Below are 57,671 nucleotides of genomic sequence, written 5' to 3' on the forward strand. Positions count from 1 at the left end.
GACCGCGGCGAGCAGCCGTTCGGGCCCCGCGTCCTTGAGCAGGAAGCCGGAGGCGCCGGCCCGCAGGGCGCCGTACACGTACTCGTCGAGGTCGAAGGTGGTCAGGACGAGGACGCGCGGCAAGGGGTCCACGGCCTCGGCGAGGATCCGTTCGGTGGCCTGGATGCCGGTCATGCCCGGCATGCGGATGTCCATCAGGACGACGTCCGGCCGGGTCCGCGCGGCCAGCGCCACCGCCTCGGCGCCGTCGGCCGCCTCGCCGACGACCTCCATGCCGGGGGCGGCGCGCATCAGCGCGGCCAGTCCGCTGCGGACGAGGAACTGGTCGTCGACGACGAGCAGCCGGACGGGGCCGGCCGCCGGACCGTGGGCCGGACCGTCCGTCGGTCCTTGTGCGTCGGTCATTCCCTGACGGCGTCTTTCCGGCGTGCGGTCCGTACCGGCGTCGGCAGGGTCAGGCGCACGCCGAATCCCCCCTCGCTGCGCGGGCCGACGACGATCGTCCCGCCGTAGAGCTTGGCCCGCTCCCGCATCCCGATCAAGCCGTGGCCGCCGCGCTCGGCGATTGTGTCCGAATCCACCCCCTCCCGGTCTCCCGTCGCCCGCCCGTCGTCGGTCACCGACACGGTCACCTCGCCCGCGCGGTAGGCGAGTTCGACGGCGGCGTCCGCTCCGGGCGCGTGCTTGAGCACATTGGTGAGGGCCTCCTGCACCACCCGGTAGACGCAGAGCTGAACGCCCGGCGGCAGGGCCCGCGGTGTGCCCGTGACCCGCAGGTCCACGCCCACGCCGCCGGTGCGCACGCGGCCGACCATCTCGTCGAGCTGGTCGAGGCCGGGCGCCGGGGCGCCGTCCGCGCCCTGGACTCCGTCGGCCCGCAACAGGCCGAGCATGCGGCGCAGTTCGGCCAGGGCCTCGCCGCTCGCGCCCTCGATGGTGTCCAGGGCCTCGCGGGCGGTGCGGGCGTCGGAGTGGAAGACGAAGCGGGCCAGTCCGGTCTGGACGTTGATGACGGCGATGTGGTGGGCGACCACGTCGTGCAGCTCGCGGGCGATCCGCACGCGTTCCTCGGCGACCTCGCGCCGGGCCCGGTCGGCCTGTTCGGCGCGGAGCTGCCGGGTGAGTTCGCCGGTCCGGTGGGCGACGTACCCGAACCTCCACAGCACCAGCGGGAAGCCCACGGCCTGCCCCACGACCGACGCCATCGCCTCGGCGTCGCTGACCACCCCGGCGTAGATCCAGACGCCGGCGAGCAGGGCGGCGCAGGCGGCGGCGGTGCGGGTGGGGCGCAGGGAGGCCACGGTGTAGACGGCGAGCATGGGGCCGAAGGAGCCGACCACGGGCCAGTATCCGAGGGTGACGTAGAGCGCCCAGCAGGCGTGGACGGCGAGGCAGACGGCGAGGGGGGCGCGGGTGCGCAGGGTGAGCGGAAGGGTCAGCAGGGCGACGAGCGTCCAGGCGAGCGGGTCGAGCGCGGGCCACCCCTGGGCGACGGCCTCGGTGCCGAGCAGCACGGCCACGGTCGTCAGCGCCGCGGCGATCAGGCCGTCGGCCGCCAGGGGGTGCGGGCGCATTGCGGCAGCGTAGGTCCGCCCGCCGGGCGGCGGCGTCATCTTTCCGCCGTACCGCGGAAGTCGCAGGAACCGGGCGGCTACCGCACCGGTTTGGTCCCGGGTCCACCCACGGCGGGATTCCGGGACGGGCGGGTCGGCCGTAGGTTCTCGGTGCGAGCGATCCACAGGGGGATGTGGCGGTCCGTCCCTTGTCCGGGGGGAGGGGGGCGGGCCGCCGCACGGGGCTCGTACGCCGGAGCGCGCGGGGGCGCTCGCGGCGGGCCGGCTCAGTAGCGCGGATGCACCAGCGTCGAGGGCGGCAGTCCGGGGATCCGGGTGCCGGACGCGGCGCGGGCGTCCCGGGTCAGGGACCGGGGCGTGAGGGTGCGGGGGCGCGGGCCCGCCGGGTCGAGACCCGGGGTGGGGGGTGTGCGGGCGGCCAGGAGGAAGCCCCAGTCGCGTGGCGCGCGGGAACCGGCCACCGTGCGGTCGGGGCCCGGCGCGAAACCGGTGTCCCGGGCGGCGGCGCGGTAGGCGACCGCCGGCAGTCCGGCCGCGCGGAGCGTCGCGTCCACCGTCCAGAAGGTCCGGGGGCGGGTGGCGAGGGGCCCGGCGTGCACCACCAGCCGCCCGTCGGGGGCCAGCACCCGCCGCAGCAGGCCGTAGAACTCCTGCGAGTACAGCTTGGTGCTGGCCGTGATGCCCGGGTCGGGCAGGTCCGAGATCACCACGTCGTACGTCGCGGAGGGCGTCGAGCGCAGCCGGTGGAAGGCGTCCGCCGTGGTGACGTGGACGCGCGGGTCGCCGTAGACGTGTTCGTTGAGCGCGGACAGGCCGGGGTCCCGCCGGGCCAGCCGGACGAGCCCGGGGTCGAGTTCGACGATCTCGACGCGGCGCACGCCGCGGTGGCGCAGCACCTCCCGCGCGGCGAGGCCGTCGCCGCCGCCGAGGATCAGCACGCGTGCGTGCGGACCGCTCATGGCGGGGTGCACCAGGGCCTCGTGGTACTGCCGCTCGTCGCCGCCGCTGACCCGCAGCCGGCCGTCCAGGAACAGGTCGAGGGGCCGGCCGTCGGTGTCGCCGGTGAGGACCACTTCCTGCACGTCCGTCTGGAGGGCCACGCGGACGTTCTGGCCGTACACGGCGTCCCGGGCGGCGCGTTCGAAGTCGTCGGCGAGGACGGTGGCCGTGGCGAGCAGCGCCAGTACGACGAGGTTGGCCGCCAGCAGCAGCCAGCGGGCCCGGCGGGTCATGTCGCGCCGGAACAGGCCGAGGACCAGGGCGGCGCCGACGACCGCGTTGACCGTGCCGGTGATCAGCGCGCCGGTGAGCTGGCCGAGGAAGGGCAGCAGCACGAAGGGGAAGGCGAGGCCGCCGACGAGCGCGCCGACGTAGTCCGCGGCGAACAGGTCGGCGACGGCGCCGCCCGCGTCCTGGCGGCGCACGCGCTGGATCAGCTCCATCAGCAGCGGCACCTCGGCGCCGATCAGTACGCCGATGGTGAGCGAGAAGGCGACGAGGAGGACGCGCGGCCCGTCGGCCCACAGGCCGCCCCAGCCGCCGGTCCAGGCGAAGACGGCGTACAGCACCATCGCGCTGGAGCCGCCGACGAGGGCGAGGACGGCCTCGACCGCGCCGAAGCCGGCCGCCGCGAGGGGGCGCAGCCGTTTGGCGGCGAGCGAGCCGATGCCCATGGCGAAGACCATCACGGACAGGACGACGGACGCCTGGGTGACCGAGTCGCCGATCAGGTACGAGGCGAGGGCGACGAGTTCGAGTTCGTACACGAGCCCGCAGGCCGCGCAGACGAACACGCCCGCAAGGACCAGGAACCGCCCGGTGGCCGGCCGAACGGGCAGCCGCGCCGACGCACCGGCAGAACCGGGGGAACTGCGGGGGCCGGAGGGGCTGTCGAGGTCGTCCGGGGAGCCGCCGGGGCCGTCCCAGGACGGCGGGGAGCCGGGCGGGGCGGACGCGTGCGGTTCGATCACGCAGTGACGTTATGTCACGTCGGCACTGCGCTTCGTCACCCACACGTGTGAAACTGGCGCTCTGTGGGGCACCGCAGGTTTATCCCGTTGCCTTGCGCCCGCCGGACGGGCCCGGCCCCCTTCACACCCCGGAGGAGCTGAGCTGCGGCGTCGGCACCCGGACGCCCACCCGGGTCCGGGTCGCGACCAACTGGCCGTCCTGCGGATAGGCGTGCCAGGTCCGCCAGTGCACCTGCCCCTCGCGCCGCTGGGCCAGCATCGCGGTGAAGGCGTGGGGGCTGCCGGGGAAGACGCCGGCCAGGCCGTGCGGGTGGTCGGAGACCAGGGCCAGCAGCTCCTGGGCCCGCCCGGCGAAGGAGCCGGGCGTGAGCACCTCCACGCGGGCGGCGAACTCGTACTCCCAGTCGCCCACCCGCTTGGCGACGCCCAGCGGAAGGGGGGTGCTGCTGCCGGGGATGCACGCCACCGTCTCCGAACAACCTCCCCGCTCCTCTTCGAGCAGGACTTGGTGGGATGCGCCCAGGAGTCTCAACTGCATTTTGGCGCCCTTCAGTTCGAGATCGAGGTAGGCGAGCGCGGGCAGTGGTTCGCGCCCCAGGGCCCAGGCCAGGTCGGCGGCGCGTGTGTCGGTGTAGGCGGTTTTCAGGGTCGTGAGCATGGATCGGCTCCGCAAGCACACAAGGAGAGGAAGGTGTGGGGCCTGCGCACCCCGGACAGTGCCGGGGATGCGGCCCGCTCAGCCCAGTCGGTCGGTCAGGAGGGGGGTCAACAGGTCGTCCGAGGAGCTGCGTTGGTGATGGAGAGCGAATCATGAACTGTGGTGCCGCCACAGCGTTTTTACCCAACTTCGTGGTGTTTCCATCCGTCAGGGGGCTCCCCAGCTCAACTGTTCAACCAGGGCGCACACCCCGCCCGCGCGGAACGCGCCGGTGCGTGGGAGCGCCCGCCGGGCGTGCTGCCCGGCGGGCGCTCGTGGTGGGGCGCGGGGCCCGGTCCCGGGCGCGGGCCCCGTGGGCGGAACCGCGGTTCCCCCCGGCGGCTCAGCTGCCCCGTGTCAGCTGCCGCCGCCGCATCCGCCGCCGCCCCCTCCCCCGCAGGACGACCCGCCTCCGCAGGACGAGCCGCCACCGCAGGAGTGGCCCGAGTCGTGTCCGCCCGAGTGATGTCCGCCGGAGGACGAGCCGCCGTCCCCGGCCCACCAGCTGTTGCCGGCCCCTGCGCTGTCGCCGCCCCCGCCGCCGCCCGCCCACCGCGGACCCCGGCCGCCCTTCGACCGGACGGTGCGCGAGACGCGCCGGCCGACCAGGACTCCCCTGATCAGCAGGGCTGCGACGACGATCAGGATGATGCCTGTGATCATGGCGTCACCCTCCTTCCGTTCCCCCGAAGCAACCCCCCGTCGGGTGCCTCGCTCTGCGTGGATCACATCGTGAAGCTCGTTGCGTGAACGGGGGATGCCCCTCGCCGCCACGCCCCAAAGCAGAGTTGAGGAAGTCCAGAGCTTCGGCGCAGGATGACCGCCATGACCTCCACGCGCTCCAGCGCCCGCCCGCTCCTCAACCGCCGGCTCGCCGGGTTCGGGACGACGATCTTCGCCGAGATGTCCGCCCTGGCCCTGACGACCGGGGCGATCAACCTGGGGCAGGGCTTCCCGGACACCGACGGCCCCGAGGAGGTCAGGGAGGCCGCCGTACGAGCACTGCGCGACGGCCGCGGCAACCAGTACCCGCCGGGGCCGGGGGTGCCGGAACTGCGCGAGGCGATCACCGACCACCAGCGGCGTTTCTACGACATCGAGCTGGACCCGGACGCGGAAGTACTGGTCACCGCGGGCGCGACCGAGGCGATTGCCGCGACGCTGCTCGCGCTGCTGGAACCCGGAGACGAGGTCATCGCCTTCGAGCCGTACTACGACTCCTACGCCGCCTGCATCGCGATGGCCGGCGCCGAGCGCGTCCCGCTCACCCTGCGTGCCCCGTCGTTCCGCCCGGACCTGGACGAGCTGCGAGCGAAGATCACCCCGAGGACTCGCCTGCTCCTCCTCAACACCCCGCACAACCCCACGGGCATGGTCCTCACGCCCGAGGAACTGAGCGCCATCGCCGCCCTCGCCATCGAACACGACCTGCTGGTCGTGACGGACGAGGTCTACGAACACCTGGTCTTCGAGGCAGCCCACCATCCGATCGCGGCGCTCCCCGGCATGCGCGAGCGCACGGTCTCGATCTCCTCCGCGGGCAAGACCTTCTCCTTCACGGGCTGGAAGGTCGGCTGGGCGATGGCGAGCCCGCCCCTGATCGCCGCCGTCCGCACGGCGAAGCAGTACCTGACCTTCGTGAGCGCGGGCCCTCTCCAGCACGCGGTCGCGGAAGCCCTCCGCCTCCCGGACACGTACTTCGACGGCTTCCGCGAGGACCTGCGCCGCAAGCGCGACCTCCTCGCGGACGGCCTCCGCACAGCCGGCTTCGAGGTCTACACCCCCCAGGGCACCTACTTCATCACCACCGACATCGCCCCCTTCGGCGAAAAGGACGCCTACGCCTTCTGCCGGACCCTCCCCGCACGCTGCGGCGTCGTCGCGGTCCCCAACTCGGTCTTCTACGACGACCCCGACGCCGGCCGCAGCCAGGTCCGCTTCACCTTCTGCAAGAAGGACGACGTTCTCCGAGAGGCCGCCGACCGCCTCGTTCGGCTGCGCTCATATCGAGCCGGCACCGGCGAGGGCCTCGCCCCCGAATCCCGGACATGAGTAATGCGGCTTGGGCCAGGCGCAGTCGGTGATTTTTCCGTCGGCTGCTTCGCAGACGATCGGTGATCGTTGCCCGAGTCAGGAGTGTCGGCACCGGCAAGGACCGTCAACCTGACGGGAGTTGTCACCGCGGCCCGAGTCCAGCGGTGGCCGCATCAAGTCGGCCCCTGCAAGCCGTCTGCCACGAGTTGCAAAGGCCCATCCGAACCGCGTCGGAAATCTGAATCCAACCTCTTCTGGTCCGAGATGGGTAAGAACCTTACCTCGGTCAAGCCGCGTTTTCTATGCAAGCCATATGCAGCCAGATGCATTTTTGATCGCAACTGACGGATTCTGACCGACGTTGGCTATCGGCGCGTGCCGGCGTCCGATTACCTGTTCAATGACCGCCGTGCCCGACTCTTCTGATTTCCCCGTACCGTTCGGCGACCGGCTGACCGGTGCCGCTCGTACCGTGTGGGCCAAGCACGATCGGGACACGGCGAAGTGGCTGCCGTTGTGGCGGCACATGGCGGACAGTGCCGCCGTCGCGGCACTGCTGTGGGATCACTGGCTGCCGCGGAACATCAAGGAGTTGATCGCGGAGCCACTGCCAGGTGGGGCAGCTGACGCGCGGTGCTTGTGCGTGTGGCTGGCGGGGACGCACGACATCGGCAAGGCCACGCCGGCCTTCGCCTGCCAAGTCGACGAACTGGCGGGCGTGATGAGCGCGGCCGGGCTCGACATGCGGACCAGCAAGCAGCTCGGCGAAGACCGCAGGACGGCCCCGCACGGGCTCGCCGGGCAGGTTCTGCTGCAGGAATGGCTGGAGGAGCGGCACGGCTGGACGCACAGGGCATCCGGCCAGTTCGCCGTCGTGGCCGGCGGACACCACGGTGTCCCCCCGGATCATGTGCAGCTCCACAACCTCGACGCACATCCCGAACTGTTGCGCACCCAGGGCCCCGCCGAGCCTCTGTGGCGGGCTGTGCAGGACGAGTTGCTTGACGCGTGTGCCATCGCCTGCGGTGTTCAGGAGCGCCTCGCCGAATGGCGGGCGGTGAAGCTGCCGCAGACCGTTCAGGTACTGCTCACCGCGACCGTCATCGTTTCCGACTGGATCGCGAGCAATCCGGATCTCTTCCCCTACTTCCCCGAGGAACACTCGCGCGGAGAGGCGGAGCGGGTCGCCGCGGCCTGGCAGGGCCTCCTGCTCCCCGCCCCCTGGGAGCCCGAGGAGCCGACCTCCCCCGCCGCCGAGTTCTACGCCTCCCGCTTCGCGCTGCCGCCCGATGCCGTCGTCCGGCCCGTACAGGAACAGGCCCTCGCCCTGGCCCGGGACATGGAGCGGCCGGGAATGCTGATCGTCGAGGCGCCGATGGGAGAGGGGAAGACCGAGGCCGCACTCGCGGTCGCGGAGGTGTTCGCCGCGCGTTCGGGCGCCGGCGGCTGCTATGTGGCCCTGCCGACCATGGCGACGAGCAACGCGATGTTCCCCAGGCTCCTGCGGTGGCTCGACCGCCTTCCCGTCCGCCCTGCCCGCACGCACGCGAGTGGGGGGCGCGACCACGAACAGCGCTCCGTCCTACTGGCCCACGCGAAGGCGGCGTTGCAGGAGGACTACGCCACGCTGATGCGCGAGAGCCACCGCACCATCGCCGCCGTGGACGCCTACGCCGACGGCGCCGGCTCCCACGAGGGGCGTCCGGGCGCGGAAGGAGCACGGAGGGCGGCGCCCGCGGAACTCGTCGCGCATCAATGGCTGCGCGGCCGGAAGAAGGGGCTGCTCGCCTCGTTCGCCGTCGGCACGATCGACCAACTGCTGATGGCGGGCCTCAAGAGCAGGCACTTGGCGCTGCGGCATCTGGCGATGGCCGGCAAGGTGGTCGTCATCGACGAAGTCCACGCCTACGACACGTACATGAACGTCTACCTCGATCGCGTGCTGGCGTGGCTGGGCGCGTACCGGGTTCCCGTCGTCGTGCTGTCGGCGACGCTCCCCGCGCACCGGCGCGCCGAACTGGCGGCCGCGTACACCGGGGAGGATGCGACGGCCCTCGCCCAAGCGTCCGGCTACCCCCTCCTCACGGCGGTCGCGCCCGGCCGGGAACCGTTGCAGCGTGCCGCTGCCGCGTCCGGGCGCGGCGCCCACGTACTGCTGGAGAGGCTGGAGGACGACGACGGCGCGCTCGCGGACAGGCTCGGCGCCGAGCTGGCCGACGGCGGATGCGCGTTGGTGGTACGGAACACCGTGGACCGGGTGATGAACACGGCCGCGGTGCTGCGGGACCGGTTCGGGGCCGACCACGTCACCGTGGCCCACGCACGCTTCGTGGACCTCGACCGCGCGCGCAAGGACGCAGCTCTGCTCGCCCGGTTCGGCCCGCCCGACCTCCAAGGCGGCTCCCCGCAACGCCCGCGGGACGCGCAGATCGTGGTCGCCAGCCAAGTGGCCGAGCAGTCACTCGACGTGGACTTCGATCTGCTCGTGAGCGATCTGTGCCCCGTGGACCTGCTGCTCCAGCGCATGGGAAGGCTCCACCGGCATCCGCGCGGCCAGGGGCAGGAGCAGCGTCCCGCGCGACTGCGGCAACCGCGCTGTCTGGTCACCGGCGTCGACTGGAGCACGACCCCGGCCCCCGGCCCCGCCGACGGCTCCGGCGCGGTCTACGGTCCGTACCCTCTGCTGCGGAGCCTCGCCGTACTCGCTCCGCACCTCGGGGCACCCGGGACAGCGGGGCGGCCCCTCCGCCTGCCCGAGGACATCAGTCCGCTCGTACAGCGGGCGTACGGCGAGGAGGACCCCTGCCCGCCCGAGTGGGAGCCGGTGCTCGCCCCGGCCCGGGACAAGCACCGCACCGTGCGCGAGCGGCAACGCCAAGGCGCTCAGGTCTTCCGGCTGGACGAGGTGCGCAAGGCCGGGCGCCCCCTCATCGGCTGGATCGACGCCGGTGTCGGAGACGCGGACGACACCCCCACCGGTCGCGCGCAGGTCCGGGACAGCCGGGAAAGCCTGGAAGTCCTGGTCGTAAGGCGCCGCGCCGACGGCACCCTGTGCACCCTGCCCTGGCTGGGCAAGGGCCGGGGAGGTCTTGAGCTGCCCGTCGACGCCGTGCCCTCCGCACGAGCCGCTCGGGCGGTGGCGGCGAGCGGCCTGCGACTGCCGTACCACTTTTCCTTCCCCCGGACGCTCGACCGGGCACTGGCCGAGCTGGAAGAGCTGTATGTCCCGGTCTGGCAGGAGAAGGAGAGCCACTGGCTCGCCGGGGAACTGATCCTCGCTCTGGACGAGGAGGGGCGGGCAACCCTTGCCGACTGGCACCTCGCCTACAACGCCGAGGAGGGGCTGCTCGTGACGAGCAAGGACGCGGACGGGACGACGGGCCGCGCAGGGGACGGCAGGACGAGCCGTATCGCGGAGGGAAAACCACCCGCGCAACGCAAGACGCGCCGGGTCTCGGGCGAGGAGCGGGGGCCCGATCCGCACTCCGCCCTCCCCTCCTTCGACCTCACCAGCCGGCCGTGGCTGCCCGTCCTCCTGAAAGACGGCTCCGAGCGTGAGCTGTCCCTGCCGGAGGTGTTCGACCAGGCGCGGGACATCCGTCGGCTCGTCGGCGACCTGCCGACCCAGGACTTCGCACTGACGCGCATGCTGCTCGCGCTCCTGTACGACGCCCTCTCCGAACCGGGTGGGGCCGTCGGCCCCGCCGACACCGACGCGTGGGAGGAGCTGTGGCTGTCGCAGTCGTCCTACGCCGCCCCGGTGGCCGCATACCTGCACCGCCACCGCGAGCGCTTCGACCTGCTCCACGCCGAGTTCCCGTTCTTCCAGACCGCGGGACTGCACACGGCGAAGGACGAGGTCTTCTCGCTCAATCGCCTCGTCGCCGACGTGCCGAACGGGGACCCCTTCTTCAGCATGCGCAGGCCCGGTGTCGACCGGCTCGGCTTCGCGGAGGCGGCCCGTTGGGTCGTGCACGCCCAGGCGTTCGACACCTCCGGCATCAAATCCGGTGCGGTGGGCGACCCCCGGGTGAAGGCCGGAAAGGTCTATCCCCAGGGCCCGGCGTGGGCGGGCAACCTGGGCGGTGTCCTGCTGGAAGGGGACAGCCTCCACGAGACGCTGCTGCTCAACCTGATGGCGGGGGACACCGCAGGAGTACACGCGGACGAGGCCGACCGCCCCGCCTGGCGAGGGGATCCGAGTGGCCCCGCGGCGGCCCCGGACCTCGGCCGGCGCCCCTACGGCCTGCGCGACCTGTACACCTGGCAGTCCCGCCGCATCCGGCTGCACCACGACGCGGACGGTGTGCACGGCGTGGTCCTCGCGTACGGCGACCGCCTCGAACCGCACAACCGGCAGGGGCACGAGCCGATGACCGGCTGGCGCCGCAGCCCGGCGCAGGAGAAGAAGCGTCAGGAGAGTCTCGTCTACCTGCCGCGGGAGCACGACCCGTCCCGCATGGCGTGGCGTGGCATGGACGGCCTGCTCACCGGCCGCGAGGTCGGCACCCGGCAGGGGCGGGACGGCGCGCAGCGGCTGGCTCCGAGGGTGGTCCAGTGGGCCGCGCGGCTCACCACCGAGGGGCTGCTCCCTCGGGGTTACCTGATCCGCACCCGCGTCATCGGCGCGCGCTACGGCACGCAGCAGTCGGTGATCGACGAAGTCGTGGACGACGGGGTGCTGATGCCCGTGGTCCTGTTGCACGACACGGACCGGCGCTACGGGGACAAGGCCGTAGACGCCCTGCACGACGCCGAGAAAGCGGTCGGCGCACTCGCCCAGCTGGCCGCCGACCTCGCCCTCGCCGTCGGCGCCGATCCGGATTCGAGGCGGAGCACCGCCCGGGACCTGGGATTCGGGACCCTCGACACGCATTATCGCCGCTGGCTGCGGGACCTGGGCGGCGTCTCCGATCCGGAGGAACACCGCGACCGGTGGAAGCGGGATGTCCGGCGACTCGTCGCAGAGCTGGGCAACAGGCTGCTCGACGAGGCCGGGCAGTCCGCCTGGGAGGGACGCCTCGTGGAGGCCGGAAACGGCACGCGCTGGCTGAACGACGCCGCGGCCGAGCTTCGCTTCCGCACTCGTCTCCGGGAGTTCCTGACCACCGAGCACGACGAACCCTCCTCCTCCCGACCCGCTCCAGTGGAGTCACCCGCATGACCCCTTCGCTCCCCGTCCCCACCACCTCCGGCAGCGCCCGCCGGGCTCCCCGGCTCGGCCCGGTGGGCAGCGCGGTCCACCAGCACATCACCGCGCTGCAAGGCCAGTACCTCAAGGACCAAAGTGGGGCAGTCGCCGCCCTGGCCCGGTTGCGCCGAGGCGTGGGCCGTGCCGTCGGCGAGACACCCGACCTGTGGGGCCTCACCGGCATCGAACCCCTCCACGAGCGGTACGCGCAGGGGCAGTTCAGCGAGGAGGAGTTCCTGCGTGCCGAGGAGGCGGCGCACGCGGCCGTCACCCTGTGGTCGCTGCACCAGCAGTCGCACCACGTCTCGCGGATGCACCGCAGGCCCGGCCCCGAACTCGGCACCGCGGTGCGGCGGCTCGCCCCCGGGGCGGCGGTCGACGAGCCGACACGCAAGCGTTTCGTCCGCGCGGGAACGGCCGCCACCCCCGTGGTGCTGGCCACGCGGCTGCGCGAACTCGTACTGCTACTGCGCCGCGAAGGAATCCCGCTCGACTACGGGCTGCTCGCCGATCAGCTCCACCAGTGGGTGCTCCCGGGCGGTGCCCAGGGCGTGCGCCGCTCCTGGGGCCGCTCCTACCTCGTCCGCCCCAAGGCTGTGGCCGCCGGGGGCAAGAACCCCGAGACGGGCCTGAAGCAGGACAGCACCCCGGCCGCGGGCGAGGACCACCAACCGCTCGACCCGACCACGACGGAGGACGACACCCTGTGACCCGCACCATCATCGACGTGCACGTGCTGCAGACGGTGCCACCGAGCAACCTGAACCGCGACGACACCGGGACTCCGAAGACCGCCGTCTACGGCGGTGTGCGCCGCGCCCGGGTTTCCAGCCAGGCGTGGAAACGGGCGACCAGGCGAGCGTTCCAGGAGCTTGTCGACCCACAGGAACTCGGGGTGCGGACCCGGCGGGTGGCGGCCCTGCTCGCGGAGCGCATCACGGCCCTGGCCCCCGCACTCGGCGAGGAGAAGGCCCTGTCCCTGGCCGCCGAGACGCTCTACGCCGCGACCAACTCCAAGGTCCAGGTCCCGCCCCGCAAGGCGGAGAGCGCGAAGAAGAGAGGCGAGCCGGAGCCACCGCCGGAATCCTCGTACCTGATGTTCCTCAGCTCACGGCAACTCGACGGGCTTGCGCGGCACGCGGTCGAGGGCGCCGACGACATCAAGGCGTTTTTCAAGGTCAAGGCGAACAAGGAAAAGGCGAAGAGGATCGCCGACACCCGGCACTCGGTGGACATCGCTCTGTTCGGCCGCATGGTCGCCGACTCCACCGACATCAACGTCGACGCGGCGGCGCAGGTCGCTCACGCCCTCAGCGTGCACGCGGTGGAGAATGAATCGGACTACTTCACAGCGGTCGACGACCGGAACGAGGGCGAGGAGGACTCCGGCGCCGGCATGATCGGCACCGTCGAGTTCAACTCGGCGACGCTCTATCGCTACGCCGCTCTCGACGTGGACCGGCTGCGGGACAACCTGGGTGCTGGTCTGCGTCCCGAGGAATCCGTGAGCGAGCCGGTCCGCAGGGCGGTGGAAGCCTTTCTGCGCGGCTTCGTCCTGTCCATGCCCGACGGCAAGTCCAAGACCTTCGCCAACCAGACGCTTCCCGACGCGGTGATCGTCACCCTCCGCTCGGCCCGGCCGATCAGCTTCGTCGGCGCGTTCGAGGAACCGGTCGTCGCCCCCCTCCCCGTCGGCGGACACCTGCGCGGAGCGTGTTCCCAGCTGCTCGCGTACGTCTCCGACATCGAGAAGGCGTACGGGGTGAGCGGGGACCCGAGCTGGGTGCTCAGAGCGGGCCTGGTCACCGAGCCGCTCGCGGCGCTCGGAACCGCCGTGAGCCTGGAGCAACTCGTGCACGAGGTGGGCGAGTCCGTCTCCGGGCGGCTGTCCGCCCGTATGCCCGAAGCCCGGACGGCCCCGGCGTGAACCGGCGCACAAGTGTCCTGACGCTGTGCCTCGCGGGCCCCCTCCAGGCATGGGGGACCTCGTCACGGTTCACGCGGCGCTCGACGGAGCGCGCACCCACCAAGAGCGGCGTGATCGGTCTGCTCGCCGCCGCCCAGGGACGCGAGCGCGGCGCCGGCCTCTCCGATCTCGCCGGCCTCAAATTCGCCGTCCGGCTCGACCAGCCGGGCACCCGCGTGCGCGACTTCCAGACGGCACGGCACTTCGACTCCGGGGAGCGCATGCCGGTGTCGGAGCGCTTCTACCTTTCCGACGCGGTCTTCGTCGCCGCCGTGGAAGGAGCCGCGGATCTCGTCGACGCCCTGCAAGCCGCACTCCGCAACCCGGTGTTCCTGCCGTTTCTGGGACGCCGTTCCTGCCCGCCGTCCCGCCCGATCGATCTGCACGTCCACCGCGGGGACCTCACGAAGGCACTGCGGTCCGAGCCCTGGCAGGCATCCTCCCGGTGGCAGCGGCAACGTCTGCACGAGGGGCGCGTCGAACTGGAGGTGATCGGCGACCTCGCCGCGGCCGAGGGCCCCGGGGAGCGGCAGCGGGACCAGCCGCTCAGCTTCGACCCACGCCACCGCAGGTACCGACTGCGCGAGGTGCGTACGACCGTGGTCTCCGTCCCCAATCCCCTGAGCGCCGCGCGCCGCGCCTTCGTACCGCCCGCCCACGACCCGATGCGCCTCCTGGGAGGATGACCGTGTACCTGACCCGATTCCGGCTCAACCCCGCGCGCATCGGCGCTCGTCGGCTGCTCGGCTCGCCACAGAGCCTGCACGCGGCGGTCATGGCGTCCTTCGCGGAGGTGCCGGAGCGGCGGGCAGGCGGCCCACGCGTGCTGTGGCGAGTGGACCAGCCGGCCCGCAGCGAGGTGCTCCTCTACGTCGTCAGCCCGGACGAGCCCGACCTCACCCACCTCGTCGAGCGGGCGGGGTGGCCGACGACGGGAGGCTGGCAGACGAGACCGTACGCCACGTTCCTCGACCGGATCACAGCCGACGGCGTGTGGTCCTTCAGGCTCACCGCCAACCCCGTGCACAGCATCCGGCGTGTCCCCGCGGAGCCGACCAAGCGCACCGCGCACATGACCCCACGCCACCAGGTGGAGTGGTTGCTCAAACGGCAGCAGGACGCGGGCTTCGCGGTTCTGGAGAAGCCGGAACGCCGGGGGGACTGGCCTCCGGTCGACGCCCACGAGGTCGTCGCCCACAGCCGCACGGATCTGACCTTCCAGAAACGGAATGAGGAGGACACCCGTACGCACCGGGTGAAACTGACCCGGGTCACCTTCGACGGCCGCCTCCGCGTCGTCGACCCCGCGCTCTTCCGCCGCACCCTCACCTCCGGCCTGGGCAAGGCCAAGGCGTACGGCTGCGGGCTCATGACCCTGGCGCGGACGGAGTAGCGGGTGGCCACTGTCAGCAGGCGTCCCGCCACCGGTCCGCGACAGCTCACCCGCGTCGGTGAGCGGCTGTCCTTCGTCTACCTGGAGCGCTGCACCGTCCACCGTGACGCCAACGCGCTCACCGCCGAGGACGCGGACGGCATACGCCACATCCCGTCCGCGACGATCGGTGCGCTGCTGCTCGGACCCGGTACCCGGATCACCCACCAGGCCATGGCCGTTCTGGGTGAGAGCGGCGCGGTGGTGGTGTGGGTCGGTGAGCACGGCGTGCGTTTCTACGCCGGCGGACGGGCGCTGAACCGTTCCTCGGCGCTCCTGGAGGCGCAGGCCACCGCCTGGGCGAACCAGCGCACCCGACTCGATGTCGCCAGAGCCATGTACCGCCTCCGTTTCCCGGACGAGGACCCGGCCGGATGCACCCGCCGCCAGCTCCTCGGCCGTGAGGGGGACCGCGTCAAGCGGTGCTATGCCGAACAGGCGGCCCGGACCGGCGTCCCGTGGCACGGCCGGCGGTACACACCGGGGGACTTCGACTCCGGCGATGCCCCCAACCAGGCCGTAACCGCCGCCGCGCAGTGCATGTACGGAATCGCCCAGGCCGTCGTCGCGGCCCTGGGGTGCACACCGGGTCTCGGCTTCGTCCACTCCGGCCACGAACTCTCCTTCGTGCTGGACGTGGCCGACTTCTACAAGACGGACATCGGCATTCCCCTGGCCTTCGAGGTCGCCGCGGAGGGGCCCGAGGACATCGGCTCGCGCACGCGACGGGCGCTGCGGGACCGCATCAACTCCACCCGACTGCTCGACCGGTGCGTACGGGACATCCAGGCGCTGCTCGCGCCTGCGGACACCGGTCGTCCGGACGAACGTGATCACGTCACCTTGCAGTCCGACCGGGGTGCCGAGATGGCCGCCGGCCGCAACTACGGTGATCAGGAAGAGCGCGGGGGCGCCACCGTCGGCGCGCAGGACGGCCTGGCGCGGGACGGAGTCATCTGGTGACCGTCATCGTCCTCACCCACTGCCCGGTAGGGCTGCGTGGCTTCCTCACCCGCTGGTTGCTGGAAATCTCTCCCGGTGTCTTTCTGGGCAACCCGTCCGCCCGCATTCGCGACACTCTGTGGGACGAGGTCCGGCAGTACGCCGGCCAAGGTCGCGCGCTGCTCGCCTACTCCACCGACTCCGAACAGGGCTACGCCTTCCGCACCCACGACCACAAGTGGCATCCAGTCGATCACGAGGGCCTCACCCTCATCTTTCGCCCCTCGGCCCGCTCCGCGCCTTCTCCCGCGTCGACTTCCAGAGGGTGGAGCAAGGCGTCCAAGCGCCGCCGATTCGGCAACCGGACGTAACCTCGCCGACTGACGCAGTCGTTCGCCGAACCCCGCCCGCCGGACTCGGGCAGAGGGACCTGACGGCTGGTCCGGCGACACGCCCACATAGGGAGACACCACATCCGAAGCAGCGGTCCACCGGGAGGCCGCGATTGACTATGGCGGATATGTCCGTTTCCCTCATCCTTGCTCAACAAGACCCCACCCCTTGACAAAAGCCCACCTCACAAAGCCCGCTCCCCGCGCCTGCGGGGATGAGCCCCCTCTCGACCGTCCGGCGGAGCTTCCTGCGCCGGAGACGGCGGAGCCCGGCTCCCCGCGACGCCGGGGGCCGGGCTCTCCTGTGTACTGCCGCCTGCTGCCGCGGGGGCGGCGACTACTCGCCGTCCTCGTCCGTCGGCTTCTCCGACTCGTTGACCTCCTGCTCCAGACCGAGCTGCTCCACGAGCCACCGGTCGAACTCGATCGCGGCCCGCACCCAGCTGACCGTCGAGGAGACGAAGTGCTCCAGGCTGACGCCCATGCCGATCAGCATCTGCGCCTCGCCGATCAGGCGGACCGTGCCGTCGTCGTGGGTGTGGGAGTACACCTTCGGCCACAGGGTGCGCCGGTTCCAGTCGTCGATCGACTCCAGCAGCTGCGGCTTGTCGTCGATCTGGTGGGGCCGGTCGTAGAACGTCCGCACCGAGAAGACCTGCTGGTCACCCTCGCCGCGGAACATGAAGTACGTACGGAACTGCTCCCACGGCGCCGCGAGGTCGCCCTCGTCGTCGACGACATACTTCAGCTCCATCTGTTCGAGGAGCTGCTTCACAAGATCCTGATCCGGGACGACGGGGCCCGCCGGTCCTTGGGGCTGCGGCTCGGGCTGCTTGCCCCCGAAGTTCGGAATCGAGGACGGGTCGATGCTCACCGTGAATTTCCCTTCGTACGGATCTGGCCATCCTCCCCCATGCGGGGAGGGGCGTGGCAAGCCCGCCGGTAGCCTGTCAGCCCTTGGCTGACATGATCCGGCCGGTCGAGTGGACGCACTGGCGGACGGAGGCGGGCTCATGAGGCGGTCACGGCGCACGGCGGCGGGTTCCGGGGGCGGCGACGAGGTGCCCCGGGGGCGGACCAGGTGGTGGCGGTTCGCGGCGCTCGTGGCGCTGCCCGCGCTGGTCCTGATCCCACTCCTCGTCGTCTTCGTGGGCTTCCTCCTGTCCGAGTGGGACGACGACGGCGCCGGCAGCCGGGCGCCCACGCGCGTGCCCTGCTCCGAGGCGCTGGCCTTCGGCGGTGCCGCGCTCCCGGACGGCGCGCGTCCGGTCGGGCCGTGCACATACCAGGCCTTCCTCGACACGCACTACGGCGCCGCCTTCCGCATGCCGCGCACGGGTGTCCAGGACTGGGTGGCGCACACCTATCCGGACGCCCCCGCGCCCAGGACGCAGGCGTGCGTGGACGATGCCGATCTGTGTCTGGATCTGGACTACGACGAGGGTCTGCCGGACGGTGTGGAGGCCCATGTGGTGCAGATACGGGTGGTCTACGAGGACGCCGGGACGGCGCTGGTGCGGTTCGCGTCGTTCACCCTGTGACCCGTGACGCGCGGCGGCCCGCCACCCACCGGGGGTGACGGGCCGCGCGGCGTACCGCGGCAAGAGCGAGTGCTAGAGCGTCTTGCCGCTCGCCGGTCCCACGATCAGCGCGTCGCCGAAGCGGTCCACGCGGACCGTGTCGCCGTCCTTGACCTCGCCGGAGAGGATCTCCCGGGCGAGCCGGTCGCCGATCGCGGTCTGGACCAGGCGGCGCAGCGGGCGGGCGCCGTAGGCCGGGTCGTTGCCCTCCTCCGCCAGCCAGGTCAGGGCCTCGTCGGTGACCTCCAGGGTGAGGCGTCGTTCGGCGAGCCGCCGGGCCAGGGCGTTGATCTGGAGGCGGGCGATCCGGCCCAGTTCCTCCTTGTTCAGGGCCGAGAAGACCACGAGGTCGTCGAGCCGGTTGAGGAACTCCGGCTTGAAGGAGGACCTGACCACCTCAAGGACCTGCTGCTTCTTCTCCGTCTCGCCGGTCGTCGGGTCGACCAGGTACTGGCTGCCCAGGTTGGAGGTGAGGACCAGGATGGTGTTGCGGAAGTCGACGGTGCGGCCCTGCCCGTCGGTGAGGCGGCCGTCGTCGAGCACCTGGAGCAGGATGTCGAAGACCTCGGGGTGCGCCTTCTCCACCTCGTCGAGCAGCACGACGGTGTACGGCCGCCGCCGCACGGACTCGGTGAGCTGGCCGCCCTCCTCGTACCCGACGTATCCGGGCGGGGCGCCCACCAGCCGGGCCACGCTGTGCTTCTCGCTGTACTCCGACATGTCGATGCGGACCATGGCCCGCTCGTCGTCGAAGAGGAAGTCGGCGAGCGCCTTGGCCAGCTCGGTCTTGCCGACGCCGGTCGGGCCCAGGAAGAGGAAGGATCCGGTGGGCCGGTCGGGGTCGGCGATCCCGGCGCGGCTGCGGCGCACGGCGTCGGACACGGCCCGTACCGCCTCGCCCTGCCCGATGAGCCGCTTGCCCAGCTCGTCCTCCATGCGCAGCAGCTTCTGCGTCTCGCCCTCAAGGAGGCGTCCGGCGGGGATGCCGGTCCAGGAGGCGACGACGTCCGCGATGTCGTCGGCGCCGACCTCCTCCTTGACCATGGTGTCCCGGGCGACCTCCTCCTCGGCCTCGGAGGCGGCCTCCAGGTCGCGTTCCAGGGTGGGGATCTCGCCGTAGAGCAGCTTGGAGGCGGTGTCGAAGTCGCCGTCGCGCTGGGCGCGTTCGGCCTGCCCGCGCAGTTCGTCGAGCCTCTCCTTCAGCTCACCGACCCGGTTGAGGGACTGCTTCTCCTTCTCCCAGCGGGCGTTGAGGCCGCGCAGCTCCTCCTCCTTGTCGGCGAGGTCGCGGCGCAGCCGCTCCAGGCGCTCCCGGGACGCGGCGTCGGTCTCCTTGCCGATCGCCAGCTCCTCCATCTTCAACCGGTCGACGGCGCGCTGGAGTTCGTCGATCTCGACGGGGGACGAGTCGATCTCCATGCGCAGCCGCGAGGCGGCCTCGTCGACGAGGTCGATGGCCTTGTCGGGCAGGAAGCGGGAGGTGATGTACCGGTCGGACAGGCTCGCCGCGGCCACCAGCGCGCTGTCGGCGATCTGGACCTTGTGGTGGGCCTCGTAGCGCCCCTTGAGCCCGCGCAGGATCGCGATCGAGTCCTCGACGGTCGGCTCGGCGACCAGCACCTGCTGGAAGCGCCGCTCCAGGGCGGGGTCCTTCTCGATCCGCTCGCGGTACTCGTCCAGGGTGGTGGCACCGACCATCCGCAGCTCGCCGCGCGCGAGCATCGGCTTGAGCATGTTCCCGGCGTCCATGGCGGAGTCGCCGCCGGCGCCCGCCCCCACGACGGTGTGCAGCTCGTCGATGAAGGTGATGATCTGCCCGTCGGAGTCCTTGATCTCGGCGAGGACGGTCTTCAGCCGCTCCTCGAACTCACCGCGGTACTTCGCCCCGGCGACCATGGCGCCCAGGTCGAGCGAGACCAGCCGCTTGTCCTTCAGCGACTCGGGCACGTCGCCCTTGAGGATCCGCTGGGCGAGCCCCTCGACGACGGCGGTCTTGCCGACGCCGGGCTCGCCGATGAGGACGGGGTTGTTCTTCGTACGGCGGCTGAGCACCTGCACGACGCGCCGGATCTCCTGGTCCCGCCCGATGACGGGGTCGAGCTTCCCGTCCCGGGCGGCGGCGGTGAGGTCGGTGCCGAACTTCTCCAGTGCCTTGTACTGGCCCTCGGGGTCGGCGGTGGTCACCCGGCGCCCTCCCCTCGCCCTGCGGAAGGCCTCCTGCAACTTCTTCGCACTGGCACCCTGCCCCTCCAGTACCTCTCCGGCCGCGCCGCCCTTCGCGGCGATGCCGAGGAGCAGGTGCTCGGTGGAGAGGTACTCGTCCCCGAGTTCCTTGGCGCGGGCCTGGGCGTCGGCGACCACGGCGAGCATTTCACGGTTGGGCTGCGGGGGCGCGACGGTGGACCCGGTCACGCTGGGCAGCCCGGAGATGATGCGCTCGACGCCGGAGCGCACGGCGGCCAGATCGGCCTCGACGGCGGCGAGCAGGTCAGTGATGTTCTCGTTGTCCTGCCCCTGGAGCAGGGCAAGGAGCAGGTGGGCGGGGGTGAGGTCGGCGTTTCCCTCGGTCACGGCCCGGTTGCTGGCCGCGTTGATCGCGTCCCGGCTCCGGTTGGTCAGCTCGGCGTCCACGTTCTGGCTCTCCTCCTCGCGTCGGCCGTCGTCGGTCCGGCCGTGTCTCCCAGTCCTGAAGGTGCTGACATCGCTGGCGATGCTGACTCAGTCAACGTCCACAAAGTTGAGTCTATTCCACTCAAGGGAGAAACGGCACGGATTCCGGGGCGGGTGGCACCAGGGTCCTGCCGCGCGGTCGTCCCCGCACGGCGCGAGGGCCTTTTCGGACAGGCTGAGAACAGGGCGATACCCCGAAATGTCCACGCAAACGACAGCGGCGTCACCGTGTTCAGGTCACGGTGACGCCGCTGCCGGGGGGAAGCACCTGAGCGATCTGTTACGACGGGGGAATCGCGTCAGGCACTGCGGGGGGTGGCCGAGATGGTCCTCACTTCGGAGACCTCCGGCTGCGCGAGCCGGTGGTCCCTCTGATCCAGGTTCACAAAAATCATTCCGTACCGGATGGCACACCGCACGGGCTGCGGCGCCCCCCGAGGCCGCCGCAGACACCGGTACGCCCGTACGTCGCCGTCCTCGTCCAGCGTGACGACGACCGGCTCACCGAAGACGGTCACCATCAGCGAGTCACCGGGGTGGGGGATCGCGGTGACCAGGTCGATGAAGTGCCAGCCGGAACGGTAGGCGGTGGCCATCTCCCGCCGGAAGGAGCGGTCGTCGGGTGGAGTAGTCATGTCACGACCACACCGTGTCATCCGTGGTGGACGCCGTGTCCTGACCGGCGGACGCGGCGGACACCTCCGTCACTGACTCGACACCGTTCGCTCGCTCGTCGCCCTGCGCAGTAACGAGGCCATTCAGTGCTCCGAAGGCCACAACGGCAGAGAAGGCGGCGACAAGCACCGAGCGAAGCATTCTCTTAGACATAGTCGGCTTCGTCCTCACTTGAAGGTCCCCTCTTCCCCCGTCGGATAAGACGATGGCTCATTCAGGCACGTCATGGCCACACGATCGGTGCATCATGTTCCTGCATGTTCAGGACCCTGGGGGGTGGAGATTTGACTACAAATCGGACCAATAAGGCACATCCCCATGGGATTACTGAACTCTGCGAGGAGGGAGGGCGTCTCTACGCGAACGCACTGCGCACTGGACGTATCGCCCGCGCGGACGCGGCCGAGGCCCCGTGCCTGATGGATCTCGCCCTCCTGCATCCCGACCCCGACGACGCCAACTGGCTGCGCCCGGTCCCCCCGTCGACCGCGCTGGCGCAGCGGCTCAATCCCATCGAACGGGAGATCGCGGACCGCAGACGGACCTCGATCGAACTGGCGGAGGCCTTCGAGCCGTTCATGACCCTCAGCGCGCAGGGTGCGGCGCCGATCCATTCGATCACCGTCCTCGAAGGGCTCGACCGCATCAACTCCGCCCTCGACCTGGCCACGAACCAGTGCAAGAACGAGGTGCTGACCGTCCAGCCCAGCGCCCGCCATCCGGAGCGGCGGCTCGTCGAGGGCCTGGAGCGCGACAAGACGCTGACCGAGCGCGGGGTGCGCATCCGGACGCTGTACCAGCACACGGCCCGCTACAGCGCCGAACGGCTGGCCTACGTGGACCGGTTCTCCAACGGGAAGGCGGAGTACCGGACCATCGACGAACTGGTCGAACGCCTCATCATCTGCGACGACACGGTCGCCTTCATCCCCGTCCGCGACGACCGTCAGGTGGCCCTGGAGATCCGTCACCCGGGCCTCGTCAGCTATCTGACCAAGGTGTTCGAGTTCATGTGGGGCCGCGCCGTCCCGCTGAGCGCCGGCGCCCCCTACGAGACGGCCCCCGACGGCATCACCGACATCCAGCACTCCATCGCCAAACTCCTGGTGGAGGGCCACGTCGACGAGGCCATCGCCCGGCGCCTGGGCATGAACGTACGCACCTGCCGCGCCCACATCGCCAAGCTGGCCACCGTCCTCGGCAGCGGCAGCCGCGCCCAACTCGGCTACCTCATAGCGCAGTCGGGAATCCTGGAGCAGGACCACCAGAGCCTGGGAGGGGACGGCCGGCCATGAGACGGGGCTCGCCCTCCGCTCCCGTGCGGGTTCAACCGCGGTGCCTCATCGGGCGGTCGGGGATTCCGGCCGCGGAACCCCGACGGGGGCGGCCGGTGCCGCACTCCGGGGGGAGCCGTCCAGGCCGGCCTGGGCTATGCGCACGCCCAGTTGGGTCCGGCTGGCCGCGCCCAGGGTCTCGGAGAGGCGGGCGATGTGCGCCCGCGCCGTACGGACGCTGATGCCGAGCCGCTCCGCGATCACCGCGTCCTGGTGTCCCTCCGCCAGCAGCGCCGCGATGGACTGCTCGCGGTGGGAGATGCCCTCGATGCCGGTGTCGGGCAGCGGCGCGGTCAGGGGGATCGCCAGCCGCCACAGGCGTTCGAAGACCGTGACCAGGTAGGAGATCAGCGCGGGGTGGCGCAGTTCCAGTGCCATCGTGCGGTCGGTGTTGGCGGGGATGAAGGCCACCGTGCGGTCGAAGAGGATGAGCCGGTCGATGACCTCGTCGAGAGTACGGGCCTCCACCGCGTCGCCCATCAGTTCGAGGTAGTTGAGCAGGCCCTGGCCGTGCCGGGCCACGTGCGTGTACAGGTCCCGCATCCGCACCCCGCGCCCGCGCAGCGCCAGCGCCCGGTGCAGCCCCTCCGACAGCTCGTGCTCGCGCCGGATGCCGCCGGGCTGCACGGTGAGCACCTCCGACGTGCACGCCTGCGTCGCCTCGTCCATCGCGGCCTGGATGCGGGAGAGTCCGTCCAGGACCCGGATCGCCGTGCCCTCCGTCGCCGCCGAGGCCTGGATCTGCCGGCCCAGGCCCGCGTACCACTCGAAGGCCTCCACCGCCGAGCCCACCCGCCGCTGGCTCGCGCTCACCTCGTCGTGGACCCCGCGCAGCAGCCGCGTCATGACCTCCTGCGGGGAGGTCGGCACGAGCCAGTCCATGTCGTCGGGGTCGGGATGCAGCAGGGCCAGCTCCAGCAGACAGGGCACCGGCTCCGCGTCACGGCGCGGCACCCGGCCGCGCCGTACGGCCCTGGAGTACACGCGGTCCCCGGCGGCGCACAGCCGGTCGGCACCGTGTGGATGCTCCTGAGCCCTGTGCCCGGCCATCGCCCATCCCACCCCCGGTTCCGGCTCTTTCCGCAGCGCAACTATGCGCGGCCGGGACCGGGTCCGCAACACGGCTCCGCCCGGAGCGGCAGCCGGTAAGAAGGGGTTACGACGGGTATGTCCGGGCGGCCGGCCCGGGACCGCGAGAGGCCTACTTCAGCCCGATCTTCGCGCAGGCCGCCGCGTACTTGGCGGTGCAGATGTCGCTGACCTTGTAGAAGCCCTCGGCGACGACGGTCTCGTCGAGGTTGGCCTTGGTCAGCGCGACGACGGGCACGAGCTGTGCGGGGATGCCCTTGTGGGTGGGGCTGTCGACCTTGTCGCGGGCGAGCGCGTCGAACTGGATGTCCCGGCCCTGGACCCGTGCCACGGCCATCTCCGCGGCGTTCTCGGCCTCCTGCGGGTAGGACTTGTACACGCTCATGTACTGCTCGCCGGCCACGATCCGCTGCACCGCCGCGAGTTCCGCGTCCTGGCCCGTGATCGGCGGCAGGTCGGTGACGCCCGCCGCCTCCAGGGCCTTGATGATGCCGCCGGCCATGCCGTCGTTGGCGGAGTAGACGCCCGCGATGTCGCCCTTGCCGATCTTCGAGATCGCCTCGGCCATGTTCGCCTCGGCGTTCTCCGGCTTCCAGTCCTTGGTGTCGAAGGACTGCGCGATGGTCACCTTGCCGTTCAGCTCGGACAGCGCGCCCGTCTTGAACTGCTTGGCGTTCGGGTCGGTGGGCGAGCCGTTCATCATGACGATCTTGGCGGAGTCGTCCGCGCCGTCACCGAGCGCCTCGACGAGGGAGCGGCCCTGGACCTCGCCGACCAGTTCGTTGTCGAAGGAGATGTAGGCGTCGATCGGGCCCTCGGCCAGCCGGTCGTAGGCGATGACGGGGATCGCGGCGTCCTTCGCCTTCTGCACGCTGTCCGCGATGGCCGACGAGTCGACCGCGTCCAGGACGATCACGTCGACCCGGTCGTCGATCATCTGCTGCATCTGCTCGGCCTGCTTGGCGGCGCTGGCCTCGGCGTTGGCGTACTTGACATTGCCCTGGTCGCGCGTGAGGTCGCCGACCTTGGCCTTGAAGATGGGGTAGTCGAACTGCTCGTAGCGCGTGTTCTCCTTCTCGGGGAGCAGCAGCCCGACGGTGAGGTCGTCGCCCTTGGTCGGGCTCGGGTCGTCGCCGCTCTCCGAAGCGCCCAGCGCACCGCAGGAGGCCAGCGAGAAGGTCAGCATGGACGCGGCCACGGTCATGGCGGTACGACGGGCTCGACTGCTCACTGCGCTTACCTTCCGACACACGAGTCTTGCGGGACTCAGGTGAAGGAAGCCAACGCCTTCTTCACGAAATCGTCAAGAAGTACCGGACCAATGAGACAGCACCGTTGTGATCAGGCCAGGAGGTTCGGTCGAACCTCCTGGCCTGTCGTCGCTCTTCTCCCCGTGCGCGCCCGTCAGTCCGTGGACTGTCCGTGCCGCTTGGGGCGCCACACCACCAGGGCGCTCGTCTGCTGGACTTCCTGGTAAGGGACCAGGTCACGGCGGTACGAGGCGTGCACCGCCGCCTCGCGCTGACGCATCGCCGTCGCCGCGCCCTCAAGGGCGTCCTGCAACTCGGCCATGCGCGCCTGGAGGGCCGCGACCTGGTTCTCCAGTTCGATGATCCGCTTGATTCCGGCCAGATTGATGCCCTCGTCCTGCGACAACTGCTGCACCTGGCGGAGCAGTTCGATGTCGCGGGCCGAGTAGCGCCGGCCGCGGCCGGCCGTGCGGTCCGGGGAGACCAGGCCGAGGCGGTCGTACTGGCGCAGGGTCTGCGGATGCAGACCGGAGAGCTGGGCCGCCACCGAGATGACGTAGACCGGGGTGTCCTCGGTCAGTTCATACGGATTGCGTCGACGACCGTCCATCCCCATCAAGCTCCCTTCGCGGCCTGGAACAACTCCGCCCGCGGGTCCTCGTCCGCGGTCGCCTCGCGATACGCCTCCAGTGCGTCACGAGCCTTCCCCGTCAGGTCCTTCGGAACACTCACCTCGACGGTGACCAGAAGGTCGCCCCGGGTGCCGTCCTTGCGGACCGCGCCCTTGCCCCGGGCGCGCATGGTGCGGCCGTTGGGCGTGCCGGCCGGCAGCTTCAGCGTGACGGGCGGGCCGCCCAGGGTCGGGACCCGGACCTCGCCGCCGAGGGCCGCCTCGACGTAGGTGACCGGGACGGTGACGGTGAGGTTGTCGCCCTTGCGGCCGAAGACGGGGTGTTCCTTGACGTGCACGACCACGTACAGATCGCCCGCCGGGCCGCCCCGCTCGCCCGGTGTGCCCTTGCCGCGCAGCCGGATGCGCTGCCCGTCCGACACCCCGGCCGGGATGCGGACCTGCATCGTCCGGGAGGACTTGGCGCGTCCGGAGCCCTTGCAGACCTCGCAGGGGTCCTCGGCGATCAGACCGCGGCCCTTGCAGTCCGGGCACGGGTCGGTGAGCGAGAAGCCACCGCCCGAGCCCCGGGCGACCTGGCCGGTGCCGACGCAGGTCGGGCACACGCGCGGCGTGCCGTTCTTGTCGCCGGTGCCGGAACAGGCCTTGCAGGGCGCCTGGGAGGACATCCGCAGCGGGACCGTCGCGCCCTCGATGGCCTCCGTGAAGCTCAGGGTGACCTCGGACTCGATGTCCTGGCCGCGCCGCGGCTGGGTGCGCGTGCCGGTGCCGGGACCGCCGCCGGTGCGGTTGAACAGGCCCCCGAACACGTCGCCGAGCCCGCCGCCGAAACCGCCGGCCTGCCCCTGGCCCCCGCCCTGGGGGCCGCCTCCGAAGAGGTCGCCCAGGTCGAAGTTGAAGGTGCCGCCGGCTCCCGCGCCCGGACCCGGGCGGTAGCCCCCGCCTCCGAAGAGGGCGCGGGCCTCGTCGTACTCCTTGCGCTTCTTGGGGTCACCGAGGATGTCGTTGGCCTCGGAGACCTCCTTGAAGCGCTCCTCCGCCTTGGCGTTCCCCTTGTTGGCGTCCGGGTGGTACTCGCGTGCGAGCTTCCGGTACGCCTTCTTGATCTCGGCCTCGGTGGCGTCCTTGGGGACGCCGAGGACCTTGTAGTAGTCCTTCTCGATGAAGTCCTTGGTGCTCATCCCCGACGTCCCTCCTCTCCTGCGTTCGTGTCCTTGACGACCTCAGCCCTCCTCCGGGCCACCGCTCTCCTTGTTCTCCGCGGAGTCGGCCGGTGCCTCGGTGTTCTCCTCGGCCGGCTTGACGGTCTGCGCGCCCGGCTGCGGCTCGGCCACGGCCACCCGCGCGGGGCGGATGGTGCGCTCGCCGAACCGGTACCCGGGCTGCAGAATCGCCACGCACGTCGTCTCGGTGACATCCGGCGCGTAGGAGTGCATCAGGGCCTCGTGGATCGTCGGGTCGAAGGGCTCGCCCTCCTTGCCGAACTGCTGGAGGCCCAGCTTGGCCACGGTGGCCTCCAGCGACTCCGCGACGGACTTGAAGCCGCCGACGAGTTCGCCGTGTTCCCGGGCGCGGCCCACGTCGTCGAGCACGGGCAGCAGTTCGGACAGGAGGTTCGCGATGGCGACCTCCTTGACCGCGACCCGGTCCCGCTCCACGCGGCGGCGGTAGTTCTGGTATTCGGCCTGGAGCCGCTGGAGGTCCGCGGTGCGCTCGCCGAGCGCCGTGCGTACCTGGTCCAGCTGGGCCACCAGGCCCGCGTTCTCGTTCGCGTCCCCGGCCGGGGCCGCCCCTTCGTGGGGGGCGGCCTGCGGTTCGGCGGCGTCAGGGGTGGCGCCAGAGGGGACGTCGGGCTTCTCGTCGAAGCCCGGGGTCTCCTCGGTCACGCCGCACCGTCCTTGCGCTCGTCGTCCACGATCTCGGCGTCGACGACATCGTCGTCGGCGGCCTTGTCACCGCCGGCACCCGGGGCCTCACCGCCCGCGGCCTGCGCGCCCTGGGCGTCGGCGTACATGGCCTGGCCCAGCTTCTGCGAGACGGCGGCGACCTTCTCGGTGGCCGTGCGGATCTCGGCGGTGTCCTCGCCCTTGAGCTTCTCCTTCAGCTCGGCGACGGCACCCTCGACCTCGGTCTTGATCTCGCCCGGCACCTTGTCGGCGTTGTCCGCGAGGAACTTCTCCGTCTGGTAGACGAGTTGCTCGCCCTGGTTGCGGGACTCGGCGGCCTCGCGGCGGGCGTGGTCCTCCTCCGCGTACTTCTCGGCCTCCTGGCGCATCCGGTCGACCTCGTCCTTCGGCAGCGAGGAGCCGCCGGTGACGGTCATCTTCTGCTCCTTGCCCGTGCCCAGGTCCTTCGCGGTCACGTGCATGATGCCGTTGGCGTCGATGTCGAAGGAGACCTCGATCTGCGGGACGCCGCGCGGCGCCGGCGGCAGGCCGGTCAGCTCGAACATCCCGAGCTTCTTGTTGTACGCCGCGATCTCGCGCTCGCCCTGGTAGACCTGGATCTGCACGGAGGGCTGGTTGTCCTCGGCGGTGGTGAAGATCTCCGAACGCTTCGTCGGGATCGTCGTGTTCCGCTCGATCAGCTTGGTCATGATGCCGCCCTTGGTCTCGATGCCCAGGGACAGCGGGGTGACGTCGAGCAGCAGGACGTCCTTGACCTCGCCCTTGAGGACGCCGGCCTGCAGAGCGGCACCGATCGAGACGACCTCGTCCGGGTTGACGCCCTTGTTGGCCTCCTTGCCGCCGGTCATCTCCTTGACGAGTTGGGCGACGGCGGGCATACGGGTGGAGCCACCGACGAGAACGACGTGGTCGATCTCGCTGAGCTGGATGCCCGCGTCCTTGATGACGTTGTGGAACGGCGTCTTGCAGCGCTCCAGCAGGTCGGCGGTCAGCTGCTGGAACTGGGCCCGGGTGAGCTTCTCGTCCAGGTGCAGCGGGCCCTCGGCGGACGCGGTGATGTAGGGGAGGTTGATCGAGGTCTCGGTGGACGAGGACAGCTCGATCTTGGCCTTCTCCGCGGCCTCACGCAGGCGCTGGAGGGCCATCTTGTCCTTGCCGAGGTCCACGCCGTGGCCGGACTGGAACTGCTTGACCAGGTAGTCGACGACGCGCTGGTCCCAGTCGTCGCCACCGAGGTTGTTGTCGCCGTTGGTGGCCTTCACCTCGACGACGCCGTCGCCGATCTCCAGCAGCGAGAACGTCGAACGTACCGCCACCGAGGTCGAAGACCAGGATGACCTGCTCGTCCTTGTCGAGGCCGTACGCCAGCGCGGCGGCGGTCGGCTCGTTGACGATGCGCAGGACGTTGAGGCCCGCGATCTCACCGGCCTCCTTGGTGGCCTGGCGCTCGGCGTCGTTGAAGTACGCCGGGACGGTGATGACCGCGTCGGTCACCTTCTCGCCCAGGTAGGACTCGGCGTCCCGCTTCAGCTTCTGCAGCACGAAGGCGCTGATCTGCTGCGGGTTGAAGTCCTTGCCGTCCAGGTTGACCCGCCAGTCGGTGCCCATGTGGCGCTTGACCGACCGGATGGTCCTGTCGACGTTCGTGACCGCCTGACGCTTGGCCACCTCGCCGACCAGCACCTCGCCGTTCTTGGCGAAGGCGACGACGGACGGCGTGGTCCTGGCGCCCTCGGCGTTGGTGATGACGGTGGGCTCGCCGCCCTCCAGAACGCTGACGACGGAGTTAGTCGTGCCCAGGTCGATGCCGACCGCACGTGCCATGGTGAATAACCTCCAGCTGACTTGAGTGGAACAGGCTCAAGTGTGCACGACGCCGATCGCCGGGTCAACAGAGGTGAGTCGGGCAGGCTCAACCTTTATCCGTTCCTTACACGCAATGACGCGCTGACCTGCGCATTCTCTGGGCCTCGGGTCTGGCGAACCGGAAAAATCGTCCCTCCGGAGGAGGCGCCGTCCGGGTGTCCGGCTACCCCGGCGGGCTCCCGCGACTCCTTCCGGGGCAGGCGGCCGGGCGCGTGCGCCGCCGCCCGCCGGGGCCCGTGGACCCGTACCCGCGACAGCCCCAGCACCCCGGCGACCGCCGCGCCCGCCACCCACAGCACCGCCGGCTGCCCCACCCGGCCGGTGTGCACGAGCACACCCACGAGCACCGCGCCCAGGCAGGCGCCGCCGAGCACCACCACGGCGCCCCGCGCGGTGAGCCCGAGCCGCCGCAGCCGGTGCGCGAGATGGTCGGGCCCGCCGCGCGAGAGGGGCCGGCGGGCCGGGCGGCGCGAGAGGAGCACGAGGACGGCGTCGGCACTCGCCACGGCGGTCAGCGCGAACAGCACCCCCGCCCCGCCGGCGAAGCCCTGCCCCGCCCGGGTGAGGACGGCCGCCCCGGTGAGCAGGAAGCCCGCGAAGAGCGCGCCGCACGCGCCGAGCGCGATCCGCGCGGGATGCCAGTTGTGCAGCAGGAACCCGGCCAGCGCGGCAGCCAGCGCGAGCAGCAGCACCGCGAGCCCGTCCATCAGCTCCGCCGCCGCGCAGGCACCGACGCCGAAGGCGGTCACGACGCCCACCGTGCCGGCCACCCCGTCGGCGTGGTCGAGCCCCAGGAAGGCGGCGGCGAGGAGCGCGATCCAGCCCACGGCGAGCGCCCCGGCCACCGGCCCGGTCTCGCCGTACGGCACCACGCAGGCCGCCGCCACGGCCGTACCGGCGACCAGCCAGCGTCGCCGCAGCCGCCAGAACGTCGGCGGCCAGACCGAGCGCGCCGACGGCGGTCGCGGCCACGAGCAGCCGGCCGGCCCCCGGGCCGAGCGGCACGACGCCGGACCAGTGCCCGGCCCAGGCGACCAGCCCGGTGACGAGGACGACGGCCACGCCGCCGAGCAGCGGAACGGGCCGCCGCCGTCGGCGGTCGACGAGGGACAGGCACAGGGCGGGCGCCCTCAGCAGCGCGGCGAACAGGGCGGTGAGAAGGAATGAGGCGGTGGCGGCAGCGATCCCGTAGAGCACGGGCCCAAAGTAAGCCGAATATCATGATGTGCGAGGAATGTCGCCTCCGGTCCGGCGTGGCGCCGGGCCCGCGAAGGGGGCCGCCGGTCAGGCTTGCCTCAGCGACACAGATCACCGCTGCCCTGGCTACAGTGCGACAGGAGATACGGGTAGTCTCGGACGGACTGGGTAAGTTACCGCTTAGTAATGTCCGGCATCACCTCAGCTGAACCGCTGCAGAATTGCCTCGCAGGCCCGAGGAGCCCTCATGCAACTCGCCGCGATCATCGTGTCGCTGGTGCTGACCGTGATCGGTGTCGCGCTGCTCGCGCGCGCCATCGGCCAATTCGTCCGGTACTTCAAACTGGGCCAGCCCGTACCCGCCGGTACCCGCACGGACAACCCCTACCAGCGCAGTGTGACGCTGGTGAAGGAGTTCCTCGGCCACACCCGGATGAACCGGTGGGGCATCGTCGGCGTCGCGCACTGGTTCGTCGCCGTCGGCTTCCTGACGCTGCCGCCGACCCTCGCCCAGGCGTTCGGCCAGCTCTTCCGGGCCGACTGGGTGCTGCCGGTCATCGGCGAATTCCTGCCCTTCGAGATGTACATCGAGTTCATCGGCGTGATGACCGTGCTCGGCATCGCCGTGCTCATGGCGATCCGGCTGCTGAACCTGCCCTCGCGCCCGAGCCGCAAGTCCCGCTTCGCGGGCTCCAAGACGGGCCAGGCGTACTTCGTCGAGTACGTCATCCTCACCATCGGCCTGGCGATCTACGTGCTGCGCGGCCTGGAGGGCGCCCTGCACCACGTGGACCACTACGAGGCGGCGTACTTCGCCTCGTACCCGCTCGTCCTCGCCTTCAAGTCGCTGAGCGTCGCCGCGCTGCAGAACCTGGTCTACCTGGTCGCCATGATCAAGATCGGGACCTCGTTCGTCTGGATGATCGTGGTCTCGCTCAACACCAACATGGGCGTCGCCTGGCACCGCTTCCTCGCCTTCCCCAACATCTGGTTCAAGCGCGACGCGCGGGGCGGCACCGCCCTCGGCGCGCTCCAGCCGATGACCTCGGGCGGCGAGCCGATCGACTTCACCGACCCCGGCGAGGACGACGTCTTCGGCGTCTCCCAGGTCGAGCAGTTCTCCTGGAAGGGCCTGCTGGACTTCTCCACCTGCACCGAGTGCGGCCGCTGCCAGTCGCAGTGCCCGGCCTGGAACACGGGCAAGCCGCTCTCCCCCAAGCTCCTGATCATGTCCCTGCGCGACCACGCGCACGCCAAGGCCCCCTACCTGCTGGCCGGCGGCGGCAGGACGATGGAGGGCGAGGAGAGGGCGAGCGAGGAGCAGCTGAGGGACGTGCCCGCCGCCGCCCTCGCGGAGGCCGAGCGCCCGCTGATCGGCACCGCCGAGGAGAACGGCGTCATCGACCCCAACGTCCTGTGGTCCTGCACCACGTGCGGCGCCTGCGTCGAGCAGTGCCCGGTCGACATCGAGCACGTCGACCACATCGTCGACATGCGCCGCTACCAGGTGATGATCGAGTCGTCGTTCCCCTCCGAGGCGGGCACGATGCTCAAGAACCTGGAGAAGAAGGGCAACCCCTGGGGCCTGGCCAAGAAGCAGCGCCTCGAATGGCTCAAGGAGCTGGACTTCGAGGTACCGGTCGTCGGCAAGGACATCGAGGACCTGACCGAGGTCGAGTACCTGTACTGGGTCGGCTGCGCCGGCGCCCTGGAGGACCGCGCCAAGAAGACCACCAAGGCCTTCGCCGAGCTGCTCCACATCGCGGGCGTCAAGTTCGCCGTCATGGGCGGCGACGAGAAGTGCACGGGCGACTCGGCGCGCCGGCTGGGCAACGAGCCCCTCTTCCAGGAACTCGGCATGGAGAACGTCATGTCCCTCAACGCCGCCTTCGGCGAGGAGATGGACGACGACGGCAAGGTCACCGACGAGTCCAGGAAGCCGAAGTCGGCCAAGAAGATCGTCGCCACCTGCCCGCACTGCCTCAACACCCTCGGCAACGAGTACCCGCAGCTCGGCGGCGACTACGAGGTCGTCCACCACACCCAGCTGCTCCAGCACCTGGTGGACGAGGGCAGGCTCACCCCGGTGACGCCGGTCGAGGGCATCATCACGTACCACGACCCCTGCTACCTGGGCCGGCACAACAAGATCTACACGCCCCCGCGCGAGATCATCGCCGCCGTACCGGGCATCCGCAACGAGGAGATGCACCGCCACAAGGAACGCGGCTTCTGCTGCGGCGCCGGCGGCGCGCGGATGTGGATGGAGGAGCGGATCGGCAAGCGCGTCAACAACGAGCGCGTCGACGAGGCCCTCTCGGTGAACCCGGACATCGTCTCCACCGCCTGCCCGTTCTGCCTCGTGATGCTCACGGACTCCGTGAACGGCAGGAAGAACGACGGCAAGGCCAAGGAGTCGATCCAGGTCGTCGACGTCGCCCAGCTCCTGCTGGACTCCGTCAGGACCCCGGCCGACCCGGCCGGCGAGACCGAGGCGGAGAGCGAGCCGACACCGGAGCCGGTGAAGTAGCGGCGGTTCTCGGTGTTTCTCCGGCGGCTGCCGGCCGCGCGCCTTCCCGGGCCGCACGAATGGCCCACGGCCCGGGGACGGTCGCGGTGCCGTCCCCGGCGGCCGGCGGGACGCGGGTGCCGACGGCCGGCGACGGGTGGGGCCCCGGCCGCCGGTGACGTTCCCGAGGTCGGAGTTTCCGGCCCCCGGGGGGCACGGCGGCCCGATGCCCGGTGGCCGCGGGAGCCGTCGGCGGAACCCCTCGGGGTCACCCGTAGGGGATGTCACAGCTCGGCCGCAAAGGCCGCCCCGATTGGCCGGGCCCCGTACGTCACTCTCCGGGACCAGGTACGTTCGAAGGCGTGGCTGGATTCAGGATCGGACGCGGCCGGGACAACGGCGCTCCTCACACGCGACCGCAACACCCTCCGTACGGACAGCAGGCGCCCCAGGGACCGTCGTACGGCGGCCCCGCCGCGCCTCAGCAGCCGTACCCGCAACAGCCGTACGGGGGTGGCGGACCCGGCCCCGGCGGCTCCCCGTGGCCGCAGGCGCACGGCGGCGGGCACGGGGAGCCGGAGTACTTCGGCGACGGCGGCCACCCGGGCGGCCGGCCCGGCCCGCACGACCCGTACGCGGCCAACAGCCCGGGGCACACGCAGGCGTTCACCGTCGGCGACGACCCCTACAACCAGGGCGGCACCTACCGCGCCGGCTCCGCGCCGCCCGGCCCGATCGGCCCCCGCCTGCACTGGAAGGACCTGCTGAAGGGCATCGTCCTCACGCCCAACCAGACCTTCCTCCAGATGCGGGACTACACGATGTGGGCCCCGGCGCTCATCGTGACCTTCCTCTACGGCCTGCTGGCCGTCTTCGGCTTCGACGGCGCCCGCGAGGAGGCGATCAACGCCACGCTGTCGAACGCGGTCCCGATCGTCCTCATCACGGCGATCGCGATGGTGCTGAGCGCCTTCGTGCTGGGCGTGGTCACCCACACCCTGGCCCGCCAGCTCGGCGGCGACGGCGCCTGGCAGCCCACGGTCGGCCTCTCCATGCTGATCATGTCGATCACCGACGCGCCCCGCCTGGTCGTCGCGATGTTCGCCGGCGGCGACGCGTCCTTCGTCCGGATCCTGGGCTGGGCCACCTGGGTCGCGGCCGGCGCGCTGCTCACCCTGATGGTCAGCCGCTCCCACGACCTGCCCTGGCCGAAGGCGCTCGGCGCGTCGGCAATCCAGCTGATCGCACTGCTGTCGATCGTGAAGCTCGGCACGTTCTAGTACGCGCCGGACGCGATACGCCAAGGGCCCCCGGCATGCGCCGGGGGCCCTTCGGTCACCGCGCCCGGGGACTCAGGCGTCCAGCACCTGCCCGTCCCGGCGCACGACCGGGGCCTGCACGCTCCAGGGGAAGTTGATCCACTCGTCGGTCCGCTTCCACACGTACTCGCACTGGACGAGCGAGTGGGTCTTCTCGTAGATCACCGCGCTGCGGACCTCGGCGACCGTGTCCAGGCAGAAGTCCCGCACCAGTTTGAGCGTCTTGCCGGTGTCGGCGACGTCGTCGGTGATGAGGACCTTCTTCCGGGAGAAGTCGATGACGTTCGGCACGGGCGCGAGCATGACGGGCATGTCGAGCGTGGTGCCGACGCCCGTGTAGAACTCGACGTTCACGAGATGGATGTTCTTGCAGTCGAGTGCGTAGGCCAGCCCGCCGGCGACGAAGACGCCGCCGCGGGCGATGGAGAGCACTATGTCCGGCTCGTACCCGTCGTCGGCGACGGCCTGCGCCAGCTCGCGCACGGCGACGCCGAACTGCTCGTAGGTCAGGTTCTCCCGAACATCACTCATGCGCGCGTCCCGCCTGCACTCTCGCCGCTCATACCTGGGTCCGATGGAAGTTGAGGAAGGAGCGCGAGGCCGTCGGCCCCCGCTGCCCCTGGTACCGCGACCCGTACCGCTCGCTCCCGTAGGGGTGCTCGGCCGGCGAGGTGAGCCGGAACATGCACAGCTGCCCGATCTTCATCCCGGGCCAGAGCTTGATGGGAAGGGTCGCGAGGTTGCTCAGCTCAAGGGTCACGTGCCCGGAGAACCCGGGGTCGATGAACCCTGCGGTGGAGTGCGTGACGAGCCCGAGCCGCCCGAGCGAACTCTTGCCCTCCAGCCGCGAGGCGAGGTCGTCGGGCAGCGAGACGACCTCGTACGTGCTGGCCAGCACGAATTCGCCGGGGTGCAGGATGAACGGCTCGTCCCCATCCGGCTCCACGAGCCGGGTCAGATCCACCTGCTCGACAGAGGGGTCGATGTGCGGGTACCGGTGATTCTCGAACACCCGGAAGTAGCGGTCGAGGCGCACGTCGATACTCGACGGCTGCACCATGGAGTCGTCGAAGGGATCGATGCGGACCCGACCGGCGTCGATCTCGGCCCGGATGTCCTTGTCTGAGAGAAGCACGCACCGAGGATACGCAAGGCGCGCGGGGCGACGACAACCGCCGCCGCCCCGCGCGCACCCCGGTCCTGCCGGGTCTCCCTGCCCGAGGGCCGTCCCGCTACCGCTTCAGCAGACCCACCGGTACGGCACTCCGCAGCCGCGCACACCGCGGACATCGGACGAGCCGACCGGGGCCGAGGCGCTCGGCCTGCTGCATCGGGAACGAGGTGGCGGTGAACACGTGCCCATCGGCACAGCGGACGACGGTGCGCTCCATCAAGTCCTTCAAGTCCCTTCCCCAAGAGCCGCGTCTGGCTTACTACCCTGACGACAAAAGCCACAGTACGGGATGAAAGAGACGACTCTCCAGGCGGCACTCCGCCCTCGCACACACCCTCTTCGACGCCCCCACCGTACGCCTCAACTCCGAGCCCCCGCAGCCGCGTCACCCCGCCGAAACAACCACCGGCCCCACGGCGAGAACACCGGGGGCCAGCGATGGGGTAGAGTGATCGAGCGTCCAGGCACCGACCGTGGTCGGCGTCTTACGCGGGTGTAGTTTAATGGTAGAACATCAGCTTCCCAAGCTGAGAGCGCGAGTTCGATTCTCGTCACCCGCTCCATGTGCAACCCCCAGGTCAGAGACCCGGGGGTTCTTTTTTGTCTTGACCGGTGAGCGAAAAAGACCGCACCAGAAGTCCTTCGCACAAGCGGCGCGGCCGTCTGTTGTCCACGAGGACCAGACCTCGCAAAGCAGTCGCGTTCCTGAATGTCGCACCTGACCGTATGGGCAAGGCATGTCCGGGCGTCGAAAGCCACAGATTCGAAACGGGGACGCTGATCGTGCGGACCCAGCGCCTCTCTTCTCCGAGGCCGTCCGTCAGTTTGCCGCAGCTCTCGATGCCCCGCCTCCGCCTTCCTTCCGGCCTCCAGGACAACGTCGGAAACTGCCTGGCCGTACATCTGGACAGGGCGTCAGAGGCACTGGCTCCCGCCGACGAAGCAGTCCACATCCTGCGGGACCTGGACGAGACCGATCCGCAGGCCCATGCCGGGGCACTCGCCACGATCGTGCTCGGCAGCAGACCTTGCGGCCGACCTGATCCGCCCCCGCGCCACAGCAGATCGTCCTCGCGCGTGAGGGTGAGGGCCACAACCTGTCGGGCGGCGCCGACGCCTCAGGCGATGTCGTGGACGTTGTGCTCGCTCAGGTCGGACGCATGACGGGCGACGGCGCGGTAGTCGGCATCGTCGTGGAGGACTGCCAGGCCATGGTGAGCAGCAGTGGCGGCGATGATGAGATCCACTGCCGAGGCACTGCGATGCTCCCCAGCCTGGGCCATCCGGTGTTGCACCGCGCTGACCCAGCGCCCCGCGTTTTTCGGCACCGACACATCAGGGTATAGGTCAGTGAACATCTCCGCGATCTCGTCGTACTCGCGCCTGTTCCGGGCGCTGTAGAGGAATTCGGCGCGCTGCGCGTAGCAGGACGCAACAGCCCCGGCGTCGATTGCGTCGTACCAGGCCAGTTGCAGCTTGGGATGGCGGAGCAGCCGGACCAGGCCGGACGTGTCGAGCAGGTAGATCACCGGTTGTTCTTCTCCGCCCGGTGCAGACGCTCGGCGTCCTCGACGGCACCCCACTCACGCGCACGCTCGAAGTGTCGGCTGATCCGTGCCGCTCGCTCCTGCTGCTCGGCGTAGAAGTGCAGAGCGAGATTGACCGCCTCCTTCTTGGTCCTGACCTTGGACAGAGTCATGGCGCGCTCCAGGGCATCGTCATCGATGTCGATCTGCGTCACGGACATGCGGCACCTCCTACGCAATGTTGGTGATGTACATAGAAGAATACGCCACCAACATTCACTGGTCCACGCCCGAGTGCCGGATCCCGGCATGCGCAGTCGCGACGGACACTCCAGATCAGCCCGAGAGACTATGCGGTCCGATCGGCGTAGGCGTCGCGCGTCGCTGTGACCCGGCTGCTGGTCACGTCCGTGCCCATGGCGTGCCCTGCGAATGAGGCCCAGGTCATCGACTTGGGTCCTTTTCCGGCCGAGACCAGGGGTGCGGTCATCGTGCCGATGAAGCGATACAGGCTGACGAAGCGCTACAGAATGCCGGCTCAGACCTTCTCCGCGCTCAGGCGTGGATGCCCGGCAGTGAGCAGCCCGATGGCTTCCACGTCCGAAGTCAGGATCGTCACCGGGCCGGGATGCTGCCATGCGGTCACGCAGAGCATGGCGTCGATGGCGTACTTGTGGCCGTGCAGCCCCGCCGCACGCAGCAAAGCGGCGACGTCGTTGATCTTCGGGTGGATCACCTCGGCCAGTACGGCGGCCGAGGTGATCCCTGGCAGGTCCGTGTCGCGAGCCGCCGTCAGCCACTCGTGGATTTCCCGATCGCGCTGTACGGCCTTTGCCAGGACCCGCTGTCCAGGACCAACGCACCGCTCACGCCGTCGTCCCAGCGTTCGACGCGCCACCACCGGTCAGCCGGGCGCGTTTGGCCGCCACGGCTTCGGGGTCGGCCGGTCCGTGCACCTCGTCGAAGTCCGCGATCAGCTCGTCCAGGTTGTCGCACTCGATTTGCCGTCCGGGAGGCATGTCATGACTGCCGCCGGGATCGGAGACCACGGACCGGATCGTGAAGGTCGACCAGTACGCCAGGGCCGGGATCGGTTTCTGCTGGCGGATCGAGCAGGCCGCGACGGGACTGCCGCTGGTGTACGCATACCTGCTCGACCCCGCGACGAGGACCTACCGCGAAGGGGACGTGTTCACCGGCGTCATGAAGATCACCGCCCCCTTCGCGGCGGAGATCGACCTCGGCCAGGTCCGAACCGGTCGCACCGCGGGGGTACTGGCCTGAAGCCGTCCCTGGCGAGTCATCTCGCGGTGGTGGCGACCGAGTTGGCGGTCAGGCCCCCTGCCTCCGCGCGTCACTGACGCGATGGCGACACCAGGCGGAGGGCCTGGAGGCCGGGGGACGGAGGGGTCCGCAACTCGGTCGACTGCGGCCTTCAGAGTGGTCCGTTCGTACGGTTCGACGTGCCGGACCAGGGGTAGCACATGGCGAGCCCGTCCGCCTCGTACGCCCCCCGAGGGGGGCTGCCCGGTACCGGGCAGCCGGGTCGTTCACCCGCTCAAGGGGGGCAAACCGGGGCCATTGCTGATTGCATACGCAATGCATGAAAGTATGGCCACGTACAAGGACTTCACGGAGTTACGTCCCTTTCGTTCTTCCACAGAGGGCTGCTCGACGCCTCGAGCATGGCGAGGCCGGTCTCCGAGCAGGGTCGGTGGTCCGGCTCCTCGCAGGGAAAACAATACCGCCTCGACGGCGGACGACGCTCATCGAGGCAGCAGTGACGGACTCCGGTCTGGTTTGACGTAGGAATCCCCGCGGTCAAGACCCGCCGCTCAATATTTACTGAGCGGTGACTTCACCCTGGAGGTCGGCAAGCAAACCCGCGGCACGGGCCTCCTCGGCGGCGGCCCCCGTACGCCGGGCGAGCGCCAGGCACTCCTCGAGGTGGGCTACGGCCCGACTCGTATGTCCCGCATCACGCTCGGCCTGGGCCAGATCGTAAAGCACATCGGTCTCTTCGCCCGCCGCGTGAATGGCACGTGCCACCTGAAGTGCCTTTACATGGTGGCGAAGTGCCTCCTCAAGTCGGCCGGCCGCCCGGTGCGCCCGGCCGATCCGGGTGAGCGCGATGGCCTCCGCCCGCCGGTCCGCGACCCCTTGCACGGCCGGCAGCACGGCGCCCATAAGAGCAAGGGCTTCACCGGTCCTGCCTAGCGCGTCCATCACTGAAGCGAGATTCAGTTGGAGCATTGCCTTGTCTCTGGGATTTCCCATCCGATCCGCCACGGCCATTGCCTCTCGGTAGGCCGTTTCGGCCGCCTCCAGGCGTTCCGTCTTCCTATGGATCTCAGCAATGTTGTTGAGCGTGCTATACCTTCCGCGGTCATCCCCTATTTCGGTGAAGTCGGCGAGAGCGGAAGTGAAGAACGCCAATGCTTTTTGCTTGTCTGCCAAGTGGAGATGGATTATCCCGAGCAGGTTCCTGCAACGCGCTATGCCCAGAACATCAGAGGTTTGCAGTAGGGAATTTAGCTGCTCTTCCTGGAGCGATCTGGCCAGCGCGTACTGACCTGTCTGCCACAGGGAGATCGAAAGCTGATGCACGCTCTCGCTCTCCAGTTCCCGGTCCCCCAGAGAACGTGCAACGTCACATGCCTCACGCGCGGCCGAGATCGCCTCGTCGTACTGAGCACCATGGGTGTACACCGCGCAGAGGTCGAGCAGGGATCTCGCCCTGGCAGCCCTGTCACCAGCGGCGTTCCAGTGCTCCGCGGCGCGCCGCAGCAGCGGTTCGGCCGCTGCCAGGTGCCCTTCCATGTCCAAGAAACCAGCCAACACATGGACGTACAGGGCGAGTTGGTGTTCTGTTCCATGGCTGACAAGCCAGTTCAGAATGGCCAGGAGATTGGCCGACTCGGTGATCAGCCACCCTTCGGCAGACTGCGCGTCGACGATTTCCGGACACGGTGGCGGGACTGATTCGCCGAGTTCGAGATCCGTACGCGACCGGAAGGGATAGGCCAGCCGGTCCGCCCGGTCCGCCACCTGGATGTAGTGATCCACAAGATTCTGTACGGCCTGTCGTGCGTCGCTCTCGGAATCGGCGTCACCCGCCTCGACCAGGGAGCGCGCGTAGTCCCGTAAGAGATCATGGATAGTGAACCGGTGCGGCACAGGCTCGGACACCAAGTGATGCGCCAGGAGTTCTTCTAGGACATTTTCTGTCATATCCAGTGACAATCCGGTGAGCGCGGCGATCGCCCGCGACGCGAACTCCACCCCCGGGTGAAGCCCGATACGCCGGAAGACCAACTGCTGCTCGGTGTTGAGAGCGTCGTACGAGACCGCGAAGACGCGCATCAGCGTTCGGTCGAGATCCCGCAGTTGGGCCAGCCGGCCACCGCTGCCGCGCAGTTGGCGCAGAAGGTCGGACGTGGTCCACGAGGCGCGGGTGAGCAACCGGCTCGCGGCGATGTCGACGGCCAGCGGGAGGCGCCCGCAGTACCGGACGATCTCCGCCACGTCCGAGGGGTCGGCCTCGCGCTCCGTCCCGAGCCGCTGGGCGAAGAGCACCGCCGCGTCATCGGGAGGCAGCACGTCCAGGGACACCGGCCGCACTCCCGGCAGCCCCGGAAGCCGTCGGCGGCTGGTCACGACGACGACCGTCGGGGAGGCACCCGGCAGCAGAGGACGGATCTGCTGGGAGGAGGCCGCGTCGTCGAGGATCACCAGCATCCGGCGGTCACGTGCCATCGACCGCCACAGCGCGGTCAGTTCCTCCAGTTCGCGCGGAATCTCCTTGGTGGGCATGCCGAGCAGGCGCAGGAGTTCGGTGAGCGCACGGGCCGGCGCCGGCGGGGGCCGGTCGGCGGAACACCCGCCCAGGTGAAGGAAGACGTTCCCGTCCGGGAAGCGGTCGCGCAGGCGGTGCGCCAGATGGACGGCCAGGCTGGTCTTGCCGACGCCGCCCATACCATGAATCGCCTCGACAGTCACGACGTCCGAAGCCCCCGGACCCTCGCGGAGCGCCGCGGTGAGCCGGCGCAGTTCGTCGCGGCGTCCGACCCACGGAACGTCGCGTGGCAGATTGTCCGGAACGTGACGCTTCGCCGGCGGAGGCGGCTTCTCCGCGGTCCCGGCCTTCTCCGCGCCCCCGGCGCCGGGGAGAAGGGCCGCCGCGGGCGCTCCCGCCAGGATACCCTGGTGGACTCGGTGCAGACCGCGGCCGGCGTCGAGCCCGATGTCACGGACGACCCGCTGCCGCGTCCGCTGGAGCAGCCTGGTCGCCTCCGCGGTCCGGTTGCTGCCGTACAGCGCGACGGCCAGTCGTTCGGCCAGCGCCTCGTCCACCGGGTGCGCCTCGGCCAACGGCAGGAGTACGGGCACCGCGTCGGTGAACCTCCCGCCGTGCAGGAGGACTTCGGCCCTGGTCATCGCCGCCGCGAGACTGGTCTCGGCGACGGTGGAGCGCAGGTGCTCGGCCCAGGCTCCGGTGATCCCGGCGAGCGGCTCACCGTGCCAGAGACTGTCCGCGCGGTCCAGCAGCCGCAGGGCGGCCGCCTCGTCCCCGCTCTCCCGCAGGGAACGGGACCGCTCGACGCAGCCCGTGTAGCACCGCAGGTCCACTCGGTCCGGGTCGACCTCCAGGGTGTACGAATTGGTGTGGCTGACGATCGCGGGGGCCTCGTTCCCGGCCGCCCGCAGGACACTGCGGATCCGTGAGACGTGGGTGTAGAGCGCTTCCCTCGCCTTGCCGGGCGGGTGATCGTCCCAGATGCGGTGGATCAGGGTGTCCACGCTCACGGTGCGGCCCGCGTCCCAGGCCAGACCGGCGAAGGCCAGCCGCGTCTTCGTCGGACCGAGATCACTGCGGCGACCGGCCGCTCGGATCTCCACTGATCCCGAAAGCCTGATCTCGAACTCCACCAGCGTCCTCCCCGCCGGTAGGGCCTGTGTTGTGCAGAGCATTCAAGAGTTTCACGAAACTGGCACAGGCGCCCACAAGGAGTCACGAGGGGATTGAAGTTGACCGATATATGGCCTCATTGATTCACGGCAAGAATGAGCGGGGAGTGACTCCTGGGCACCGGAAAGGAGTTGCGCTCATGCCTGCTTTCTCCTCGGACGGACCGGAGGCGCTGTTGTCGGCCATGTCCGGCTGCGGCGCCGACCCGGAGTCCCCCGCATGGCGCGACCTGGCCGGTGTGGTGAGCGTCGCGGCCGGGGCCGATCCCTCGGTGGCCCGGCTCTGGCCCCCGTACACCTCGGCGGGACAACCCGTCGAGGAGGTCCGTCTGCGGGAACTGGCGAAGAACCTGGTGGCCCTGGCCGCGCACGACCCGGCGACCCGGCACGCGCTGGGCGAGTGGTCGCGCCGCCATCCCGGTCCCGCGCACACCGCAGGCGGCGCCGCCGCGACCCACAACCTCGTCGGCGGCGGTTCCGCCGTGTACGGACCCAGCGTGCAGGCCCGGGACATCCACGGCGGCATCCACTTCCACCTGCCCGTCACCGCGCCCCGGGCCCGCCTCCCCGTGCCACGTCAACTTCCCCCGGTGACCGCGCGGTTCATCGGCCGCGAGGCCGACCGGCAGGTTCTGAACGCCCTGCGCGCCCAGCGGCCGGCGCACACCCCGCAGGTCCTGGTCGTGAGCGGACTCGCCGGTGTCGGGAAGACCTCCTTGGCCGCTCAATGGCTGTGTCAGCACGCCGACAGCTTCCCGGACGGCCAGCTCTACGCCGACCTCAGCGGGCAGCCCGGCGACGCGGACAACGGGCCCGTCCCCCCGGCCACCGTTCTGGAGGCCTTCCTGGTCGCACTCGGCGTCTCCTCGGTACCGGCCGGGACCGCGGAGCGAAGCGCTCTGTGGCGTTCGACGACCACGGGGCTGCGCCTGGCCGTACTCCTGGACAGCGCGTTCTCGGCCGCCCAGGTGCGCCCGCTCCTGCTCGGTACGCCGACCGGTCTCACCGTGGTGACCAGCAGGACCAACCTGACCGGACTGCGCGTCGACGGCGCGTCGATACACCGGCTGGAGGGGCTCCCCGCCGAGGCCGCCCTCGAACTCCTGGCGGTGGGCGGAGGGTCACGCGTGGCACGGGAGCCGTCCGCCGCACGGGAAGTGGTCAGACTGTGCGGACGCCTGCCGCTGGCACTGACCCTGGCCTCCGCCCGGCTCGCCCTGCGCCCCCACCATTCCGTGTCCGCCCTCGCCGAGAGCCTGACCCGCGGCCAGGGCGCCGTGGAAACGCTCCGCGCGGACGGGGAGGCCGTGTTGCGTACGGCGCTGGACATGTCGTACGACGCTCTCCCGGACGAGAGCCGTGTGCTGTACCGCCGGGCGGGTCTGCTGCCCGCGGACCGCCACGACCTGTCGCTGCTCACCGCCCTCACCGCCGACACGGCGGCGACGGCCGGCACCGGCCGGGGCTCCGACGCCGCCGTCCACACCCTCGTGGAGGCGAACCTGCTGGAGGAGGCGGGTCCGGACACCTACCGGTTCCACGACCTCGTCCGGCCGCACGCCCGGCGGCTCGGCGAGGAGTTGGAGGACCCCGCCACGCGCGAGCGCACGCTGCGCCGCTTCGTCGACTGGTGCATGTCCGGCGCGGCGGCGGCGGAGCGCATTCTGACCCCGAGCCACTCGCTGCCGGGGTACGAGCATCCCGCCGGGACGGTGGCCGCCGCCCCACTCGTCGGTCCCGAGGACGCCCTCGCCTGGCTGGACACGCACCGCAACACACTGATGGGGGCGGTGCGATGCTCCGCCCGGCTCGGCCGGCACTTCGCCTGCTGGCGGCTGACGGACCTCATATGGCCCCTTTTCCTCCGGTTGCGTCCGTCCGAGATGTGGGTCGAGGCACACCGCCTCGGCCTCGAAGCGGCCCGCCTGAGCGGTTCGAGACAGGGGGAGGGCCGCATGCTCACCTCCGGCGCGATCGGTCTGCGCAACGCGGGCCGGTATACGGAGGCGGCCGACTGGTACCGGCAGGCACTTCAGATGGCCAGGGCCGACGACGATGTGCGCCAACAGGCCCAGGCCCTGAACGGGTTGGGGCACATCCGTCTTCTGACCCAGCGGCTCGACGAGGCCCGCGACCACTTCGAGCACGCCCTGCGGCTGAGGGAGTCGATCGGCTACCGGCGCGGGGCCGCCCTCTCCCGGCGGCGGCTTGGCGAGACCGCTCTCGCCGCCGGCGACCTGACCGCCGCGGCCGAGCAGTTGCGGCGGGCGGGCGCCGAACTGGAGTCCCTGGCCGAGACCTACGAGGCGGCCCGCGTCCTGGCTCTGCTCGGCCACGTACTGGACCGGAGCGGGGACTCCGGCGGCGACCGGCGTCTGCGCGAGGCGCTCGCGCGCTTCCGGGCCGGCGAGGCCCGGTCCGAGCACTGGGAGGCGCGCTGTCTGGAATGGCTCGGCCAGGCCGCCGAGTCACGTGGTGACCGCGCGGAATCGGTACGCCGCTACGAGGCCGCACGGGCTCTCTACCGCCGTCTGAGCCCAACGGACGCGCAGCGCTTGGACGACCGGCTGCGACGGCCATGAACACCCGGCGCGTGGACGGCCGGCCGTGACGGTGAACACCGTCACGGCCGGCCGTCCCCCGGTCAGCGACACGGCATCCGTGCGACGGAACGCAGCGCGCGGGGCGACGCCCCGGACACCGCCCAGGCGTGCACGAGCGAAACGAGCACGTGCGGCGGGATCGGGGCGCCGGCCGTACCCGGGTGCGGCCGTACGAACGACACGGCGCCCGTCCGGTCCCGTATCCCGACCACACACGTCGTGGCCGTGTCGGGTACGGCGGCGGCAAGGCACCCGGGGTGGCCCGCCAGCAGGTCGCGCACCCGCCGGTGCGCCGACGCGGAGGGCAGCGGCACTCGGCTCAGGAGCACGTCGGCGTGTTCCCTCAGCGGTGCGCGTCCCGGGCTGTCCGCGTCGACCCACAGGTGCACGTCGCAGGGCAACGGGCCGGCCGGGTGCGGGCATTGCGTCGCGGACGAGGGCAGCGGGTCGGACCGGACGAGGGCGGGGCCCCGGCCCGTGTCCGAGCGCCAGACGACCAGGGACGACCGCGTGTCCCGCTCGTCATGACGGGGCGGCCGGCCCGTCAGGGCCGCGGGGAGGCACACCGTGGCCCACGCGGCGTCGGGCTCCGCGGCCGTCGGACGGTCGTTCACCGTGCCGCCCCGCCGGCCGCGGAGATCTCCCACCGGGTCAGTGACGGCGGACGCGGCGGCGGCGCGACGAACGGCGGGCGGGCCGGTTCGCCCAGTCCGAGCATGCGGTAGACGACCGAACGCATCCGACGGTGGAACAGTCCCGGTGCCGACGACAGCGCGGCGGCCACATGGCCGTAGCGGCCCGGATCGTACGACTGTGCCGCGTAGTCGAGTTGCTCCGCCAGTGGGTAGCCCGGGGAGAGCACGGGCGCGACGGCGGCCAGCAGAGCCGCCGGTGAGCAGGACGACACCTCACGTCGGGGACCGGCCGTCAGCAGCATCGTCGCGTCCGTGAGCGTCCCGTACGCGGTCAGGGATCCGTGGTCGCCAATGATCCAGTCGGCGGCGATCAGCGGCGCCTGCCAGTCGGCTTCCGGAGGGACGACCGCGATGCCCCGGCCGCGGCAGCCCGACAGCCAGCCGTGCACCTGCCGGATGCCGTGGCCCGCGAACACATTGGGGTGGACCAGCATCGCCACGCGGTAGCCCTCGCGCGGCAGGTGGCTGAGCAACTGCGGCAGCAGGGAGTCCAACCGCCCGAACGTGGAAGCCGGTCCCCAGGTGGAGGTGACGACCACGAGACGCTGTCCGTCCTCGATGCCGAGCGCGTGGCGGTAGTACTCGCGCCTGGACCTGCCCGCCACGATCCGGTCGACGCACGGGTCGCCCACCACCTGGGCGACCGGCAGCGCCTCGGGGCAGGACACAGCGAGTTCCTCCAGATCCCGCTCGTGGGCGTAACCGATCGCCGCCGGGACCAGCCGTCCCTCGTGCAGCAGGTGCTGGCGGCTGAGCATCCCGGGGCTCCTGCGCTCTCCCGGTGCCAGCGTGCTGACGTCGGTGAGCAGTTTGATCTGGCCCGCGCCGTGCGAGATGCGCACGACCGGCGCCCGCAGTTCGTGCACTCCGCGGGAGCCCGCGGCGAGCACGAGGTCGAAGTCGGCCCGCAGCGCCTCCTCCCAGGGCACCGTGGAAATGCCCAGGCTCCGCAGGAACTCGGTGGCCCCGGTGCCGAAGGCGTGCGGTGCGACCGTGAAGACCAGTTGCACCCGCAGGTCGGTCTCCAGCAGTTCGAACACTTCGCGCAGTCGTTGGGCGAAGGTCACGGTGTGCGCGACCACCAGAACCCTCTTGCAATCCCGTACCGTCAGCCAGTGCCCCTGTTCGATCAGCGCTGGTTTCGTCGTCTCGACAGCCATGTGCGCCCCCCGGTCGCTTGTAGTTGCGTACGACAGTCGGCAGGGTGGTGCCCCGGTGCGCACGGCGCTTTCCTTGCACCTTCCTTGCAGCACTCTTGCCGCGGCCGGGCGTGTCCGTCGGCGCCGGGGGCGGGCGTCAGCGTGCGGCGTAGGCCCGGACGAAGGTGTGGGCGCCGTCGACCATGATCTGGCGGATCCGAACCGGGTCGGCCCTGGCGGGTACGGGCTGGCGCTCGTAGGCCAGCAGGACGGTCAGGGCGAAGAACTGGGACGCGGCGACACGTGGGTCGTCCGTGTCCAGGAGCCCGGCGTCGGCGAAGTGGGCGAGGCGCTGCGTGAACGCCTCCTCCACCTCCGTCGTCACGATGTCGTCGTCGGTCGTCGGTGACTGCAGACGCTGCTGGGCGACGAGGGCGAACCCGGCGGCGTAGTCGGCGGAGCCGACGATCGTCGCGCCGAGGTCGGTCGCCAGCGCGGTGAGCCGCTCTTCCAGCTGCGAGACGGTCGTGATCGGGGCGTCCTTCGCGAGGTGCTCGTCGAGTGCCCGGCGCACACTGGCCGACAACGACTGGGACACGTCGGCGAGGATGGCCAGGAAGAGGCTCCGCTTGTCGCCGAAGTAGTCGTACACCGTGCGCTTGGAGACCCCGGCCCGTGCCGCCACGGCATCCATGCTGACGCGGTCGACGCCTTGGCGTACGAACAGCTCTCGTGCGGCGGCGAGGATCGCCGTCCGCTTCTGCGCGGACCCCTCGCGCACCGTCTTCTCCGTGCTCTCGGCCTTCTCCGTGCTCTCAGCGCTCACCGGCACCTCCGCGGGGAGTCTATACGGCATCGCGCGGGATTTCATACTGCACCGTGCAGTTTACTTGCTACACCGCACCGTGTAGTGTCGTTCTCGTGATCGCGCCGTCGCCCCGTCCGAGGCGCTCACTCCCGGTCCCCCGGGATCAGGCCCGTCATGACCCGTCATGAGAGGACAGCGTCCGTGCCCCAAGCTCCCGCCGTCGTCGGCGACCTCGTCGCGTCCGCTCTGGGACGCCGGGCCCAGGTCCTCGACGTCCGCGAACCCGTCCCCGGCTTCCTCGAACTGGAGCTGCACGCCGCCGCGCCCCCCGGCGGCTGGCATCCCGGCCACGAGATCCAGTTCCGCGTCAGTCCCACCCTGGGCCGCCGCTACACGGTGCGGACGGTGAGCGGCCCGGACCGCGAGCGCATCGGCATCCTGGCCGCCACCGAGGCCCCGGGTCCCGGCACCGCGTGGCTGCGCCGTCTGCGCCCCGGCGGACGGACGACGGTGCTGGCCGGGCGGCACAGACCGCTGCGCGAGCACGGCACCCGGCGCCTCTACCTCGGCGACGGCTGCGCCCTGGGCACCCTCGACGCCTGCGCCCGAAGCGGCGACGCGCCGATCGTGGCCGTCGAAGTGCCGACGCGGGCCGTCGCCCCCCTCGCCGCCCACCGGCCCCGGTACCACTTCCTCGCCGCGGGCGCGGCGCCGGGAGACGCCCTGCAGTCCTGGCTCGAACGGGCCCTCGTCGAGGGCGAGTTCACCGCCCTCGACGGTGCCCTGCTGCTGGGCCACGCCCAGTCCGTCCAGCGTCAGCGGCGCGCGCTCACCGACAGCCGGATACTTCCGCGCCGGGCCGTCACCACCAAGCCGTACTGGGCCACCGGCAGGGCAGGGCTCTAGCGGCAGACGCCTCCCGAGCGTCGAGGCTCGTCCCGGTCCAGGGCGTCGCCACACGTCCGGCCGCGCACCGCACCCGCGCTCCGTACGACAGCCCCTCGCACACGCGAAACGAACACCCGCATTCGATGTCCTGCCGCGCTGCCCACCGGCGCGGCCGGAAAGGACCGACCATGACCGCAACACCCCGCAGGGCTCACCGCTCCGTTCTCGTCTCCGGCGCGAGCATCGCCGGCCCCGCCCTCGCCCACTGGCTGCACCGCTACGGCTTCGACGTCACCGTCGTCGAGAAGGCGAAGGCCGTCCGCGGAGGCGGCTACCCGATCGACATCCGCGGCACCGCCACCGAAGTGGTACGGCGGATGGGCCTCCTGCCCCGCTTGCGGAAGGTCCACGTCGAAACCCGGCGCCTCACCTTCCTGGACGCCGACGGCTCCACCGTCGCCGCTCCGCGCCCCGAGGCCATCGGCATCGGCGCCGACGAGGACCTGGAGGTATCGCGCGGCGACCTCACCGAAATCCTCTGCGACACCGTCCGCGACGCGGTCCCCTTCGTCTTCGACGACTTCATCACCGCCCTCGACGAACACCCGGACGGGGTCGAGGTGACCTTCCGCAGCGGTACCCGCCGCGCCTTCGACATCGTCGTCGCGGCCGACGGAATCCACTCCGGCACCCGCCGGCTGCTCTTCGGCGCCGAGGAGCGCCTCCACCACTACCTGGGTTCCTGCTTCGCGGGCTTCACCATGCCCAACCACCTGGGGCTCTCCCACGAGGCCGTGCTGTGGAACAGCCCCGGACGGGGCGCCGCCCTCTACGCCGTGGACTCCGGCGAACAGGTGTACGCCTTCTTCTCCTTCACACGCGCCGAGCCGCCCCTCGACGCCGTCCGCGACGCCGACGCACAGCGCGAACTGGTCGCCGCGGCGTTCCCGGAGGACAGCTGGGAGCTTCCGCGGATGGTCGCGGAGATGCGCGCCGCCGACGACCTCTACTTCGATGTCGCCGGCCAGATACGGATGACGAGCTGGTCCCGGGGCCGGGTCGCGGTGGTCGGCGACGCCGCCTGCGCGCCGTCCCACCTCACGGGACAGGGCACCAGCATGGCCCTGACCGGCGCCTACGTGCTGGCCGGTGAGCTGGCCTCGCATGCCGACCACACCGAGGCCTTCGCCGCCTACGAACGAAGGACGAGGCCCTTCGTGACCCTCAATCAGGCTCTGGTCGACCACGGCGACACGGAACTCTTCCCCCGCACCGAGCAGGCCCTCCAGCGGCGCAACGCCGCCCTGCGCACCCTGTCCACCCTCCCGCCCGAGGAGCCGAATGCCGCGTACAGCGCCCTTGCCCTCCCCGACTACGACTGACCGGGCCGCCGGGGGCCGCTCCTGCGGTGGAGGGTGCCGGGGATCAGGTTCCGGTGAGCTGGGCGAGCGTGGTGATGACGCGCTCGGGGATGTCCTGCGGCCAGGGAAAGGACGGGGAGACGACACGCTGGTGGGCGAGTCCGTGCAGGCCCGCCCACAGTGCCGTCGCGTCGGCGTGCACATCAGTGCCGGCGACCGCGCCCGCGGCCACGCAGTCGCCCAGGACCTCGACGAGCACCAGCATCGACGACGCGCCGAGCATGTCGAGGCTCGTCTCGGGCAGCGAAGTGTCCGCGGGTGCCGGTGCCCCCGGGTCGCCGAACATGGTGCGGTAGCGCCGGGGATGGCGCCGGGCGAAGTCGAGGTAGGCCGCGCAGACGGCCAGCAGCCGTCGCCTCGGATCGTCGCCGGCCCGGCCCGCCGCCGCGCCCAGCCGTCTGTCCAGTGCGGCGAACTCCCGTTGTACGACGGCCAGCACGATGGCCGACCGGTTCGGGAAGTGCGGGTAGATCGAGGGAGTGGCGATACCGACCCGACGGGCGACCGATCGCAGGGTGACGGCCCGCTGGTCACCGGTCTCGTCGAGCAGTGCCGACGCCGCTTGGATGATCTCCTCGCGCAGCCGCCCGCCCGCTCCACGGCGGTTGCGGGCACGGACCTGCCGGTCCTGCCCCGCCGGGGCCGGGGTCGTCACCGATCCGGACTTCTTCACCGTGTGGCCTTCGGTCGTGGAGCGGGCGGCCGGCTTCCGCTGTCGGTCTTCGCCTCGGCCGTGGTCCTGAGCCGGTCCACCCAGTCGACGAGGCCGGCCTCCAGGGCCGCCCGGTTGCCGGGGATGTCGGCCTCCACGGGGGCGCCCGACCAGGACTCCTCGGTGGTGGCGAGCACGCCGCCCCTGACCTTCCTGAAGGTCCACAGGTGCACGCCGTCGAGGCCGTCGACGGGCGCGCTCCAGACGACGCACCGGTTCCGGTCGACCTTGTCGACCGTCGACACGACCCGCATGCCCTGGGGAGACCACTCGAAGACCGAGCCCGGTCGCAGCGGGCCCGGCGTTGTCCTCCGCGCCGGTGTGATCTCGGGAATCCAGGTGTCCCACGCGTCGATGTCGGTGTGCAGGTCCCAGACCTTCCGCACCGGCGCCTTGATCAGAAGGTCGGCCCGTGCGACGACCGGGGCGTCCTTGTCCACGGTCACTCCCCGGCATTCCTGGAGGGCCGAAGCGCCGGTGCCGGTGCCGGGCCGCGCCTCGTGCGCCGTCGCCATGGCCGGCGCGGAGAGAGTCGTCGCCGTGAGGGTCGCGGCGAGGGCCATGCCCCGCAGAAGTGGGCGTCGGGTGTTCATCGTGTCGGTGCCTTCCTCGGTGGTGGCGTGGCGTGCTTGCTCTGGTCTGTTCTCGTCCGGGTCGGCTGCGGGCTCAGCGCGGGGCGGCGGCCGACCGGCGGGGTTCGAGGAGTGCGGCGATGGCGTAGGCGCCGCCTCCGGCGATGGTGAGGACCCAGTAGAAGTTCGGGGTGCCGAGGAGGAGGGCGGCGGCGGAGGTGAGGGCGAGCCAGGTCCCGAGCGTGTAGTGGAGGACGTTGCGGCGGGCGCCGCCCTCGGCGATGTAGAGGAGGCCGACGACGAAGCCGGAGCCGGTGGGCCAGAGCAGCGTCTGGATGTCGGGGTTGTCCAGGGCGGCGCCGAGGCCGGTGATGACGAGGAAGAGGGCCACGAAGGCGGTGATCCAGGCGGCGCCGAGGAGTTGGCCGGTGCGGACGGTGTCGGGGTCCGTGGTCGCATGCTGGGCGCGCAGGGCGGCGCGGGTCGCCTGGACGGTGCCGACGGCGAGCCCCGTGCCGAGGAGGGTCATGGGCAGCCAGCCGGGGAGGTCGAGCAGGGGGGTGTCGCCCTGGGAGAGTGCGGCGGAGCCGTGACCGAGGAGGTAGGCGAGACCGAAGCTGACGTAGGCACCGAGGTTGGCCACGTCGCCCGTCGAGGGGCGGTCCGGGGCCGGCTGGTCGACGGGGGCGGGTGCGGTGGTGGCGGAGAGGGACATGGCGATTGCCTCCGGGGGGGTATGTGGTGGAGTGAAGCGTCCGAGAGATGGTGCGCGGGAGGAGGGCGGGGCCTGGCGGGGGAGGCCGGTGCCGGCGGGCGGTCCCACAGGGGAGGCGCCGGTGACGGGTGGGCGACCCGGTGAGTGGGGCTCCCGTGATGACGGGCGGCCCGGCGGGGAGGGGTCGGCGACAGCGGGTGGGGCGGCGAGTGGGGTGTCGGCTACAGCGGGTGGGCCGGCGAGCGAGGCTCCCGTGACGACGGGTGACCCGGCGAGCGAGGCACCGACGACAGCGAACGGCCCGGCAAGCGAGGGCACCGACGACGGACAGGCGACCCACCGAGCGAAGCACCGGCGATGACGGGCGCCCCGGCGAGCGAGGCGTCGGCAACAGCGGGGCGGACCGGCGGGTGAGGCACCGTCGACGGATGGACGACCCCGCGACCGAGGCTCCCCCGACGACGAGCGAAGCACCGTCGACGACGCGCGCCCCGCCGAGCGAGACACCGGCACCGACGGGCGCCCCGGCGAGCGAGGCGTCGGCCGACGCCGGGCGGCCTCGGTGGTGGTTCGGGTGTCACACCTCGGGGAGGATGACGACCTTGCCCGCGACGGTGCGGGACTCGGCGAGTTCGAGGGCGGCCACGGCGTCGGTGAGGGCGAACCTGGCGGCGATCTGGGGGACGAGGCTGCCGTCGGCGACCAGGCGCAGCACCTGGGCGAGGTCCTCGGTCATCCGCTGCTGCCAGGTCGTCCGGCAGCGCCGCCTGCCGGCCCACAGGTTGTAGAAGTGGGCGCTCTTGCCGTTGGGCAGGGCGTTCCAGGCGTTGAGCCGGGCGAACAGCTTCAGCACCGGGAGCTGGGAGTTGCCTTCCTCGTCCTTGGTGGCCGCGGTGCCGTAGGAGACCAGGGTGCCGCCGCGGCGCAGGAGTTGCCAGGACTGCTCGACGGCGTCGCCGCCGACGTGGTCGAAGACCGCGTCGACGCCGTCGGGGGCGATCTCGCGGATGCGGGCGTACAGATCCGGGTCGCGGTAGTCGACGGGGACGGCGCCCAGTTCGCGCACGGTGTCGTGGTGGCGGGGCGCGGCGGTGCCGATCACGGTGACGCCGGCGTGCCGGGCGAGCTGGACGAGGGTGGAGCCGACGCCGCCGTTGGCACCCAGGACCACGATCGTCCGGCCGGCGCGGATCTTGGCGGTGCGGTGCAGCATCTGCCAGGCGGTGACGCCGTTGACGATCACCGTCTCGGCGGCGGCCGGGTCCATGCCGGCGGGGACGGGCATCAGGTCCGCGGCGTCGACCAGCAGGTGGCTGGCCCAGGCGCCGATCTTGGTGACCGCGGCGAACCGGCGCCCGACGAGCGCGGCGTCGACCTGCGGGCCGACCGCGACGACGATGCCGACCAGGTCGTAGCCGGGCACGAAGGGGAACGGCGGCTGGTCGTAGTACTTGCCCCGGCGCATCTGCTGCTCGGCGAAGCAGACACCGGTCGCCTCCATCCGCAGGACGACCTGGCCCTTGGCCGGGGCCGGCAGCTCGCGGGCGCGCTGCTCCAGGCCGTTCGGCTCGACCCTGCCGGGCAGGACGATCTCGGTGACGGAGGTGGTGGCGGTGCTGCTCATGGCGTACTCCTGGGGTGTTGGCCCGTTTGCTTACGGCCGTAAGGCTATACGTGTTAGTTCACGCTCCACAAGAGGCTACGGCCATAAACTTACAGCGTAAGTTCACACCCTTTTGAAGCCTGGAAACGACGGAGCCGGCCGGGTGGCCGAAGTGCCACCCGGCCGGCCGTCGAGCCGTGGGGTCAGAGCGCCTTGAGCTGCCTGAGCATGTGGAGCGAGTCGGCGTTGAGCCAGTACTCGACGAACTTGCCGTCCCGCACGAGGAGCGTGTCGGTCCCGGTGAAGGTGACCACGGTCCCGGGCGCGGCCCCGGCGCCGGGGAAACCGCCGCCGTAGGTGCCGGTGGCCGTCCAGCGCACGGAGAGGTGGGCGCCGTCGAACAGCGGCGGGACCTCGACGGCGAACGTCAGGTCGGGGAAGGGCACGCGGCCTTCCTGGATGTAGGCCGTCAGGCCGGCGGCGTTGCGTATGGAGCCGCTGTCACCGCCGTCCATCATGGCGCTGTGGAAGCGGAAGTCGTCCGCGACGATGTCGGAGGCCAGGGAGAGGTCGCCGTTCCAGAGCCTGAGCCAGGCGTCGAACAGGGCCTTCGGGTCCGCGGGCGGGGTCGTGGTCACGGTGGATCCTTCGGGTCGGGATGCCGAGAAGGGAAACGGGGAGGCGCGGGTTCAGCAGCCGGTGCGGGCCTCGGCGACGGCCTTGAGGTCCTTCAGCCAGATCTCCAGGCCCGCGCCGAGCGCCCCGGTCGAGAGGTCGACGTCGGCCTCGGCCTGCTCGCCGGTCCAGGTCTCCTCGGTGCGGACGAGGGTGCCGCCCCTGACCTTGGTGAAGGTCCACACATGGGTGCCCTCGTCGATGTCGACGCCCTCGCCGACCGCGGGCCCGCTCCAGCGGACGCAGGCGTCGCGCTGGATCTGGTGGACGGTGGAGGTGACCGTCAGGGTGGTGGCGGGTGTCGCCGGGGTGGCGGGCACCGGGGTGGTCCAGCGGAAGGCGGAACCGGGGCGCAGGCGGCCGGAGTCGAGCCGCTCGCTGGTCTCGACGGCGTCCTGCCAGGCAGGCCACCGCTCCACGTCCGTCTGGGCCTTGAACACGGTGCCCACCGGCGCGTCGATGAGGATCTGGGACCCGTAGCGCACGAGGGCGTCGGGGTCGACACCCTGTCCGCGGCACTCCGGTCCTTCGGTGTGCCGGCCGGTGTGCGCCGGACCGGAAGCCGCCTGGGCGGGTACGGCGGTGGCCCCGAGGACACCGCCGGCCGCGGCGAGGGAGAGGGCGAGCGCCGCGAGGCGCGTGCCGCGGCGGGAGCGGGAGACGGACATGGGGGTCCTACCTTTCAAGTGTGGTTGCTGCGTACGGGCGTACCGCCCCGCGGGCGGTGACGGCCGGCCGTCAGCGGCGGCGGACGCCGTGGACGGTGAGCAGGAGCGCGGCCGACGCGGCGACGATCAGGCCGACGAAGCCGGGATGGATGTCCTTCGACAGGCTCGGCGCACCGTCCGGTCGCACCTGCCAGATGACGAACGGGATCGCGTAGCCGACCGCGAGGGCCACGGCGCCGGCCTTGACCACCGTGTCGCGGGCCCGGACCAGGGCGCCGATCAGCACGACCAGGACCGGTACGAACGCGACGAACGCGAACCCGGTGAGCACCAGGAGCGGGGCCACCCAGGCGGCGACGGTCACCGCCCGCGGCGTGCGCCGCACCCCGCGGACCGGCGAAGCGGACGGTTCCGGCATGGCGTTCTCCTTGCGTTCCGCGGCGCTGCCCCGCTCCGACCACTCCGACCTAACGACCGTAAGGCTACGCATGTAACGCCATGGCGAGCAAGGGGTTACGTCAATAAACTTTGGCGCGTAAGGTTACGAGGATGAAAGAGACCAACGTGACGAGTCAGGACGCAGGCAAACGAGCCTCCCGCGTACGCAACCGGCGCGGCGAGGGCGGCCGGCTGCGGGAGGACATCGTCGACGCCGCCGCCGCGCTGCTGGACGAGACCGGCGACGAGCGGGCGATCACCCTGCGCTCGGTCGCCCGCAAGGTCGGCATCGCCGCCCCGTCGATCTACCCGCACTTCCCCGACCAGCCGGCCATCATGCTGGCCGTCGTACGACGGGAGTTCGCCGCGCTCGAAGTCCACTTGCGCGCCGTCGTGCGGGAGGCGGGCGACGATCCGCGAGACCGGCTGTACGCCCTCAGCCGGGCCTACATCCGCTACGCGCAGGACCACCCCGGGCGCTACCGCACGATGTTCGGCGGCCTGTGGATGCCGACCCTGGGCGACAGCTCCCTGACCGAGGAGGAACTCACCACGCTCGGCGCCTCGGCCATGCGGATCCTCGCCGACACCCTGGCCGACTGTGTCGCCGCGGGGCAGTCGAAGGTCACCGACCCGGGGCTGGACGCCGTCACCCTCTGGGTCTGTCTGCACGGCCTCGCGCACCAGCACGCCGCCACCCGCGTCTTCCCCTGGCCCTCGGAGAGCATCGCCGACGCCATCATCACCAGGGTGGCCAGGCTGACCGACGCCCCCGCGGCCGAATGAGAGGCGGCACCGGCGGAGTTGTCCGCGAACTCCGCCGGGATTGTCCGTGATCGGTAACGGGCGCATCCCGTGGCCGCCGGCCTTCGTCCTCCCGGTTGGTCTCAAGACGACCGACGAACATACGGGGAACTGGGCGAGAGCGGGGCGGACATGGCGCGGCACGGTGGCGGGCACGGCTGGTACGGCAAGTTGGCCGGGGCGGCACTCGGGGTGACGGTGCTGGCCGTCGGTGCCTCGCTGTGGAACGCGCAGGCCGATGTCACGGGCGGCTCACCGCAGGCGACCGCGCCGGCGGCGCCCGGCGGCGGGGCCGCGCCGGTCGAGGTGACCATCGCGCACGCCTCGGACGCCGGAGAGCGCGGCGTCAACATCACCGTCGACGACGGACCCGACCCCGTCTGGACCCCCCAAGTGCTCGACGTGCTGCGCGAGTACGGCGTGAAGGCGACGTTCTGTGTGACGGGGACGCAGGCGCGGGCCCACCCGGACCTCGTGAAGGAGGTCGTCGCGGCCGGGCACCGGCTGTGCGACCACTCGGTGTCGCACGACACCGCCATGGACCAGAAGTCCGAGGCCTACCAGTCACGGGAGATCCTCGACGCCGAACGCATGATCGTCGAGGCGTCCGGCGGCGTGCGGCCGATGTACTACCGGGCACCCGGCGGGGCGTTCACCCCCTACAGCCGCAAGCTCGCCGCCTCCCGGGGCATGCGCCCGCTGGGCTGGAACGTGGACACCAAGGACTTCGAGCAGCCGGGCACGGACGCCGTCGTCGCCACCGTCGAGCGGGAACTCCCCAACGGGCCGACGATCCTCTTCCACGACGCGGGAGGCGACCGCACCCAGACCGTCGAGGCCCTGCGCCGGGTCCTCCCCCGGCTCAAGGAGCAGGGCTGCTCCTTCGGCTTCCCGGTGCGCTGAGTCCCGCCCGGCCGGTCCGCACGTTCAGGGGCCCGGTCAGCGGATGCCGGCGGGGTCGAGATCCGTTCCCACCACGAGGGTCACCAGGCCCGAGGAGGCCTGCGCGTCCTGTTCGGTCCGGGCACCCGGGGTCCTGGTCGCGAGCACCTCGGCCTGCTGCTCCAGGCCGGGCGGGTAATCGACCGTGGTGCGGGCGCTCTTGGGCGCGTTGCCCGTGCCGACGACGGTCAGCCCGGCCTCGCGCAGCTTCTCGGCGACGGTGGCGGCGCGCCCCGAGACCCCGGTGCCGTTGAGCACCTGGACGCGCACGGAGGAGGCGTACACCCCGTCCTTGGCCTCCGCCTCCAGCCCGTCCTTGTCGATCTCCTCGTCCTTGGCCAGCGCGGTGAACACCTCGGCGGCCTGCGGGTACTGCCACACCACGTTGGCCGTGTCACTGGCCACGTCGGCCTGGCGGGGGTAGTTCGGCACGGTGAGGAAGGTGAGCCGGTCGCCGGGAATGCCCTTGAGTTCGGACGCGAGGCCGTAGAGCGGCTTGATGCCCGCCAGATCCTCGTCCGTGGTCAGCGACTTGGTGGCGGACTGGAGGAAGCCGTACAGCGCGCTGGGGCTGGTCAGCTTGGACTGCGCCTTGGCGGCCAGGGACTCCATGAACTCCTGCTGCCTGCCGATCCGTCCGACGTCGCTTCCGTCGCCGACGCTGTAGCGGGCCCGCACATATCCGAGCGCCTTCTCGTCCTTGACGGTCTGGCAGCCGGCCTCCAGGTCGAGGTGGGCCTTCTTGTCGTGGATGGCCTCCTCGGGACAGACCTCTATGCCGCCCAGGGCGTTGACCATGCCCTTGAAGCCCTGGAAGTCGACGGACATGAAGTGGTCGATGCGCAGACCGGTGTTGGCCTCCACCGTCTTGATGGTGCAGGCGGCGGCGCCGGCCACCTCGCCGCCGCTGCCGCCGATCGCGAACGCCTCGTTGATCTTGAAGTGGTGCGGGGCGGACACCCCGCCGTCGCCCTTCTCGCACGCGGGTATCCGCACCCACGAGTCACGCGGCAGGGACACCACCGTGGCCCACTCGCGGTTCGCCGGAATGTGCAGGACCATCAGCGTGTCCGACTGCATGGTGGTCAGGCCCTT

47 protein-coding genes, 1 tRNA gene and 4 pseudogenes (2 of these 52 cut by a window edge) are annotated in these 57,671 nt (G+C 71.0%); 19 read left to right on the forward strand and 33 right to left on the reverse strand.

Translation table 11 applies throughout. The annotated features are described in order from the left end of the window. The 5 genes from AC4IHM_RS15645 to AC4IHM_RS15665 form a co-directional block, all read right to left on the reverse strand. Positions 1–405, reverse strand: partial view of a response regulator gene (locus AC4IHM_RS15645; RefSeq protein WP_490867644.1) — the 5' portion only. It extends 342 nt beyond the left edge of the window; only the first 405 of its 747 coding nucleotides appear in the window; the start codon lies at positions 403–405; its stop codon lies beyond the left edge, outside the window. Continuing rightward, positions 402–1,574 (reverse strand): sensor histidine kinase, encoded by a 1,173-nt coding sequence (locus AC4IHM_RS15650; RefSeq protein ID WP_490867645.1) that lies wholly within the window; start codon positions 1,572–1,574, stop codon positions 402–404. Before AC4IHM_RS15650 ends, AC4IHM_RS15645 begins: the two co-directional genes overlap by 4 nt. Before the next feature lie 266 nt (positions 1,575–1,840). Next, complete coding sequence (locus AC4IHM_RS15655; RefSeq protein WP_490867646.1) at positions 1,841–3,544, reverse strand: polyamine aminopropyltransferase; 1,704 nt, start codon at positions 3,542–3,544, stop codon at positions 1,841–1,843. A gap of 121 nt (positions 3,545–3,665) precedes the next feature. Beyond that, positions 3,666–4,202 (reverse strand): DUF2617 family protein, encoded by a 537-nt coding sequence (locus tag AC4IHM_RS15660; protein ID WP_490867647.1) that lies wholly within the window; start codon positions 4,200–4,202, stop codon positions 3,666–3,668. Between the two features lie 396 nt (positions 4,203–4,598). Then, positions 4,599–4,904: a hypothetical protein gene (locus AC4IHM_RS15665; RefSeq protein WP_490867648.1), complete on the reverse strand. Its 306-nt coding sequence runs from the start codon at positions 4,902–4,904 to the stop codon at positions 4,599–4,601. Between the two features lie 162 nt (positions 4,905–5,066). Here AC4IHM_RS15665 and AC4IHM_RS15670 point away from each other — a divergent pair, with 162 nt between their 5' ends. From AC4IHM_RS15670 to cas2e, 8 genes are all read left to right on the forward strand, one after another. Continuing rightward, positions 5,067–6,293, forward strand: a complete 1,227-nt coding sequence (locus tag AC4IHM_RS15670) for a pyridoxal phosphate-dependent aminotransferase (RefSeq protein WP_490867649.1) — start codon at positions 5,067–5,069, stop codon at positions 6,291–6,293. A gap of 382 nt (positions 6,294–6,675) precedes the next feature. Further along, positions 6,676–11,439: a type I-E CRISPR-associated protein Cse1/CasA gene (gene casA, locus AC4IHM_RS15675; protein ID WP_490867650.1), complete on the forward strand. Its 4,764-nt coding sequence runs from the start codon at positions 6,676–6,678 to the stop codon at positions 11,437–11,439. Beyond that, a complete protein-coding gene (casB, locus tag AC4IHM_RS15680; RefSeq protein ID WP_490867651.1) occupies positions 11,436–12,176 on the forward strand; it encodes a type I-E CRISPR-associated protein Cse2/CasB in 741 nt (246 codons plus the stop codon). Before casA ends, casB begins: the two co-directional genes overlap by 4 nt. Beyond that, positions 12,173–13,393: a type I-E CRISPR-associated protein Cas7/Cse4/CasC gene (gene cas7e / locus AC4IHM_RS15685; RefSeq protein WP_490867652.1), complete on the forward strand. Its 1,221-nt coding sequence runs from the start codon at positions 12,173–12,175 to the stop codon at positions 13,391–13,393. Before casB ends, cas7e begins: the two co-directional genes overlap by 4 nt. Then, positions 13,390–14,118, forward strand: a complete 729-nt coding sequence (gene cas5e / locus AC4IHM_RS15690) for a type I-E CRISPR-associated protein Cas5/CasD (protein ID WP_490867653.1) — start codon at positions 13,390–13,392, stop codon at positions 14,116–14,118. The genes cas7e and cas5e overlap by 4 nt, the downstream gene beginning before the upstream one ends. Further along, positions 14,115–14,825 (forward strand): type I-E CRISPR-associated protein Cas6/Cse3/CasE, encoded by a 711-nt coding sequence (cas6e, locus tag AC4IHM_RS15695; protein ID WP_490867654.1) that lies wholly within the window; start codon positions 14,115–14,117, stop codon positions 14,823–14,825. Before cas5e ends, cas6e begins: the two co-directional genes overlap by 4 nt. A 3-nt stretch (positions 14,826–14,828) precedes the next feature. Then, positions 14,829–15,827 carry a type I-E CRISPR-associated endonuclease Cas1e gene (gene cas1e / locus AC4IHM_RS15700; RefSeq protein ID WP_490867655.1) on the forward strand — a complete coding sequence of 333 codons (999 nt, stop codon included), beginning with the start codon at positions 14,829–14,831 and terminating at the stop codon, positions 15,825–15,827. After that, the gene (gene cas2e / locus AC4IHM_RS15705; protein WP_490867656.1) at positions 15,824–16,177 is read left to right on the forward strand and encodes a type I-E CRISPR-associated endoribonuclease Cas2e; all 354 of its coding nucleotides are present in this window, start codon (positions 15,824–15,826) and stop codon (positions 16,175–16,177) included. Before cas1e ends, cas2e begins: the two co-directional genes overlap by 4 nt. Before the next feature lie 358 nt (positions 16,178–16,535). Here the strand turns inward: cas2e and AC4IHM_RS15710 are convergent, their stop codons facing one another. Then, the gene (locus tag AC4IHM_RS15710) at positions 16,536–17,072 is read right to left on the reverse strand and encodes a YbjN domain-containing protein (RefSeq protein WP_490867657.1); all 537 of its coding nucleotides are present in this window, start codon (positions 17,070–17,072) and stop codon (positions 16,536–16,538) included. A gap of 139 nt (positions 17,073–17,211) precedes the next feature. Between AC4IHM_RS15710 and AC4IHM_RS15715 the strand changes: the two genes are divergently transcribed. Continuing rightward, positions 17,212–17,739 carry a hypothetical protein gene (locus AC4IHM_RS15715; RefSeq protein ID WP_490867658.1) on the forward strand — a complete coding sequence of 176 codons (528 nt, stop codon included), beginning with the start codon at positions 17,212–17,214 and terminating at the stop codon, positions 17,737–17,739. A gap of 72 nt (positions 17,740–17,811) precedes the next feature. Here AC4IHM_RS15715 and clpB read toward each other — a convergent pair whose 3' ends face one another. Together clpB and AC4IHM_RS15725 are read right to left on the reverse strand one after the other, a co-directional pair. Further along, the gene (gene clpB / locus AC4IHM_RS15720) at positions 17,812–20,409 is read right to left on the reverse strand and encodes an ATP-dependent chaperone ClpB (RefSeq protein ID WP_490867659.1); all 2,598 of its coding nucleotides are present in this window, start codon (positions 20,407–20,409) and stop codon (positions 17,812–17,814) included. 338 nt (positions 20,410–20,747) lie between these two features. Further along, a complete protein-coding gene (locus AC4IHM_RS15725) occupies positions 20,748–21,083 on the reverse strand; it encodes a hypothetical protein (protein WP_490867660.1) in 336 nt (111 codons plus the stop codon). A gap of 297 nt (positions 21,084–21,380) precedes the next feature. Here AC4IHM_RS15725 and AC4IHM_RS15730 point away from each other — a divergent pair, with 297 nt between their 5' ends. Further along, a complete protein-coding gene (locus AC4IHM_RS15730) occupies positions 21,381–22,418 on the forward strand; it encodes a helix-turn-helix transcriptional regulator (RefSeq protein WP_490867661.1) in 1,038 nt (345 codons plus the stop codon). A 45-nt stretch (positions 22,419–22,463) separates the two neighbouring features. Here the strand turns inward: AC4IHM_RS15730 and AC4IHM_RS15735 are convergent, their stop codons facing one another. The 7 genes and pseudogenes from AC4IHM_RS15735 to AC4IHM_RS15765 all read right to left on the reverse strand — a co-directional run bounded on the left by AC4IHM_RS15735 (position 22,464) and on the right by AC4IHM_RS15765 (position 30,397). Continuing rightward, a complete protein-coding gene (locus AC4IHM_RS15735; RefSeq protein ID WP_490867662.1) occupies positions 22,464–23,507 on the reverse strand; it encodes a helix-turn-helix transcriptional regulator in 1,044 nt (347 codons plus the stop codon). A gap of 151 nt (positions 23,508–23,658) precedes the next feature. Then, positions 23,659–24,777, reverse strand: coding sequence for a sugar ABC transporter substrate-binding protein (locus AC4IHM_RS15740; RefSeq protein WP_490867663.1), 1,119 nt, complete (start codon positions 24,775–24,777; stop codon positions 23,659–23,661). Positions 24,778–24,950: 173 nt separating this feature from the next. Then, the gene (locus AC4IHM_RS15745; protein WP_490867664.1) at positions 24,951–25,406 is read right to left on the reverse strand and encodes a heat shock protein transcriptional repressor HspR; all 456 of its coding nucleotides are present in this window, start codon (positions 25,404–25,406) and stop codon (positions 24,951–24,953) included. A gap of 5 nt (positions 25,407–25,411) precedes the next feature. After that, complete coding sequence (gene dnaJ, locus AC4IHM_RS15750; protein WP_490867665.1) at positions 25,412–26,608, reverse strand: molecular chaperone DnaJ; 1,197 nt, start codon at positions 26,606–26,608, stop codon at positions 25,412–25,414. A 42-nt stretch (positions 26,609–26,650) separates the two neighbouring features. Beyond that, positions 26,651–27,313, reverse strand: coding sequence for a nucleotide exchange factor GrpE (gene grpE / locus AC4IHM_RS15755; protein WP_490867666.1), 663 nt, complete (start codon positions 27,311–27,313; stop codon positions 26,651–26,653). Then, positions 27,310–29,158, reverse strand: a pseudogene (dnaK, locus tag AC4IHM_RS15760) (molecular chaperone DnaK). Before dnaK ends, grpE begins: the two are co-directional and overlap by 4 nt. A 95-nt stretch (positions 29,159–29,253) precedes the next feature. Beyond that, a pseudogene (locus tag AC4IHM_RS15765) lies at positions 29,254–30,397 on the reverse strand (MraY family glycosyltransferase). 247 nt (positions 30,398–30,644) lie between these two features. Here AC4IHM_RS15765 and AC4IHM_RS15770 point away from each other — a divergent pair. Both AC4IHM_RS15770 and AC4IHM_RS15775 read left to right on the forward strand, forming a co-directional pair. Further along, entirely contained in the window at positions 30,645–32,927 is a 2,283-nt protein-coding gene (locus AC4IHM_RS15770; RefSeq protein WP_490867667.1) for a (Fe-S)-binding protein, read from the forward strand. Between the two features lie 260 nt (positions 32,928–33,187). Next, on the forward strand, positions 33,188–34,186 hold the full coding sequence (locus AC4IHM_RS15775) for a Yip1 family protein (protein ID WP_490867668.1): 999 nt from the start codon (positions 33,188–33,190) through the stop codon (positions 34,184–34,186). A 72-nt stretch (positions 34,187–34,258) separates the two neighbouring features. Here AC4IHM_RS15775 and AC4IHM_RS15780 read toward each other — a convergent pair whose 3' ends face one another. Together AC4IHM_RS15780 and dcd are read right to left on the reverse strand one after the other, a co-directional pair. After that, positions 34,259–34,756, reverse strand: a complete 498-nt coding sequence (locus tag AC4IHM_RS15780; RefSeq protein ID WP_490867669.1) for a phosphoribosyltransferase — start codon at positions 34,754–34,756, stop codon at positions 34,259–34,261. A gap of 28 nt (positions 34,757–34,784) precedes the next feature. Next, positions 34,785–35,360 (reverse strand): dCTP deaminase, encoded by a 576-nt coding sequence (dcd, locus tag AC4IHM_RS15785; protein ID WP_490867670.1) that lies wholly within the window; start codon positions 35,358–35,360, stop codon positions 34,785–34,787. A gap of 528 nt (positions 35,361–35,888) precedes the next feature. On the opposite strand from dcd, the gene AC4IHM_RS15790 reads away from it, so the two are divergent. Beyond that, positions 35,889–35,962, forward strand: a tRNA-Gly gene (locus AC4IHM_RS15790). A 555-nt stretch (positions 35,963–36,517) separates the two neighbouring features. Here the strand turns inward: AC4IHM_RS15790 and AC4IHM_RS15795 are convergent. The 4 genes and pseudogenes from AC4IHM_RS15795 to AC4IHM_RS15810 form a co-directional block, all read right to left on the reverse strand. Continuing rightward, entirely contained in the window at positions 36,518–36,928 is a 411-nt protein-coding gene (locus AC4IHM_RS15795; protein ID WP_490867671.1) for a PIN domain-containing protein, read from the reverse strand. After that, a complete protein-coding gene (locus AC4IHM_RS15800; RefSeq protein ID WP_490867672.1) occupies positions 36,925–37,146 on the reverse strand; it encodes a type II toxin-antitoxin system VapB family antitoxin in 222 nt (73 codons plus the stop codon). Before AC4IHM_RS15800 ends, AC4IHM_RS15795 begins: the two co-directional genes overlap by 4 nt. 317 nt (positions 37,147–37,463) lie before the next feature. Then, positions 37,464–37,795: pseudogene (locus AC4IHM_RS15805) on the reverse strand (DNA-binding protein). Beyond that, positions 37,792–37,974 carry a hypothetical protein gene (locus AC4IHM_RS15810; protein WP_490867673.1) on the reverse strand — a complete coding sequence of 61 codons (183 nt, stop codon included), beginning with the start codon at positions 37,972–37,974 and terminating at the stop codon, positions 37,792–37,794. Before AC4IHM_RS15810 ends, AC4IHM_RS15805 begins: the two are co-directional and overlap by 4 nt. Here AC4IHM_RS15810 and AC4IHM_RS15815 point away from each other — a divergent pair. Next, a pseudogene (locus AC4IHM_RS15815) lies at positions 37,958–38,209 on the forward strand (hypothetical protein); the annotation flags it as partial. The gene AC4IHM_RS15810 and the pseudogene AC4IHM_RS15815 sit on opposite strands and share 17 nt — an antisense overlap. Positions 38,210–38,767: 558 nt before the next feature. On the opposite strand, the gene AC4IHM_RS15820 reads toward AC4IHM_RS15815, so the two are convergent. Continuing rightward, complete coding sequence (locus AC4IHM_RS15820; RefSeq protein ID WP_490867674.1) at positions 38,768–41,854, reverse strand: AfsR/SARP family transcriptional regulator; 3,087 nt, start codon at positions 41,852–41,854, stop codon at positions 38,768–38,770. Between the two features lie 179 nt (positions 41,855–42,033). Between AC4IHM_RS15820 and AC4IHM_RS15825 the strand changes: the two genes are divergently transcribed. Continuing rightward, positions 42,034–44,475 (forward strand): tetratricopeptide repeat protein, encoded by a 2,442-nt coding sequence (locus tag AC4IHM_RS15825; RefSeq protein WP_490867675.1) that lies wholly within the window; start codon positions 42,034–42,036, stop codon positions 44,473–44,475. 62 nt (positions 44,476–44,537) lie between these two features. Here AC4IHM_RS15825 and AC4IHM_RS15830 read toward each other — a convergent pair whose 3' ends face one another. The 3 genes from AC4IHM_RS15830 to AC4IHM_RS15840 form a co-directional block, all read right to left on the reverse strand. After that, positions 44,538–45,143 carry a hypothetical protein gene (locus AC4IHM_RS15830; RefSeq protein WP_490867676.1) on the reverse strand — a complete coding sequence of 202 codons (606 nt, stop codon included), beginning with the start codon at positions 45,141–45,143 and terminating at the stop codon, positions 44,538–44,540. Then, positions 45,107–46,351, reverse strand: a complete 1,245-nt coding sequence (locus AC4IHM_RS15835) for a hypothetical protein (RefSeq protein WP_490867677.1) — start codon at positions 46,349–46,351, stop codon at positions 45,107–45,109. Before AC4IHM_RS15835 ends, AC4IHM_RS15830 begins: the two co-directional genes overlap by 37 nt. A gap of 136 nt (positions 46,352–46,487) precedes the next feature. Next, entirely contained in the window at positions 46,488–47,156 is a 669-nt protein-coding gene (locus tag AC4IHM_RS15840) for a TetR/AcrR family transcriptional regulator (protein ID WP_490867678.1), read from the reverse strand. A gap of 183 nt (positions 47,157–47,339) precedes the next feature. Here AC4IHM_RS15840 and AC4IHM_RS15845 point away from each other — a divergent pair, with 183 nt between their 5' ends. Continuing rightward, complete coding sequence (locus AC4IHM_RS15845) at positions 47,340–48,044, forward strand: SIP domain-containing protein (protein ID WP_490867679.1); 705 nt, start codon at positions 47,340–47,342, stop codon at positions 48,042–48,044. 170 nt (positions 48,045–48,214) lie between these two features. Next, positions 48,215–49,408: an FAD-dependent monooxygenase gene (locus AC4IHM_RS15850; RefSeq protein WP_490867680.1), complete on the forward strand. Its 1,194-nt coding sequence runs from the start codon at positions 48,215–48,217 to the stop codon at positions 49,406–49,408. A 43-nt stretch (positions 49,409–49,451) separates the two neighbouring features. On the opposite strand, the gene AC4IHM_RS15855 is transcribed toward AC4IHM_RS15850, so the two are convergent. The 7 genes from AC4IHM_RS15855 to AC4IHM_RS15885 form a co-directional block, all read right to left on the reverse strand. Then, positions 49,452–50,102, reverse strand: a complete 651-nt coding sequence (locus AC4IHM_RS15855) for a TetR/AcrR family transcriptional regulator (RefSeq protein ID WP_490867681.1) — start codon at positions 50,100–50,102, stop codon at positions 49,452–49,454. 14 nt (positions 50,103–50,116) lie between these two features. Then, positions 50,117–50,752: an SRPBCC family protein gene (locus AC4IHM_RS15860; protein WP_490867682.1), complete on the reverse strand. Its 636-nt coding sequence runs from the start codon at positions 50,750–50,752 to the stop codon at positions 50,117–50,119. A gap of 73 nt (positions 50,753–50,825) precedes the next feature. Continuing rightward, positions 50,826–51,446, reverse strand: a complete 621-nt coding sequence (locus AC4IHM_RS15865) for an ABC transporter permease (protein ID WP_490867683.1) — start codon at positions 51,444–51,446, stop codon at positions 50,826–50,828. 577 nt (positions 51,447–52,023) lie between these two features. Next, entirely contained in the window at positions 52,024–53,070 is a 1,047-nt protein-coding gene (locus tag AC4IHM_RS15870; RefSeq protein WP_490867684.1) for a medium chain dehydrogenase/reductase family protein, read from the reverse strand. A 182-nt stretch (positions 53,071–53,252) separates the two neighbouring features. Beyond that, positions 53,253–53,687 (reverse strand): ester cyclase, encoded by a 435-nt coding sequence (locus AC4IHM_RS15875; protein WP_490867685.1) that lies wholly within the window; start codon positions 53,685–53,687, stop codon positions 53,253–53,255. Positions 53,688–53,738: 51 nt separating this feature from the next. Beyond that, positions 53,739–54,392, reverse strand: a complete 654-nt coding sequence (locus tag AC4IHM_RS15880; RefSeq protein ID WP_490867686.1) for an SRPBCC family protein — start codon at positions 54,390–54,392, stop codon at positions 53,739–53,741. A gap of 70 nt (positions 54,393–54,462) precedes the next feature. After that, complete coding sequence (locus AC4IHM_RS15885; protein WP_490867687.1) at positions 54,463–54,810, reverse strand: hypothetical protein; 348 nt, start codon at positions 54,808–54,810, stop codon at positions 54,463–54,465. Between the two features lie 131 nt (positions 54,811–54,941). Between AC4IHM_RS15885 and AC4IHM_RS15890 the strand changes: the two genes are divergently transcribed. Both AC4IHM_RS15890 and AC4IHM_RS15895 read left to right on the forward strand, forming a co-directional pair. Further along, positions 54,942–55,616 carry a TetR/AcrR family transcriptional regulator gene (locus AC4IHM_RS15890; RefSeq protein ID WP_490867688.1) on the forward strand — a complete coding sequence of 225 codons (675 nt, stop codon included), beginning with the start codon at positions 54,942–54,944 and terminating at the stop codon, positions 55,614–55,616. A gap of 150 nt (positions 55,617–55,766) precedes the next feature. Further along, the gene (locus AC4IHM_RS15895; RefSeq protein WP_490867689.1) at positions 55,767–56,537 is read left to right on the forward strand and encodes a polysaccharide deacetylase family protein; all 771 of its coding nucleotides are present in this window, start codon (positions 55,767–55,769) and stop codon (positions 56,535–56,537) included. Positions 56,538–56,573: 36 nt separating this feature from the next. Here the strand turns inward: AC4IHM_RS15895 and AC4IHM_RS15900 are convergent, their stop codons facing one another. Continuing rightward, positions 56,574–57,671: the 3' portion of an LCP family protein gene (locus AC4IHM_RS15900; RefSeq protein WP_490867690.1), read on the reverse strand. 279 nt of this gene lie beyond the right edge of the window; only the last 1,098 of its 1,377 coding nucleotides appear in the window; its start codon lies off the right edge, out of view — the gene reads right to left on this strand; its stop codon occupies positions 56,574–56,576.

It is taken from the genome of Streptomyces sp. SL06 (assembly GCF_058244745.1).

What these genes read in the sequence shown, in the direction of transcription:
- AC4IHM_RS15650 (WP_490867645.1), bottom strand. Translation starts at nt 1,574, where the DNA reads ATGCGCCCGCACCCCCTGGCGGCCGACGGCCTGATCGCCGCGGCGCTG.
- AC4IHM_RS15660 (WP_490867647.1), bottom strand. Translation starts at nt 4,202, where the DNA reads ATGCTCACGACCCTGAAAACCGCCTACACCGACACACGCGCCGCCGAC.
- AC4IHM_RS15665 (WP_490867648.1), bottom strand. Translation starts at nt 4,904, where the DNA reads ATGATCACAGGCATCATCCTGATCGTCGTCGCAGCCCTGCTGATCAGG.
- AC4IHM_RS15670 (WP_490867649.1), top strand. Translation starts at nt 5,067, where the DNA reads ATGACCTCCACGCGCTCCAGCGCCCGCCCGCTCCTCAACCGCCGGCTC.
- casA (WP_490867650.1), top strand. Translation starts at nt 6,676, where the DNA reads ATGACCGCCGTGCCCGACTCTTCTGATTTCCCCGTACCGTTCGGCGAC.
- casB (WP_490867651.1), top strand. Translation starts at nt 11,436, where the DNA reads ATGACCCCTTCGCTCCCCGTCCCCACCACCTCCGGCAGCGCCCGCCGG.
- cas6e (WP_490867654.1), top strand. Translation starts at nt 14,115, where the DNA reads ATGACCGTGTACCTGACCCGATTCCGGCTCAACCCCGCGCGCATCGGC.
- AC4IHM_RS15715 (WP_490867658.1), top strand. Translation starts at nt 17,212, where the DNA reads ATGAGGCGGTCACGGCGCACGGCGGCGGGTTCCGGGGGCGGCGACGAG.
- AC4IHM_RS15725 (WP_490867660.1), bottom strand. Translation starts at nt 21,083, where the DNA reads ATGACTACTCCACCCGACGACCGCTCCTTCCGGCGGGAGATGGCCACC.
- AC4IHM_RS15730 (WP_490867661.1), top strand. Translation starts at nt 21,381, where the DNA reads ATGTTCAGGACCCTGGGGGGTGGAGATTTGACTACAAATCGGACCAAT.
- AC4IHM_RS15735 (WP_490867662.1), bottom strand. Translation starts at nt 23,507, where the DNA reads ATGGCCGGGCACAGGGCTCAGGAGCATCCACACGGTGCCGACCGGCTG.
- AC4IHM_RS15745 (WP_490867664.1), bottom strand. Translation starts at nt 25,406, where the DNA reads ATGGACGGTCGTCGACGCAATCCGTATGAACTGACCGAGGACACCCCG.
- dnaJ (WP_490867665.1), bottom strand. Translation starts at nt 26,608, where the DNA reads ATGAGCACCAAGGACTTCATCGAGAAGGACTACTACAAGGTCCTCGGC.
- AC4IHM_RS15770 (WP_490867667.1), top strand. Translation starts at nt 30,645, where the DNA reads ATGCAACTCGCCGCGATCATCGTGTCGCTGGTGCTGACCGTGATCGGT.
- AC4IHM_RS15775 (WP_490867668.1), top strand. Translation starts at nt 33,188, where the DNA reads ATGTCACAGCTCGGCCGCAAAGGCCGCCCCGATTGGCCGGGCCCCGTA.
- AC4IHM_RS15780 (WP_490867669.1), bottom strand. Translation starts at nt 34,756, where the DNA reads ATGAGTGATGTTCGGGAGAACCTGACCTACGAGCAGTTCGGCGTCGCC.
- AC4IHM_RS15800 (WP_490867672.1), bottom strand. Translation starts at nt 37,146, where the DNA reads ATGTCCGTGACGCAGATCGACATCGATGACGATGCCCTGGAGCGCGCC.
- AC4IHM_RS15825 (WP_490867675.1), top strand. Translation starts at nt 42,034, where the DNA reads ATGCCTGCTTTCTCCTCGGACGGACCGGAGGCGCTGTTGTCGGCCATG.
- AC4IHM_RS15835 (WP_490867677.1), bottom strand. Translation starts at nt 46,351, where the DNA reads ATGGCTGTCGAGACGACGAAACCAGCGCTGATCGAACAGGGGCACTGG.
- AC4IHM_RS15850 (WP_490867680.1), top strand. Translation starts at nt 48,215, where the DNA reads ATGACCGCAACACCCCGCAGGGCTCACCGCTCCGTTCTCGTCTCCGGC.
- AC4IHM_RS15860 (WP_490867682.1), bottom strand. Translation starts at nt 50,752, where the DNA reads ATGAACACCCGACGCCCACTTCTGCGGGGCATGGCCCTCGCCGCGACC.
- AC4IHM_RS15865 (WP_490867683.1), bottom strand. Translation starts at nt 51,446, where the DNA reads ATGTCCCTCTCCGCCACCACCGCACCCGCCCCCGTCGACCAGCCGGCC.
- AC4IHM_RS15870 (WP_490867684.1), bottom strand. Translation starts at nt 53,070, where the DNA reads ATGAGCAGCACCGCCACCACCTCCGTCACCGAGATCGTCCTGCCCGGC.
- AC4IHM_RS15880 (WP_490867686.1), bottom strand. Translation starts at nt 54,392, where the DNA reads ATGTCCGTCTCCCGCTCCCGCCGCGGCACGCGCCTCGCGGCGCTCGCC.
- AC4IHM_RS15885 (WP_490867687.1), bottom strand. Translation starts at nt 54,810, where the DNA reads ATGCCGGAACCGTCCGCTTCGCCGGTCCGCGGGGTGCGGCGCACGCCG.
- AC4IHM_RS15890 (WP_490867688.1), top strand. Translation starts at nt 54,942, where the DNA reads ATGAAAGAGACCAACGTGACGAGTCAGGACGCAGGCAAACGAGCCTCC.
- AC4IHM_RS15895 (WP_490867689.1), top strand. Translation starts at nt 55,767, where the DNA reads ATGGCGCGGCACGGTGGCGGGCACGGCTGGTACGGCAAGTTGGCCGGG.